The sequence below is a fragment of the Azoarcus sp. Soil_N_20 genome (assembly GCF_057656155.1).
The window spans coordinates 55,647-113,317 of sequence record NZ_JBDGKX010000004.1; the positions used below are offsets into that span (position 1 = coordinate 55,647).

A 57,671-nucleotide genomic window follows, 5' to 3' on the forward strand; every position below is an offset into this window, starting at 1 on the left:
GGTGACGTCCATCACCTCGCCGACAAAGAACAGGCCGGGAACGGAGCGGGCCTCCATGGTCTTCGATGACAGGGCGTGGGTGTCGACGCCCCCGAGCGTGACTTCGGCCTTGGCGTAGCCCTGGGTACCGGACGGCGTGAGTTGCCAGTCGGCGAGGGTGGCGGCGATCGCGCGCAGTTCGGCATGACGGAACTGGTTGATCGGCTTCTCCCAGCCATGCAGCGCACACCAGGCATGGGCAAAGCGTCGCGGCAGATGCTCCGCCAGCAGGTTGGCGAGCAGGCCGCGGTCTCCGGCGCGGCTGAGCAGCCAGGCTTCGCTGTCGATGCCCGGCAGCAGGTTGAGGCTGACCGGTGCCCATTCGTCCTGGTCGTAAGCCTGGGCCTGCCAGTAGCTCGACACCTGGAGGATGGATGGGCCGGACAGGCCGCGATGGGTGATCAGTGCGGCTTCGCGAAAGACCGGACCGCGACAGCTGGCTTCGACCTCGAACGAGGCCCCGGCCAGTTCGGCCAGGCGGGCAAGGGTTTCCGGCGCCAGGGTGAGCGGAACCAATGCCGGCCGGGGCGCGATCACCGGCACGCCGAACTGTTCGGCGATGCGGTAGCCGAAGGGCGTGGCGCCAATCTTGGGGATCGACAGACCGCCGGTGGCGATGACCAGACTCCGGGCGCGGATGCGTCCGTGCCCGGTCTCGATGACGAAACGCTCGGTCTCGTATCCGCTCGGCTTCACCGCATGAACGGTGGTCGGCATCGCCCATTGCACCGCACCGTAATCGCACTCGGTGCGCAGCATGTCGATGATCTGTTGCGCGGAATCGTCACAGAACAGCTGCCCCCACTCACGTTCGTGATAGGAAATCCCATGACGGTCCACAAGATCGATAAAATCGCGCGCCGTGAATCGCGACAGGGCGGAGCGGACGAAATGCGGGTTGCGGCACAGGAAGTGTTCGGCGGTCACCTGGCGGTTGGTGAAATTGCACCGGCCGCCGCCGGAGATGCGGATCTTCTCGGCCAGTTTCGCTGCATGATCGACCAGCAGCACGCTGCGACCACGCTGTCCGGCGGTTGCCGCACACATCATGCCGGCGGCACCTGCACCGATTACCACGAGGTCGAAATGCTGGTCAGTCACAATGGAGCCCGGTGCGGTGAAAGCGGCGCAGAATACGCCCCGTCGCGATTCGCGGCAAATGAGCATCGACCGGCAAGGTGCGAATCGACAACCGGAAGTCGCGGCCGATCCGATGTTGGTCCACCCTTGTCGATCTCGCCTATCTTGCCCGCTGGTCCTCGTATGCGCCGGCCCCGGCGTTCCCGCATCGCAGCGAGAAATGGCCGGCGGCGTTGATTGCGGTTCCAGAATGTCGTTATTGTTCCAAACTTGAGTGCACGCGCATGGAGCGTCTGAATGCCTGATTCATCCCCCGGTCCGATTGCTAAACCCCGCCTGCAGCGGCTCATCCGCCCGGCGAAGTGGGCCGCCGGTGTCTTGGTGGCTGTTGCCGTGATCGGCTTTGGCGTGGTGCCGCCGGTGGCGCGTCACTACGCGGTCCAGATCCTCGGCGACGCCCTCGGCCGCGAAGTGTCGATCGAGCGCGTCGGCTTCAATCCGTTCACGCTGACTGCGGAAGTCCACGGCGCCAGGGTGATGGAGGCCGACGCGGTGACCCCCGGGCTGTCCTTCGATCGTCTGCGGGCCAATCTTGAACTCGAGTCGATCGTGCGCGGCGGTCCGGTACTCCACGAGCTGTCGATCGCCGGTCTGCAGCTCAAGCTGGTCCGGATGGCGGAGGGCAGGCACAACTGGTCGGATGTCGCCGAGCGCCTCGCAGCGCAGGCCGGCAGCGACAAGGAGGCGCGGTTCTCGGTTGGAAACATCCAGCTCGGCGACGCGCGGATCGCAATCGACGATCAGGTCGAGGGCTTGCAGCACGAGTTGTCCGCGATCAACGTCGGCATCCCTTTCCTGTCCAACCTGCCGGTAAAGGTGGATGTGTTCGTCGAGCCCACGCTGTCGGCGCAGCTCAACGGGCAGGCGCTGGGGCTGAGCGGGCGCAGCAAGCCGTTCAGCACCGACCGTGAGACGGTGCTCGAGCTGTCGCTGAAGGATTTCGAGCTCGCGCCCTGGCTGCCCTATCTGCCGTTCGAACCCGCGTTCAAATTGTTGTCCGGCAGGCTCGGTACCGAACTGGCGGTGTCGTTCCGCCAGCCCGGCGACGCGTCACCGTCGGTGTCGCTCAGTGGCCAGACCCGTATCGACCAGCTGATCGTCCACGACAAGGCCGACCGTCAGGTCATTTCAATCGGCGAGCTCGAGCTCGAACTGGCCGACGTGCAGCCCCTCGCCAACAAGTTCCACTTCAGCAAGCTGCGCCTGGCCAAGCCCGAGATTGATCTTGTCACACTGGCCGATGGAAGCATCAACCTGCGCCAGCTGTTCCCGCAGCCGAAGCCCGTGCCGCGACCGGTCGCGACCGGATCCAGGCAAAGGGGCCGTACCTCCGCGCCTGCTGCGGCAGAGGGCGATTCGCAGCAGGCTCGAGCGTCTTCGGACGAGATCGACTTCCTGCTTGCGTCGGCTCGCGTACGCGATGGCGTGATCCGGTTCGAGGACCGCAGTGTGGCCGGGCCATTCCGCACCCGCATCGAGGCGATCAACCTCGACCTGCGCGACCTGTCCACCACCGGCGAGATGCCAGCCGAGATCCGGCTCGACTACGCCACCGACGCGGGCGAGAAACTCAGTCACCAGGACAGTCTGCGGCTGAACCCGCTCGAGCTCGAAGGCAATCTGACCTTCGAGCAGCTCCAGGCAAGCCGTTATGCGCCCTACCTAGCACGGGCGCTGCCGGACGCGGTGCTTCGCAGCGGCCGCCTCGACGGCGCCATCCATTACAAACTCGCGCTGACGGGCGGCGAGCTGGTGGCCGATGCCAATGCCGAAGCGCTGACGCTGATCGATTTCGAGCTCGGTCTCAAGGGGAGCAAGACCAGTGCCGTCCGGATTCCACAAGTGCTGGTAAGCAATGCGCAACTGCAGTTGGCCGAACGCAAGCTCACCGTGGGCGGACTCGAGGTGGAGGGCGCTTCGGTGTCCGCCATCCGCCAGCGCGACGGTCGTGTCGACCTGATGGCGCTGGCCGGTGCGCCAACCCCCGCCCGCAAGACGACGCGTGACGATGCCCCGTGGTCGGTCACGGTGGGCACGCTCGGGCTCGAGGGCGCCTCGGTGCGGATCGAAGACCGCAGTGCAGGCAAACCGGTGGTGTTGCTGGCCTCCGGCATCGCATTGAACGTGGAGAATTTCTCGACCGCCAAGGGCGCCGCGTTGACGCTCCAGCTCGACAGCCTGATCAACAAGGGCGGCAAACTCGGCGCGAGCGGAACGGTGGTGCTCGATCCGCTGAAAGCGTCGATGAAACTCGACATGCGCAGTGTCGATCTGTTGCCGCTGCAGCCCTATGTACTGGAGCAGACCCGGATTGCGATCGCGCGCGGCAAGCTCACCACCAAGGGCATGCTGATGCTCGAGGCGGCCCGCGACGGCAGTCTGAAAGGTGAGTACAAGGGCGATCTCGAAGTGGCCAATTTCGCTTCGGTCGACCGCCGGAGTGCAACCGATTTCGTGCGCTGGCGAGCCCTCAACATCCGTGGCGCGAACGTCAAGCTGGCGCCGTTCGCGCTCGACATCCGCGCTGTCGCGCTCAATGATTTCTATACCCGCCTGATCCTCGACGAGGAGGGCAAGCTGAATCTGCGCGAGATCCAGCCGGGCTCCGAAGCGGAACAGGACGAGCGGCAAGAAGCGGAGGCGGCGCTCGCCGACGACCCGTCACAGGACAAGCCGATACCCCGGGTCCGGGTCGGCCGGATCGACGTCAAGGGGGGCAATATTGCCTTCAGCGACCGCTTCGTCCAGCCGAACTACGATGCCAATCTGACCGGCATGGCGGGGGCGCTGACCGGGCTTTCGTCCGATCCCGACACGATCGCGAAGCTGACCCTGCTGGGCAAGGTCGACAATTCCGCGCCGGTATCGATCGAGGGCGAGTTCAACCCCTTTCGTCAGGACCAGTATCTGAACATCGGCGCCTCGGTGAAGGATTTCGAACTGACCAGCCTGACGACCTACTCGGGCAAATACATCGGTTACGGGATCCAGAAGGGCAAGCTGTCCGCCGAGCTCACCTACCGGATCGAAGATCGCAAACTGGCTGCGACCAACCGCATCTTTCTCGATCAGCTCACCTTCGGTGCAGCGGTGGACAGTCCGGACGCAGTCGATCTGCCGGTGCAACTGGCGGTCTCGCTGCTCAAGAATGGCCGGGGCGAGATCGACCTCGATCTGCCGGTCAGCGGTACCATGGACGACCCGGAGTTCAGCGTGTTCGGGCTGGTGATGCGGGCGCTGTTCAATCTGGTCGGCAAGGCGGTCACCTCGCCGTTCGCCCTGCTCGGTGCGGCGTTTGGCGGTGGCGACGAGCTGTCGCAACTCGAATTCGATTCCGGCGTCGCCCGCCCGGGCGTGGCGCAGCAGGAGAAGCTGGCGCTGTTGTCCAAGGCGCTGAACGACCGCCCGGGGCTGCGGCTGGATGTGGCCGGGCTGTCGGATCCGACCTCCGATCCGGAGGGCATCAAACGGAGGAAGCTCCTCGATCAGGTGCGCGCGGTGAAGCTGAAGGCGATGATCAAGCGCGGCGAGTCGGCGCCGTCGCTGGAGGCCATCGAACTGTCGGAGCAGGAATACCCCGAGTTGCTGCAGGAGGTCTACGACGGTGCCGAGATCAAGAAGCCGCGCAATCTGATCGGGATGGCCAAGCGCCTGCCGGTGGCCGAAGCCGAAGCCCTGTTGCTGGCCAACGTCGAAGTCGGCGACGAAGACCTGAAGGCGCTTGCATTGCAGCGCGCCCAGGAAGTCCGCGCGTGGCTGGTGGATACCGGCAAGGTGCCGGCGGAGCGCATATTCCTGGTTGCGCCGACGCCAGAGCAGGCCAAGGCCGGTGGCCGGCAGGTGCATTTTTCGCTGCGTTGACGGGGCGCCCTCCGACTGGACCGGATGATGCCGAACGTACGGGGGTCGCGGCCCGCGTGATGGCCGGGCTGTCCGTGTCTGGCAGCGACCGGGCGACGCGCGCTGCAGGATGTGCGTATCCTGCGGCGACAGCGCGCCGCAAAACGAATGGCCCGCATGTGCGGGCCATTCGTCGATGAAGCTTGCTGCGAAAAACTACTTCTTGCGTTGCGGAGGCAGGTCGGTGCAGCTGCCGTGGGCAACTTCGGCGGCCATCCCGACCGACTCACCCAGGGTCGGGTGGGGGTGGATGGTCTTGCCGATGTCGACGGCATCCGCGCCCATCTCGATCGCCAGGCAGACTTCGCCGATCAGGTCGCCGGCATGGGTGCCGACGATGCCGCCGCCGATGATGCGGTGGGTGTCCGCATCGAACAGCAGCTTGGTGAAGCCTTCGTCGCGACCGTTGGCGATCGCGCGGCCCGAAGCGGCCCACGGGAACAGGCCTTTCTCGTACTTGATGCCCTGCGCCTTGGCCTGCTCTTCGGTCAAGCCCGCCCACGCCACTTCCGGATCGGTGTAGGCCACCGACGGAATCTGCATCGCATCGAACGAGGCCTTGTGGCCCGCGGCGACCTCGGCCGCGACGTGGGCTTCATGGACCGCCTTGTGGGCGAGCATGGGCTGGCCGATGACGTCGCCGATGGCGAAGATGTGCGCCACGTTGGTCCGCTGCTGATTGTCGGCCGGGATGAAGCCGCGATCGGTCACGATCACGCCGGCTTTGTCGGCGGCGATCCTGTTGCCGTTCGGGGCGCGTCCGACCGCCACCAGCACGAGGTCGTAGCACTGGGCTTCGGCCGGGGCCTTCTCGCCCTCGAACTTCACCCAGATGCCGTCTTCCCTGGCTTCGGCGCCGACGGTCTTGGTCTTGAGCATGACGTTGTCGAAGCGGTGGGTGTTCTTCTTTTCCCACACCTTCACCAGGTCACGGTCTGCGCCCTGCATCAGGCCATCCATCATTTCGACCACATCGATGCGTGCGCCCAGGGTCGAATACACCGTGGCCATTTCCAGGCCGATGATGCCGCCACCGATGACCAGCATGCGCTTCGGGATCTGACGCAGTTCGAGCGCGCCGGTGGAGTCGATCACGCGCGGATCCTTCGGCATGAAGGGCAGGTCGACCACCCGCGAACCGGCGGCGATGATGCACTGCTTGAAGCGGACCACCTTCTTCTCGCCGGTCTTGTCCTGCGCGCTGCCGGTGGTGCACTCGACCGCGATGTGGTTCGGATCGAGGAAGGTACCGAAGCCGCGGACGAATTCCACCTTGCGCGCCTTGGCCATGCCGGCGAGACCGCCGGTGAGCTTGCCGACGACCTTGTCCTTGTGGCCGCGCAACTTGTCGATGTCGATCTTCGGCGCGCCGAAGTCGATGCCGAGGTCGGCGAAATGGCTGGCTTCGTCCATCACGTTGGCGACGTGCAGCAGCGCCTTGGACGGAATGCAGCCCACGTTCAGGCAAACCCCGCCCAGGGTGGCGTAGCGCTCGACGATGACCGTCTTCAGGCCGAGGTCGGCAGCACGGAACGCAGCGGAGTAGCCGCCGGGACCGGCGCCGAGCACCAGCATGTCGCACTCGATGTCGGCGCTGCCGCCATGGCTGGCCGCGGCGGGCGCCGCGACCGGTGCCGCTGCCGCTGCCGCTGGTGCAGCAGGTGCCGTGGCCGGCGCTGCGGCAGCAGGCGCCGCCGTGGCGCCCGCTCCGGCCGCTTCGACCTTGAGCAGCACGGCGCCTTCACCGACCTTGTCGCCGACCTGGACCAGCACCTCCTTGACCACCCCGGCGTGCGAGGAGGGCACGTCCATCGTCGCTTTGTCGGACTCGAGCGTGCAGATGGCGTCGTCCACCTTGATGGTGTCGCCTGCCTTCACGAACAGCTCGATCACCGGCACGGTATCGAAATCACCGATGTCCGGTACTTTCACTTCAACAATCTGGCTCATGTCGCGGTCTCCTTAGAGCATGACCCGACGGAAGTCGGCCAGCAGTTGGGCGAGGTAGACGTTGAAGCGGGTCGCGAGCGCGCCGTCGATCACGCGGTGGTCCGCGGTCAGCGACATCGGCAGGGTCAGCCGCGGCACGAAAGCCTTGCCGTCCCACACCGGTTTCATCGCCGACTTGTTGACGCCGAGGATGGCGACTTCGGGCGCATTGACGATGGGTGCGAAGTAGGTGCCGCCGATGCCGCCGAGCGAGCTGATGGTGAAGCAGGCGCCGGACATGTCGGCCGGGCCGAGCTTGCCGTCACGCGCCTTCTTGGCCAGCGCGCCGGATTCGGCGGCGATCTCGAACACGCTCTTCTTGTCGGCTTCCCGGATCACCGGCACCACGAGTCCGTTCGGGGTGTCGGCGGCGAAGGCGATGTTGAAGTACTTCTTATAGACGAGGTTGTCGCCGTCGAGGCTGGTGTTGAACTCGGGGAATTCCTGCAGCGCGCGCACCGAGGCCTTGACGATGAAGGCGAGCATGGTGAGCTTCTTGCCGGACTTCTCGAACTCCTTGTTCATCTGGACACGGAAGGCTTCCAGATCGGTGATGTCGGCGTCCTCGTGGTAGGTTACCGCCGGAATCATCGCCCAGTTGCGGGCGAGGTTCTGGCCGGAGATCTTCTTGATCCGCGACAGCGGCTTGACCTCGACCTCACCGAACTTGGCGAAATCGACCTTCGGCCACGGCAACAGATCGAGGCCACCACCCAGACTGCCGACGGCAGCGGCGGCCGGGGTCTTGCCCGGGACGACGCCGGAGCTCATCGCGCCCTTGATGAAGGCGGTGATGTCTTCCTTGAGGATGCGGTTCTTCGGGCCGGTGGCCTTGACCTGGGCCAGATCCACGCCCAGTTCGCGGCCATAGGCGCGCACGCTGGGACTGGCGTGAACCTTGCCACCGATCTTGACCGCCGACGGGGCCGTGGCCGCCGCCGCGGCTGCAGGCGCAGGGCTTGCCGCTGCAGCGGGCGCAGCTGCAGCGGGTGCCGGCGCCGGCGCACTTGCGGGCGCAGCCGGCGCCGACGGTGCCGCAGCAGCTGCGCCGGCGGCCTCGACCTTGATCATCGCGCTGCCCTGCGAGACCTTGTCGCCGACCTTGACCAGCACTTCCTTGACCACGCCGGCGTGGGAGGAAGGCACGTCCATCGTCGCCTTGTCGGATTCGAGGGTGGCGATCGCGTCGTCGACCTTGATGGTGTCGCCGACCTTCACGAACAGCTCGATCACCGGCACGTCCGAGAAGTCGCCGATATCGGGCACCGTGACCTCGACCACACCACCGGCCGCCGCCGGTGCGGCAGCGGGTGCCGCTGCGGGTGCCGCTGCGGGTGCGGCAGCAGGCGCCGCCGGAGCGGGCGCCGCAGCACCTGCATCTTCCGCTTCGACCTTGATCATCAGGCTGCCCTGCGAAACCTTGTCGCCGACCTGGACCAGCACTTCCTTGACCACGCCAGCGTGGGAGGAAGGCACGTCCATTGTCGCCTTGTCGGATTCCAGCGTGGCGATGGCGTCGTCGACCTTGATGGTGTCGCCGACCTTGACGAACAGCTCGATCACCGGCACGTCGGAGAAGTCGCCGATGTCCGGAACTTTCACTTCAATCAATTGGCTCATGTTGTTGTCTCCCTCGGTGCTCAAACGGACATCGGGTTCGGCTTGCTCGGATCAAGCTTGTACTTGACCAGCGCAGCGGCAACCTTGTCGCGTTCGATCTTGCCTTCGTCGGCAAGCGCCTTGAGCGCAGCCAGCGTGACCCAGTGACGATCCACCTCGAAGAAGTGGCGCAGCTTCTCGCGGGTGTCGGAGCGGCCGAAACCGTCGGTGCCCAGCGTGACATAGGTGTTCTTGACGAACGGACGAATCTGCTCGGCGAACAGCTTGATGTAGTCGGTTGCAGCCACCACCGGGCCGACCGCGCCCTCGAGCTTTTGCTCGACGTGCGACAGCTTCGGCGCTTCCAGCGGATGGAGCAGGTTCCAGCGTGCGGTGTCCTGGCCATTGCGTGCGAGCTCGTTGAAGCTCGGGCAGCCCCAGATGTCGGCTTCGACGCCCCAGTCGTTCTTGAGCAGGTCGGCGGCGGCAATGACTTCATTGAAGATGGTGCCCGAACCCAGCAGCTGCACGCGCAGCTCGCCGGCGCCGCCCTTCTTGAAGGCGTACATCCCTTTGATGATGTCGGCCTCGGCACCGGCCGGCATCTCCGGGTGCTCGTAGTTCTCGTTCATCACCGTGATGTAGTAGTACACATCTTCCTGCTCGGCAAACATGCGGCGCATGCCGTCCTGCACCACCACCGCGACTTCGTACTGGAAGGTCGGGTCGTAGCTGACGCAGTTCGGGATCATGTTGGCCATCACCAGGCTGTGACCGTCCTCGTGCTGCAGGCCCTCGCCGTTGAGCGTGGTGCGCCCGGCGGTACCGCCGATCAGGAAGCCGCGGGTGCGCTGATCCGCTGCCGCCCAGCACAGGTCCATGGTGCGTTGCATGCCGAACATCGAATAGAAGATGTAGAACGGAATCATCTGCACGCCGTGCACGCTGTAGGCGGTGCCTGCAGCAATCCAGTCGGCCATGGCGCCGGCTTCGTTGATCCCTTCCTGCAACACCTGGCCGGTCTGGCTTTCCTTGTAGAACATGAGCTGGTCATGATCTTCGGGTACGTACTTCTGCCCTTCCTGGTTCCAGATGCCGTACTGGCGGAACATGCCTTCCATGCCGAAGGTGCGGCTCTCGTCGGGCACGATCGGGACGATGTTCTTGCCGATCTGCTTGTCCTTGAGCAGGGTGTTCATGATGCGCACGACGGCCATCGTGGTCGACAGTTCGCGACCCTCGCCCGAGGCCTTCAGCAGCGCGCCGAAAGTATCGAGTGCGGGCACCGGCAGCGGCTCGGCCTTGCGCCGGCGGCTGGGCAGGAAGCCACCCAGGGCCATGCGGCGCTCGCGCATGTACTTGTACTCGGCGGAGTCTTCGGCGAACTTCAGGTAGGGCAATTCGGCGAGGTTCTCGTCGGCGACCGGAATGTTGAAACGGTCGCGGAAGCGCTTGATCGACTCGGTGTCGAGCTTCTTCTGCTGGTGCGAGATGTTCATCGCCTCGCCCGACTGGCCCATGCCGAAACCCTTGATGGTCTTGGCCAGGATCAGCGTCGGCTGACCCTTGTGGGTGACGGCGGCGTTATAGGCGGCAAAGATCTTGAACAGGTCGTGGCCACCGCGGTTCAGGTTCCACACCTGCTCGTCGGTCCAGTCCGCGACCAGCGCCCGCAATTCGGGGGTGTTGAAGAAGTGTTCGCGAACGTAGGCGCCGTCCTTGGCCTTGAAGGTCTGATATTCGCCGTCGCACAGTTCCATCATGCGCGTCTTGAGGATGCCCTTCTTGTCGCGCTCGAACAGCGTGTCCCAGTTGGTGCCCCAGATCAGCTTGATCACGTTCCAGCCGGCGCCGCGGAATTCGGCTTCGAGTTCCTGGATGATCTTGCCGTTGCCGCGCACCGGCCCGTCGAGGCGCTGCAGGTTGCAGTTGATGACGAAGATCAGGTTGTCGAGCTTCTCGCGCGCGGCCATGCCGATCGCGCCCAGCGACTCGACCTCGTCGGTCTCGCCATCGCCGAGGAAGGCCCAGACCTTGCGTTTTTCAGCCTGGGCGGCATCGATCAGGCCGCGGCTGGCCAGGTACTTCATGAAGCGGGCCGAGTAGATCGCGCACAGCGGGCCGAGGCCCATCGACACGGTCGGGAACTGCCAGAAGTCGGGCATCAGCCACGGGTGCGGATAGGACGACACGCCCTTGCCGTCGACTTCCTGACGGAAGCTGTCCATCTGCTCTTCGCTGAAACGACCGAGCATGAAGGCACGGGAATAGACGCCCGGCACCGAATGGCCCTGGAAGAAGATCAGATCGCCGCCGTGGTCCGCGCTCGGCGCATGCCAGAAATGGGAGAAACCCACGTCGTAGAGCGCGGCGGCAGAGGCGAAGGAGGCGATGTGGCCGCCGACGTTGGTGTTCTTGTTGGCACGAACCACCATCGCCATCGCGTTCCAGCGGATGTAGGAGTGGAGCTTGATCTCCATGTCCGCATCGCCCGGGTACTTGGGCTGCTGGTCGGCGGGGATGGTGTTGATGTACTGGGTGGTGGCGGAGTAGGGCAGGTTGATGCCTTCCTCACGTGCGCTGTCGATCAGTTTCTCGATCAGGAAATGGGCGCGCTCGGCACCTTCGTTCTCGATGACCGCAGCGATGGCGTCGAGCCACTCCTGCGTTTCCTGGCTGTCGGGGTCGGGTTGCAGAATGACGTTTGATGTTCCGGTCATGGTTTGTCTCCTCATGACTTTGGTTGGCAAAGTCCGCCCCGGCAGGGCGGAGATGGTCGTGAAATACGCGAGACCGAACCGGTGCTGTCCGATCAGCGTTTCGAACTATAAAACCATGTTTCGCAATGCGCAATAGCTTTTGTGGCGGTGGAACAAAAAAAGTGTCGTCTTGCGAGCTTTCGAAAACCTTTATCTGTCTCTGGAACGGGAGCCGAGCGCAAAAAAACAGGGCTCGACGCATGGATGCGTGAGCCCTGTCGTACTCGGAACGGGAAAAAAATCGGCCGGGGGTGAGGGAGGGAGGGAGAGGTCCCCCGGCCGATCGGGAAAATCGATACTTGTCGCGGGCAGCGTCATTGCCGCATCGCCCGCAGGCGATCGTCCGCGTAGGCAAAGACCACCCGCCCATTGCGTACTTCGCCCATGTAGATCTGCCCGGGTGATGAGATGGTTTCGTGGCTGTCCCGGGTGAATGGACGCGCGTATTCCATGATCACTCCGGCTACCCGGGTCTCGAGATTCTCCAGCGCCTCCCGGATACGGTCACCGTCGGTGGTGCCCGCCTGGCGTATCGCAGCCGCCAGCAGAAGGGCAGAATCATACCCCTGTGCAGCGGCTGGTGGCACGGGAATTCGCTCGGTGCCGGTGAGCTCGCGCCAGGCCTCGAGGAAGGCCTTGCGACGTGCCGTATTGGGTTCCTGGATGAAGGTCTGGGGCATGCGGGCGCCTTCGGCGTTGGGGCCGGCGTTGTCGATGAAATTCGACATCGCCAGTGTCCAGCTGCCGATCAACGGCACTCTCCAGTCCAGACGCGCCATCCCGTTGGCGATCTGAGCCAGTTCGGGGCCGATGCCGTAGGTCAGGATGGCCTGGACGCCCCCTTGTCGTGCGCGCAACAGGGCCTGGGTCATGTCCGCCTGGCGAAGCTGGAAACGTTCGATCAGGACCGGCTCGATATCGCGGCTGGCCAGCGCCCGTTCGAGGTCCTCGCGACCCAGCTGGCCATAGTTGGTGGCGTCGTGAAAAATGGCGACCCGTCGCAAGCCCCGTCGATCGATGGCTTCCTCGACGATCATCGCCGCCTGCAGGGTGTCGTTCGCCGATACCCGGAACACAAAGTTCTCGGCGAATTCGGGCGGCTGGAATTGCTTGGTGACCAGCGAACCGGTGGCGACCGAGGTGATCACCGGTATCCTCGCCTGCTGGTAATAGCGCTGGCTGGCGAGGGCGACACCGGTATTGACGATGCCGAGGCCGGCGACCACCCCTTCCTTGTTCAGCAATTCCTGGACGACTTGGGCCCCACGCTCGTTACGCGCTTCATCATCGCGCTCGATCAGCTCGACCGGGCGCCCCAGGAGTCCGCCGCCGGCGTTGATTTCGGCGACCGCGATGCGGATGCCTTCACGCATCGAGACCCCCATCGGGCTCGAGCCGCCGGTAAATGGACCGGTTACGCCGATCCTGACCGGCTGCACCGCGCCGGCAGGCTCGGCCGCTCCCGCGGGACCCGTCAGCAGCATCACGGCCAGGACATTCAGGAGCCGAAGGGTTGTGCGCAGGAACATTGCCGTATTGTGTTGTGTTATCGACCGACAAAGAATTGGCGGAAACCCGAAGCGCACCACTAGGGTAATACCCGATGCCGGCTGGGGCCAAGGCGCGGCAACAATGCAGCGTCATCCGGACCGGTGCATGTCGACGTTCGCGACTCCGGCGTCCCCCGCAGTTTTCCCCCGCGTTCACTCATGACCGAAACCGACGATCCTGCTCAATCCGCACCCAATCGCTGGTACTGGACGGCGCCTTATGTCGCGGTCGTCGTCTTTGCGCTGTCGATGCTCGCCCTCGTCGGCCTGTTGCAGACCCGCGAACTCGACAGCCAGCGCAATGCGGTGGCGCGCGACGTCCAGTGGGCGGAGCAGACCATGCGGCTGCACATGCAGGGCACCGAGGAGTTCCTCGGTCAGCTCGCCCGCGACCTGGCGGCCCAGGCGCTCGATCCGGACGGATTCCAGCTGCGCGCCAATCAGCACATCGCCAACAATGGCGAACTGGTCAACGTGGTCTGGGTGGGGGAGGACGGAATCGTGCGCTGGTCGGCACCGTTCGATACCACCGACTGGCTCGCCGGCGACGCGCTGGCGGCGCCGCAGTCGGCGGCCTTCGTCCGCGCACGCGACGGCGGCCGCGCCGCCTACGGCGAGGCCTACACTACGGCGCGCGGTTTGACCGTGCTCGAAGTCTATGTGCCGATCCGCCACGGACGCGATTTTCGTGGGGCCATTGTCGGCGTGTATTCGATCGAGCGGGTGGTACGCCATCTGGTCCCGGGATGGTTTGCGGAGAAGTATCGACTGGCGTTGTTGAATGCCGACGGCGAGACGCTGGCGGTGAACTCCGCGCTCAAGGATCTCGACGAAAGCGTGGCGTTCGAGCTCCCGCTCGATCCGCCCGGCAATGGCCTCGTCCTGCGTGCGACCGCGTTCCGCACCGGCGGGCAACTCCCCCAGGCGCTGCCGATCGTGCTGATCATCGGCCTGTCGGTGATCGTGCTGTGGACCCTGTGGCTGCTGCGCATGCACGTACTGCGCCGGGTTCAGGTCGAGAAGGAGCGTGATCGCCTGTTCAACCTGTCGCTCGACATGTTGTGCGTGGTCGGCCTCGATGGATCGTTCAGGCGCTGCAACCCGGCTTTCGAACGCATCCTCGGCCATTCCCCGCGCGAGCTGCCGGGCAAGCCGATGCTCGACCTGGTGCATCGCGACGATGTCGCCTCCACACTGGAGCAGTTGCGCCTGCTGGCCGCGGGGCAGCCGGTCAAGTTCGAGAATCGTTGCCTGTGTGCCGACGGCAGCTACAAGTGGCTGGTGTGGAGCATCAACCCGGTGCGGGCCGAAAAGCTGGTGTATGCGGTGGCGCACGACATCACCGGGCGCAAGGCCGCCGAGGAGGCCTTGCGCGCCGAGTCGGCGTTTCGCAAGGCGATGGAGGATTCGGTCATTACCGGCCTGCGCGCGATCGATCTCAGCGGTCGCATCATCTACGTCAATTCCGCCTTTTGCCGCATGGTCGGGTTCGACGAGGACGAGTTGCTCGGGGCCGAGGCGCCGTTTCCGTACTGGCCGACCGAGGAGCTCGATGTCTGTGCGCGCAATCTCGAGCTGACGCTGGGCGGGCGGGCGCCTTCCAGCGGTTTCGAAATGCGCATCCGGCGCAAGAACGGCGAGAGGCTCGATGCGCGCTTCTATCTGTCACCGCTGATCGATCTCACCGGCCGTCAGACCGGCTGGATGGCCTCGGTGACCGACATCACCGAACCCAAGCGCGTGCGTGCCGCGCTCGAGGCCGCCCATGAGCGCTTCGAGGCGGTGCTCGACGGGCTGGATGCGGCGGTGTTCGTGTCCGACGCCGGCACCGACGAGATCCTGTTCGCCAATCGTGCGTTCAAGGCCATTCATGGTTTCGATGCGGTCGGGCGCACGGTGCGCGGGGTGGCGGTGCCGCAGCCTGAGCGGGGCGACTACCGGGTCGACCCGCGCGGCCTGAGCGTGGCCGACCTGCCGCGCGAACTGTTCGACGGCGAGCTGCAGCATCCGCTGTCCGGACGCTGGTACCACGTGCGCGAACACGCCACGCGCTGGGTGGACGGCCGGGTGGTGCGGATGGGCATCGCCACCGACATCACCGACCGCAAACAGACCGCAGAAATCTCGCGTCAGCAGGAGGAGCGGCTCGAGCGCACCTCGCGCCTGATCACCATGGGTGAAATGGCTTCGACGCTGGCCCACGAACTCAACCAGCCGCTGTCGGCCATTGCCAACTACTGTGCCGGTTGCGTCACCCGCATGCAGTCCGGCAACAGCAAACCCGAGGACCTCCTTGCCGCGATGCAGAAGGCCAGCTTCCAGGCCGAGCGCGCGGGCAAGATCATCCGCCGCATCCGCGAGTTCGTGAAGAAGAGCGAGCCGCGCCGCAATGCGGTGCAGATCGCCGACATACTCGACGATGCGCTCGGATTTGCCGAGATCGATGCGCGCCGTCTCGGCATCCGGCTGGTGGCCGAAGTCGCACCGGGGCTGCCGGCGGTTTACGCCGACCGCATCATGATCGAGCAGGTGGTGCTCAATCTGGTCCGCAACGGGCTCGATGCGATGAGCGACGTGCTGCCCGAGGAGCGCACGCTGGTGGCGCGTGCGCGTCCCTTCGGGCCGCACTCGGTCGAAGTGGCGGTCATCGATCGCGGCCATGGCATCAGCGAGGAGGACCGGGCCCGCCTGTTCACGCCTTTCTATACCACCAAGGCCGAGGGCATGGGCATGGGGCTCAACATCTGCCGCTCGATCATCGAGTTTCACGATGGCCGCCTGATTGTCGACGTCAACCCGGAAGGGGGTACCATATTCTCCTTTACCTTGCCCACGGAGGCCGCAAGTGAGCGAGTCGCGCGCAGTGCCTGACCAACAGATCTACATCGTCGACGATGACGAAGCCCTGCGTGACTCCCTGGTCTGGATGCTCGAGTCCAGCGGGTATGCGGTGGCGGCGTTCGATTCCGCCGAAAGCTTTCTCGCCGCATGGCGCGAGTCGATGTCCGGCTGCCTGGTGCTCGACGTGCGCATGCCCGGCATGAGCGGGCTGGAGCTGTTCGAGGAACTCGGGCGCAAGCGCTTCACCTTGCCGGTGATCTTCATCACCGGTCACGGCGACGTGCCGATGGCGGTGTCCGCGCTCAAGAAGGGGGCGGTGGATTTCATCGAGAAGCCGTTCGGCGACCAGGACATGCTGCGCCTGATCGAACAGTGTTTGCAGCAGGAGCGCAACAGCCGCTCGAAGCGCAAGCTCGAGGCCGATACGGTCCGACGCCTCGATCACCTCACCCAGCGCGAGCGCGAGGTGCTCGACCTGATCATCGCCGGCAAGCTCAACAAGCAAATCGCCGACGTGCTCGGCATCAGCATCAAGACCGTCGAGGTGCACCGCGCCCGCGTGATGGAGAAGATGGGCGCCCATTCGCTGGCCGAGCTGGTGCAGCATGTCGTCACCGTGGAGCCGACCGCCGCCACCCGTTGAGCCATCGTCGCAACCGACAGACCGGACGCGGCAGGTACGCATAGGCATTGCTCACCTGCCATGATAAGTTCTGTCTATGACTGCGCTGAATGGCCTCTTCCTGCTCGTCGGTGTATTGCTGTTCATCAGCGTGCTAGCGAGCACCGTATCGGCGCGTCTGGGACTCCCGCTGCTGCTGCTGTTTCTGCTCGTCGGCATGCTCGCCGGCGAGGACGGCCCGGGTGGCATCCGTTTCGATGATTTTGCCACCGCGACCCTGGTCGGCCATCTTGCCCTTGCCGTCATCCTCCTCGACGGTGGCTTGCGGACCCGGGTGGAGAGCTTTCGGGTGGCACTGTGGCCGGCTGCGGTGCTGGCCAGCTGGGGGGTGGTCGGCACTGCCGCGACCCTGGGCGTGTTCGCCACCTGGTTGCTCGATGTGGACTGGCGGCTCGGCATGCTGCTGGCGGCCATCGTCGGCTCCACCGATGCGGCAGCCGTGTTCGCCCTGCTGCGCAATAGCGGGGTGCGGCTCAACGAGCGGGTCAAGGCCACGCTCGAGATCGAGTCCGGCGCCAACGACCCGATGGCCATCCTGCTGGTCACCGTGCTGGTGGAGATGCTGCTGCTTCCCGAGCAGGCCGGCGTCGGTCGCTTCCTGGCGTTGCTGACATCCCAGCTCACCATCGGCGCGGTGCTCGGCGTCGCCGGCGGCTGGGTGCTGGCGCGCCTGCTGGTCCGGCTTCAGCTCCCGGAAGGTCTCTACGCCCTGCTCATCGTGTCGGGCGGGCTGATGGTGTTTGCCGCCACCAACCTGATGGACGGCAGTGGCTTCCTGGCCGTCTACATTGCCGGGCTGGTGGTGGGCAATCGGCGCTGCCATGCGACCGAACATGTGTTGCGGGTCATGGACGGTCTGGCCTGGCTGGCGCAGGCCGGCATGTTCCTGGTGCTGGGCTTGCTGGTGACGCCATCGCATCTCGTCGATCACGCCCCCGAGGCCCTGGCGATGGCGGTATTCCTGATGCTGGTCGCGCGCCCGCTGGCGGTGACGATCGGACTGTGGCCCTTTCATTTCAAGCCGCGCGAGGTGACCTACATCTCGTGGGTGGGCCTGCGTGGCGCGGTGCCGATCGTGCTGGCGATCGTGCCGGTGATGATGGGCGTGCCCGAATCCCGGCTGTTGTTCGATGTGGCTTTCGCCGTGGTGCTGGTGTCCTTGCTGATCCAGGGGGCGACGGTGCCGGTGGCGGCGCGCTGGCTCAAGGTCGAAGTCCCGCCGCGCGACGAACCGGTCGACCGGCGCGAGGTCTGGGTGGGTGACAAGGCATCGCTCGATCTGCTCGAATTTCGTGTTGCTTCCGGCTCAGCGGCAGAAGGGCGTCACCCCGACAACATCGCCGCCGATCATGGCGGGCTGTCGGTGCGCTGCGTATCGCTGGTGCGACGTGGCCGCCTGCACGATTTGCAGGTCGATACCCGGCTGGCGGCGGGTGATTCGGTCTGGTTCGCGGCGGCTGACGACTATGCCGAGCCCCTGGCCCGCGTTTTCAGTGTCGTGACCGAACGCGAGTTGTCGGCTCACGCCGGCTTCTTCGGCGAATTCGTGGTCGATCCGTCGTGTTCGGCCGGCGATCTTGCGCAGGCCTATGGTTTCGAACTCGATCCGGAAGAGCAACCGCTGCCGCTGTGCGACATGATGCTGAAGCGACTCGGCCGCCGTGCCGTGGTCGGCGACAAGGTCGCGATCGGCAGCTTCGTGCTGACCGTGCGTGACATGGATATGCATGGCGTGGTGACGCAGATCGGACTCAAGTGCCCGAGTCCGCCGCGGATCGTCTAGCGGCCGGTGCAATCCGCACCGCGTTGACCTGTATCAACCCGGTATTGTCGACCGATCGGTAATGTCTGCTCCTTTGTCCGACCCGACGACGGAGCCATGCCCATGGGCGCACCCCTGCCAGCCTCGACCCATCAGTACCTGTTCCTGTCCGGCAACGAGGCGGTCGCGCTTGCAGTGCGCGATGGTGGTTGCCGGGTTGCCGCCGCCTATCCCGGTACGCCCTCCACCGAGATTCTCGAGGTTCTCGCGACCTACCCCGAGCTCTACGCCGAATGGTCGGTGAACGAGAAGGTGTCGCTCGAGGTCGCGCTCGGCGCGTCCATGGTCGGTGCGCGTGCCTTCTGCGCGATGAAGCATGTCGGGCTCAATGTCGCCTCCGACGCGCTGATGACGATGACCGTGACCGGTACCGAGGGCGGGCTGGTGATCGCGGTCGCCGACGATGTCGGCATGTCGTCGTCGCAGAACGAGCAGGACTCGCGCTATTGGGGGCGTTTTGCCCATCTGCCTGTGTTCGAGCCGGCCGATGCGCAGGAAGCCTACGACATGACCCGCGCGGCCTTCGCGCTGTCCGAGCGTCACCTCTGCCCGGTGATCCTGCGCCTCACCACCCGCATCTGTCACGTCAAGGGCCGGGTCCTCGGCGCCGCGCGCGAAACCTGCGAGCCGACCGGCTTCGTCAAGGATCCGCGGCGCTGGGTCATGGTGCCGGGCAACGCCAGGCCGCGGCTGCCGCTGATGTTCGAGCGCGATGGCGCGCTGCGCGCGGAAGCCGAAGGCAGCGATCTGAATCCGGTGATCGCGGGCAGCGACCGGCGGGTCGGCTTCATTGCCTCCGGTCCGGCCTTCATGCATGTGCGCGAGGCCTTCCCCGATGCGCCGGTGCTCAAGCTCGGCTTCGCCCATCCGCTGCCGCTCGAGCTGGCCCGGACCTTCGCCGAGGGGGTGGAGCAGGTGGTCGTGGTCGAAGAAACCGAAGCGCTGGTCGAAACCGAGTTGCGCGCAGCGGGCATCGTCTGCACCGGCAAGGACATCCTGCCCCGAACCGGCGAACTCTCGCCCGAGGTCCTGCGTCCCGCGATCGCCGGCCTGCTCGGCGAGGTAGCGCCGGCGGGGGCGGAGGTGGCCGCGCAGAAGGTGTTCCCGCGTCCGCCCACGATGTGCGTGGCCTGTCCGCACCTCGGCGTGTATTACACCTTGTCGCAGCTGCGCAACATCTCGATCTCGGGCGATATCGGCTGCTACACCCTGGGCGCCGGACAACCGTGGAACGCGCTCGACACCTGCATCTCGATGGGCGCCTCGATGGGCGTGGCGCTGGGCATGGACAAGGGCCGCGGCACCACCGACGACAACAAGAGCGTCGTTGCCGTGATCGGCGATTCCACCTTCCTGCACATGGGCATGCAGGGCCTGCTCGACATCACCTGGAATCGCGGCAACGTCACCGTGCTGCTGCTCGACAACCGTGCGGTGGGCATGACCGGCGGCCAGGACAACCCCGGCACCGGGCGCGACATCCACGGCGAAGCCGCACCACGGATCGATTTTGCAAAACTGTGCGAAGCCCTCGGGGTCAGGGCCGAACGCATCCGCGTGGTCGATCCCTATCAGCTGCCGGTGCTGTTCAGGGCCCTGCGTGAGGAAACGAAGGTCGCCGAGCCCTCGGTCATCATCACCGACCGCCCCTGCGTGCTGATCGACGATTACCGGGCGACGCCGCCGTACAAGGTGATGGACGAGCGCTGTACCGGCTGCGGCAACTGCGTCGATGTCGGTTGTCCGGCGATCCACGTGACCCGGCGCGAGAAGGCAGTCAAGGCTTCGGGCAAGGAGGTCGATCTCGCCTTTGTCCGCATCGAGACCGCAGCCTGTACCGGCTGCGGTCTGTGCGTGCAGCCCTGTGCGCCCGAGGCCATCGTCCATGCCCGACCGGCGCAGCCGGTCGCCTTCCTGCGCAAGGTGGGGACGCCATCATGATCATGAGCAATATTCTGGTATGCGGCATTGGCGGCCAGGGCGTGATGACCGCGACCGAAATCCTCGCCGAAGCGGCGCTGTCGCTCGGCCACGATGTCAAGAAAACCGAAGTCGCCGGCATGAGCCAGCGTGGCGGGGTGGTGACCTCGCACCTGCGTTTCGGCGAGCAGGTGCTGTCGCCGCAGATCGCGGCCGGACAGGCCGATCTGCTGGTCGGCTTCGAGGCGGCCGAGGCCCTGCGCTGGGTGCACATGCTGCGCCCGGGCGGCGTTGCGCTGGTGAATCTGGGCCGGGTGGTGCCGCCGGTGGTCAACCTCGGGCTGTACGACTATCCGGCCGATCCGGTGGCGCAGATGCGTGCCCTGGGCGTGGATGTCCATGCCTTCGATGCCAGCGCGCTGGCGCTCGAGCTCGGCAATATCCGCCTCGGCAACACCGTGATGCTCGGCGCCATGGCCGACCGCCTGCCGTTTCCCGCCGATGTGCTGCGCGATGCGGTACTTGCACGCTTCGCCAGCCGCAAACCGGCGCTGCTCGACCTCAATCGGCTGGCCTTCGAACGTGGTCGAAGGGCGGTGGCAGAGGCTGAAGCCGCCTGAATCGTTTCCTTGCGGGAAGCGCGTCAACGGGGTGAGTCGCGATCCGTCCGCAAGATCCCCCGTAGGGTTACTCAGTCGGCCACAGCTGCCCGGTTCTGGCACTCGTGCCCGAGCCACCCCCTGCGGCGGGCTGAAGCGCGCCCAACAGGCGGGCCGCTGCTGTCAAAGTTGCGAACTGTTTCGAGGCTTCTTCGATGACCGCTCGCATTGTTGATGGCAACGCGCTCTCGGCCCGTGGGTGGGCGACATGAGCGCGATCGACGGGGCTTCGCGCTCGCCGGCTCTCCGCCACTTTTTTTCGACGAAGCCTTCGATGAGCGCGTGAGCCGTTCGCCGCAGATGCTTGCCTGGCTCGGCGTCGCCCGGCGTCAGACGAGCTCGATGACCTGTCCGATGACGCCCACGAAGCCGGCTGCGCGTTGATACGTGGTCAACTGCGATGCCTCGATGCCTGCGACGAGCCGAGTGCCGGTTCGCGCCAACCCTGAGCCCCCGCCGCTTGCTTGCTAGGTGGAGCTCAGCGTGACCATCGCCAGGGCGAGGCCAGTAAACACCAGCACCACACCGCTGATCCGGCTGAAGAGCTGACCCGCAGGCACGACCTTCTCCACCAGCATGTAGATTCCCAGCCCGCCCATCCACACCAGGCTCATCACGCCACCGACGAACATCAGCAGCATCAGTGCCCAGCAGCAGCCGACGCAGAACGCGCCGTGGCGCAGACCCATGACGAAGGCGCCGCGCCGGCCCTCGCGCCATTCCGTGAGGAGAAAGCTCAGGGGTGTGCGGCACTTGGTCAGGCAGGCCTCCTTGAGGGCACTCCACTGGAAGGCGCCGGCAAGGACAAGCAGCGCCGCGCCCGCGATCGGCCCGGTCCGGCCCATCGCCGAGTCGAGCAGGCCGCGGTCGTACAGGGCCCACTGGCCAAGGGCGGCGAGCAAGGAAAAGGCAGTCCACACCGCGAGGTAGCCCGCGACGAAAATCCACGTCGGCACGAATGCGCTCGCCTCGCCATCGGCGCGACGGCGCGCCACCGTGGAAAAGGTGAAGATCATCGGAGCCGCGCCGGGCAACATCATGGCGACCATCATCACCGACCACATCAGTACGCTGACCGCGATGAACTCGAAGGCGGTCGCGGGCATGGCGGCGTGGCCCATGTCCGCATGCGCCGCGAGGCCGATCATGTACGCCCAGGCGAGCGCAGTGAGCCCGGCGAGGAGTGCCAGTGCGACAGCGGTGGAGAGCTGCGCGCGTGCGCGCAGGCCGCGCATCGTCCTTTCCATGACGGCTACTCCCTCAGGGGCCCGCGTAGCTGAAGGGTGAGTAGAACGCGGTGCGATCGGCCAGCGCCAGATCGACGCCGTGCGCCTGATGACGCAAGGCGCGCGACTTTGCCACGGTGAGGGTCTCGCCCGGCGCTACGGCCAGCGGGTGATTCCGTATCGTGACTTCGGCGCCGCCCTGGCCCTCGATTGCCTGCACGTCGGCTTCGGCGCTGTCGCCGATGCGGAAGCGCCGGCGACCGGGTTCGCTGTCGAAGCGGATCGGCAACTGCTCCACGGCGAGCACTTCGGCGATGAATGACGCGAGCAGGGCAGGGTGGCCACCGGCCTTGCCGCCAAAGATGGTGCCGAGCGCTTCGGTTTGCGAGACGTCGGCCGCCTGGTCGAGATACAACACCACCTTCCACTTGCCCTCGGCCATGTTCCCCGGTGAGTGCAGGGCGACGACCGCGTTGAGGCCGTCCAGGCCGACCGTGCCAAAACTGCCCTGGTCGATATGCCAGCCCACGAGAGCGGTGCAGGCCCCCTCCGTCGGTGAACCGAGGTAGATGCACGGGCAAGCGCCCTTGCAGCTGCAGCTCTCGAGATACTCGCCCTTGAGTTTCCATTCGGTGCTCATGTTTCGGCCCTCCTTGATGGTTGCTGCGGCCGACTTAGCCGTTCTTTTTTTATAGCTGCCCATTTCGCCCCGGCGTGACGGAGTGATGAGGAAATCATGAGGGGCCCGAGAGCCGCGGAGGAGCGGCGCCTCGCCTATAGTGAGTAAAGACCCGGGAGAACGTGATGCCACAGCGTATGGCGGACTTGCTCGAGAGCCGGGCCCGCGAGGACTTCATCGGCCGGGCCGCGGAGCGCGCCGCCCTTGGCGCCATACTGAATGCCGACGGACCTCGCGTGATCCATGTTCACGGTATTGCCGGGGTGGGCAAGAGCGCCCTGATGGGGCGCTTCGCCGCCGACGCCCGCGCTGCCGGCGCAGCGGTGGTGAGCCTCGACTGTCGCCGCATCGAACCCACCGAGAATGGCTTCCTGCTCGCCGTGGGCGAGGCCATCGGGTGCGACGCCGCCATCGAGGCGCTCACCCAGCGCCTCGGCGAGTTGGCCGGGACGGTGGTGTTGATGCTCGACACCTACGAGGTCTTTCGTCTCATGGACACCTGGCTGCGGCAGGTCTTCGTGCCCGCCCTGCGAGACAACGTGCGCGTGCTGTTCTTCGGTCGTGAGCGCCCGTTCGTGGCCTGGCACGCATTGCCGGGCAGCGCGCAGGTGCTGCAGTCGATCGCGCTCGCGCCACTCGACGAAGGCGACGCGATCGAACTGCTCGCCCGCCTCGGCACCCGTGGCGAGGATGCGGTGCGCCTGAGCCGCTTCACCTGCGGTCACCCGCTTGCGCTGCGCCTCGCGGCGGCCGCATGCCAGGATCGCCCCGGGCTGGCGCTGGAGCAGGTGCCGCTGCAGAATGCGCTCGACGAACTCACCAACATGTTTCTCGCCGATGTGGGCGACGCCGGGACGCGGCGCATCCTCGAGGGCGCGTCGGTCACCCGGCGAACGACCATTTCGCTGCTGCGCAGCCTGTTTCCGCAGTTTGCTCCCCAGGATGCCTATGACCGCCTGCGACGTCTGCCCTTCGTCGACAGCGCGAGCGACGGGCTGGTCATCCACGACGCGGTGCGCGACGCCGTCGCGCGCTCGCTCCGCGCCCGCGATCCGGCACGCTATCTCGATTGTCAGCGCATTGCCTGGCGCCAGTTGCGCAGTGAAACAACGCTTGGCGTCGGCAGCGAATCGTGGCGCTACACCGCCGACATGCTCTATCTGATCGAGAATCCGGTTGTGCGCGAAGCGTTCTTCCCGCGCGGCACCCAGCAACTGGCGGTCGAGCCGGCGCTGGGGAGCGATGACGAAGGCCTCACGGCGATCATCCGCGTGCACGAAGGCGCGACCGCTGCCGCGGTGCTGCTGGACTGGTGGAAGCGCCTTCCCGGGGCCTTCTCGGTGGTGCGGGGGCGCGACGCCGCGGTCCTCGGCTTGTGCTGCAAGCTGCCCGGCGATCGAGTGGATGCGGCGTGGTTACGCGACGATCCGGTGACCGCCATATGGCGCGCGCATCTCGCCGATCATCCCCTCGCCGCGGGCGAAACCGCGCTTTTTTGCCGGCGCTGGCTGAGTCGGGTCGAGGGCGAGGCGCCGTCGGATGTTCAGGCCGCGATCTGGCTCGACCTCAAGCGCACCTACATGGAAATGCGTCCGGGGCTGCGCCGGGTGTACCTCACCGTTCGCGATCTGCGCCCCTATGCTGCTGTCGCGCAGCACCTGGGCTTCACCATCCTCGCTGGGGGCGAGGTGGAAATGGATGGACTGGCCTATCACAGTGCCATGCTCGACTTCGGGCCGCGCTCGGTTGACGGCTGGCTGGCCGAACTTGCTGCGGTCGAACTGGGCATCGTCCACGTTCCGCCACTGCTCGACGTTGCGGCGCGCGAACTGGTACTGGACACGGAGCGCGTATCCCTGACGCCGCTTGAGTTCGATCTCATCCAGTATCTCCTTGAACACGCGGACAAGGCCGTTTCGCGCGGAGAGCTCCTGCGCCATGTATGGGGGGTGACGTACTCGGGGAGCAGCAACGTGGTCGACGCGGTCGTGTGCACGCTGCGGCGTAAGCTCGGTCGAGAAGCACGTCAGCTCGAAACGATCAGCGGGGTTGGCTACCGCCTTCGCCACTGACTCTTCCAGACCGTCAGAGTCGGAGAGGGCTGAAGCTCACCCTACCTGTCTGCCGATGCTGCTAAAATTGCGAGCTTTTTCGAGGCTTCTTCGATGACCGCTCGCATTATTGATGGCAACGCGCTCTCGGCCCGGGTGCGTGGCGAAATCGCCGAACGTGCCGCGGCGCTCTCCGCGCGTGGCGTGCAACCGTGTCTGGCGGTCATCCTGGTCGGCGAGAGCCCGGCCTCTGCGGTCTACGTGCGCAACAAGGTGGCCGCCTGCGAGAAGGCCGGCATCCGTTCGCTGCGCCTCGACTACCCGGCCGACGTCGCCCCCGCGGTGGTCATGGACAAGCTCGCCGAGCTCAATGCCGACCCGACCGTGCACGGCATTCTGGTCCAGCTCCCGCTGCCGCGGCAGTTCGACGAGGCTGCGGTGCTCGAGGCGATCAGCGTGGCCAAGGATGTCGACGGCTTCCACGCCGAGAACGTCGGCCGCCTGTCGCAGAACCAGCACGCCTTCCTGCCCTGTACACCGCATGGCGTGATGAAGATGTTCGAGGCCGAGGGCGTGCCGCTGGCCGGTGCCGAGGCGGTGGTGATCGGCCGTTCCAACATCGTCGGCAAGCCGATGGCGATGCTGCTGACCAATGCCGGCGCCACCGTCACCGTGTGTCACTCGAAGACCCGCGATCTGCTGTTTCACACCCGCCGCGCCGACATCCTGGTGGCGGCGATCGGCAAGCCGCGCTTCGTCACCGGCGACATGATCAAGCCCGGAGCCACCGTGATCGACGTCGGCATCAACCGCCTGCAAGATGGTCCTGACGCGGGCAAACTGTGCGGCGACGTCGATTTCGAGTCGGCCAAGGAGGTCGCCGGCCTGATCACCCCGGTTCCCGGCGGTGTCGGCCCGATGACCATCACCATGCTGCTCGAAAACACCGTGATTTCCGCTGGACGCGCGGCAAGCGCCGCCGGCAAGTAAGTTTCCCGAGGACAATGCAATGAGCGATACCCGCCCGGTCGTCGGCATCATCATGGGCTCCAATTCCGACTGGCCCACCATGCAGGCCGCGGCCCGGATGCTGGAGGAGTTCGACGTGCCCTTCGAGGCCAGGGTCGTGTCCGCCCACCGCACCCCCGACCTGATGTTCGAATACGCCGAAACCGCACGCGAGCGCGGGCTCAAGGCGATCATCGCCGGTGCCGGCGGCGCCGCCCACCTGCCGGGCATGGTCGCGGCCAAGACCACGCTGCCGGTCCTCGGCGTGCCGGTGCAGTCGAAGGCGCTGTCGGGACAGGATTCCTTGCTCTCCATCGTGCAGATGCCCAAGGGCATTCCGGTCGCCACCTTCGCCATCGGCGAAGCCGGTGCCGCCAATGCGGCGCTGTTCGCGGTCGCATTGCTCGCCAACGAGGATGCCGCCCTGGCCGACAAACTGACCGCCTTCCGCGCCCGCCAGACCCAGGCGGTGCTCGACATGAAACTGGACTGAAAGGCACGCATCGTGATCCTCCCGCCCGCCACCCTCGGCATGCTCGGCGGCGGCCAGCTAGGCCGCTTTTTTGTTTCGGCTGCCCACGAGATGGGCTACAAGGTCTGGGTGCTCGACCCCGATCCGCACAGCCCGGCCGCCATGATCGCCGATCATCATCTGGTCGCCGCCTATGAGGACTACGTCGCGCTCGATGCGCTGGCCGCCGAATGCGCGGCGGTCACCACCGAGTTCGAGAACGTTCCCGCCGACACCCTGGACTACCTCGCCAAGTTCATCCCGGTGCATCCGGCGGCGAGCGCGGTCGCGGTATGCCAGAACCGGATCGCCGAGAAGACCTTCCTCGCCGACCACGGTCTGCCGCACGGTCCCTTCGCGGCGATCCGCAGCGAAGACGACATCCTCGAGGCCAACGCCGGTCTGTTCCCGGCGGTGCTCAAGGTGGCGCGCTTCGGGTACGACGGCAAGGGCCAGGCCCGGGTTGCCGGCCGCGACGAGGCGCTCGCCGCCTTCCGCCAGTTCAAGGGCGAGCCCTGCGTGCTGGAGCAGATGCTCGAGCTGGACTACGAAGTGTCGGTGGTGCTCGCGCGCGACGAGAGTGGCAAGGTGGAGTGCTTTCCCACCGCCGAGAACCGCCATCGCAACGGCATCCTCGATGTCACCATCGCCCCGGCACAGGCTTCCGCGTGCCTGCGTGACAATGCGCAGGAGATCGCCGAACGCATTGCCGCCAAGCTCGGCTACATCGGCACCCTGGGGGTCGAGTTCTTCGTCTGCCGCGGCGAACTGGTGGTCAACGAGATGGCGCCGCGCCCGCACAACAGCGGTCACCACACCCTCGACGCCTGTGACGTCAGCCAGTACGAGCAGCAGGTGAGGGCGCTGTGCGGGCTGCCGCTCGCCCGTCCGCGCCAGCACTCGGCGGCGGCCATGATCAATGTGCTCGGCGAACTCTGGTACGAAGACCATAAAGGGCATGGCGCCTACCACGAGCCGGACTGGTCGGTGCTGCATGCGGTGCCCGGCCTGCGCCTGCACCTCTACGGCAAGCATCACGCCCGCCCGGGGCGCAAGATGGGCCACTTCACCGTCATCGGCGAGGACGCGGCCCAGGTGCTCGAACGCGCGCTGCAGGCCCGCGCCGCGATCGGCATCCGCGACGAATGAGCCCGGGCAAAGCCCCTGCCGCCAGCCCGCGCGGCGCGATCGAGCCACCCACGCTCACCGCCATCCGGCGCGCGGCCGATCTGCTGCGCGCCGGGGACATCGTCGGCATGCCCACCGAGACCGTCTACGGCCTCGCCGCCGATGCGCTCAACCCCGAAGCGGTGCGCAAGATCTTCGCCGCCAAGGGCCGGCCGGCCGACCATCCGCTAATCGTGCATCTGCCCGATGCCAGCCACCTGCCGCAATGGGCCGCGAGCATCCCGAAGGACGCCACCGCGCTCGCCCGCGCGTTCTGGCCCGGCCCGCTGACGCTGATCCTCAAGCGCGAAGCCGGGGTGCCGGACGAGGTAACCGGCGGCCAGGACACCGTCGGCCTGCGCGTGCCCTCGCATTCGATCGCGCTCGGCCTGCTGCAGCAGTTCGGTTCCGGCATCGCCGCGCCCAGCGCCAACCGCTTCGGCCGCATCAGCCCGACCACCGCCGCGCACGTGCAGGAAGAACTCGGCGACAAGGTGGCGATGGTGCTCGACGGCGGTGCCTGCGCCCTCGGCATCGAATCCACCATCCTCGATTTCTCGCGCGATGTGCCGGAGATCCTGCGCCCCGGCGCGATCACCGCCGACGACATCGCCCGTGTCATCGGCCGCCGGCCGCAGGTGCGCGGCGCAATGGAGGAGGGCACGCGAGCAGCTGCGTCATCCGATACCGGCGCGCAGACCGCTGTGCCCCGCGTCTCCGGCGCGCTCGCCGCCCATTACGCACCGCGCACCCCCTTGCGCCTGGTGCCCGCCGTGCACCTGGTCGAGGAGGCCGCGATCCTCGCCGGCGAAGGCAGCCGCGTGGCCGTCCTCGCCCACGGCGAACCGGACCCGCACGACGCTCGCCTGATCTGGCAGGCCGCGTCGCCCGACCCCGCCCCTTACGCCCACGATCTGTACGCCCGTCTGCGCGAACTCGACACCCTCGGCGCCGACTTCATCCTGATCGAAGCCCTGCCAACCGGCCCCGCCTGGCAAGCCATCGCCGACCGCCTCGGCCGCGCCGCAGCCGGCTCCGGCGCCGAACAGGACGAAACCTGAACAAGACGCTTCACTTTCGCCAGGCGCGCTCATATAATGCGCGCTCTTTGGGCCGATAGCTCAGCTGGGAGAGCGCCGCGTTCGCAATGCGGAGGTCGTGAGTTCGATCCTCATTCGGTCCACCAGAATTTAGTAGTAAAAACAGCGCATTACACCTTGCAGTGTGATGCGCTGTTTTGCTTTGTAGTGCAGGTTTTTGCGAATTGAGTGTGGCAGATTTGTGGCAAGCGCACTGGTTGCCACACGCGCACATCGCATGACATCGCTCAAGATTGCTGCTACGCTTCCAGTCGCCCATGCGGTTCGGGCGTTTCAGCTCTTCTGACACCGTGACTTCACACTCCCAAGGCCGGGCTTCGGTGTCGCTCTGGTCACTTACCGATTGGCTGCGCAGTCCGCAGCCAATCGATGACTCCGGCGGCTTGTCCTGCGAGCTCGCCAGTTCCTCGACATCGTGATAGCAATCCCTCAAGGCCGGGCTTCGGTGTCGCCCTGGTCAATCACCGAGTAGCCACGTGGCGCAGTTGCTCGATGACCCTAGCCACTCGAACCAGGGTTGTCGAAATGAAGAAGGTTTCGCTTACTAGAGCCGTGCGCGTCGTCGCGTCGGTAGCGGGGTTATCGATTCAACCGGGAAGGTCTTGCGCGCTTGCATCCTTCCTCAGGCGTTCGCTCGATGACGAAAGGCGTGTCCGGACTTCGGCAGGGGGAGATCGCGTATGAGCCCCCTTCTTACTGTCGATGAGCTGGCCCAGTGCCTTCATAAATCTGTTGCCAGTATTCGCAGCGATGCGACCCGCAATCCCCAGTCGCTCCCGCCGATTTGCCGGCTTCCTGGCACCAAGCGGCTGCTGTGGCGTACCGAAGATGTTGACCGCTGGCTGGCGGAGCATGTCGAAGGCGCGCAGCTCCATTCCCAAAACGCCGCCCTCGATCAACACCAGCCTCGACGTGGTAGGCCGACGAAGGCCGAGCAGGTCGCTAGGCAACGACATTCCAGAGTCGGCGTTACTCAGGAGTCCATCGTCCGCGAAGGTGCGTGATGAGTGCGCCTTCTGAAGATCGTTCGATTGCGCCCGAGCTGGAACCCGCGACGGCCTGGCTTGAGGCGTTTCGGCAACGGAATACCGAGCGCTCGATTGCCTCCGGGTCGCAGCTACCGCTCTGGCCGGAGGCGATGCGGGGCGTGCCGAACGGCATCCTCCGCTCAGCGCTGTTTGGCGCGGTGAGGCGAGGTAAGCGGCGCTACATGGAGCGACAGAGTATTGCCTCGATGGACGGCGTCACAATCGTCTATACCGGGCTCAGACTCGATCAGTCTGATCTCGACGTTTGGGAAGGCGTTCTACATCTTGCCCGACTAACCAAGCTCGGAGACCGCATCGAGTTTACCGAGAAGGGGTTCTTGCGTCTGATCGGTCGAGGTGGAGTGCGGGGGGATAGCATCGGAAAAAGCGACAGGGAATGGCTCAGGAAAGTCCTTGCCCGGCTTTCGGCGACAAATGTCGAGATCGAGCAAGGCCCTTACGTGTTCTGCGGATCGTTGATTGATGAGTACTTCCGCGACGCGAGTAGTCGCCGATATGTCCTCATCCTTAACCCTCGTATGAAGGTCATCTTCAATCGGGACAGCTGGACGCAGATCGACTGGAACATTCGACACGAGCTGCGCGGTCACCCGCTTGCGCAGTGGTTGCACGGTTTCTATTCAACCCATGCCGCTCCATTTCCGGTAAAGGTTGAGACCCTGCACAAACTCTGCGGTAGCGAGACCGGGGAAAACGCCAAGTCTGCGGCCGAGCACCGCAAGGCCATTGTCGGATGGCGGGACGACAGCCTTGAGCCGGCCCTGGACGCGCTGAGGTCGGCTTGCCAGCGGTTTGCGGGGACTTTTGTGTGGGATATCGGCCGTAACGGCCTTGTTCAAGTCAGCCGCTCGCCTTCAGCCGCGCAGGAAAGATACTTGCGTGCGAGGACTGGGGCTCCGCCCCTGGTGGGCATTCGAGCAAGGTCACGATGATTAGAACGGGTCGGTTTGCGTTTGCGCCGCGCACATCGTGCGCGGCGCATGCCTCCGTTCTGTCGATGGCAGTCGGGGGGACGGAGCCCGCAAGGAAAGGGGGATAGAGTCGGGGCGAGGGGGGATAGAACCCGCGAAAAAAGGGGGATGGAATCCGAGCCGAAGGGGGATAGAGTCGGAACTACCCACAGAAAAATGTTCAGTAACATATTGTTTATTAAAACTTTTATACGTTGTTGTGGAAGCGGCTAATCATTCCTTAATCTTCCTTTAATCGAGGCGTTGCCGTATGGGTTTTCTGTCGGTGCTGCGACTCAGGAGCGATTTCAGCGTTGGGCACGTCTGCGAGTTGAACGCCATGAGGGGGCAGGTAAGTAGGGGGAAGAAGCTGTTCGATCGACTCATGTCCGGCCGAGCAAACGCCTCCTATCCCGCCGAAAACAGTCGAAGGCAATTCGAAGGGTTGCAAGGAAACTGAGTAGCGCTGGCACCCAGTAGGCCTTTGAAAGCGCACTGGCGAGTATCTGCTCCATCGGATTTCCCGGGGACGAAACAAGATCGGTCACGATCAGCCACGAAGCCAACCACAGGCCTGTTGTGATTGAGACGCCGATGGCGATCGCCCACTGTGTTGCCCTCGAGTACTGCAGCACCGCTGCCCATTCGTAAATTGCGTCATTCATCGATGTACTCCTCTGGTTGAAGATTTGTAGGGACGACGCCAGCCAGCCGATCATCCAGAGTCTCTGCCCAGCCGTTGGAGCCCACTCCGGAAGCAATTAGGACTCCATGTCCTCGCGTTCGAATGACGTCGTCGCAATTCAGACCACAGCCGGCCGCATCCGCTTCCAAATGCGCTAACATCCGCGCCTGTTTCCCCAAGTCACTCGTGCAGACCCAGACCGCAGCGGTGGTCCACAAGTTGATCACGATCGGCACGCCGTACCATTCGAAGTTGAGCACCCGCGGTGTCCAGGTCTTTGGTAGCTCGCGAGCTCGATCTGTCGAATCGGTTCGCAGTGGGGGGGCCGAAGGCGAACCAGCATCGACTACGGTCTTCACCATTCGGCTTTCGATCTCCCGCAGCAGGTCTGCTTCGTCCTGGAGGAGCTCACCTTCTAGCTTCCCGCGAACAGATCTCTCGAGCGGGTGCAGAATCCAAGCGGGAGCCATTGGGCGGAGAACTGCCTCAAGACTTGCGACATCCCAGTCCCTGCGGCTGAGTACAGATAGGTCGTACTCGATCATCGGCAGGTTCAGTTCGGCAACGCGGACCCGCTTGCTCTCTTCAACAGGGTGAGTCACGCATACCTCGACGGCGAGCATCTCCGCACCGTGATCCTCCAGTAGCACGTCCGGGGTAATGCCCGCCCATGGATGTTCCACTTTGCTCGTCCGAACTTCGAACCGGCAAGCAGGAAGGATGCTTGTCCGAACGAGATTGCGTCCGGACACCGTGCGGCTGACTCTGACCTCATGCAGGGGCAGGTCGAGTACATCCCATTCAGCTATGATCTGCTTTGCCATCCGATGCAGAGCGGTTTCCGCCCCGGTGCTGCAGGTTTCATGACCTGGCGCATGGGAGAAGTGCCAAGTCCGGATCTTCCCCTGCCGGGCAACCAGAGGAGCGCGGCAACTTGGGCACACGCAACCACAGTTGATGCCGTTTGGCACCTCCCTGACACCCACCATGCGACCGCTAACCAACATGCCGAACGCCAACCCATCTTCAACCGACATTTGCGCCTCCATGCACTCAGAACACGGTGCCAGCATGGAAGACGGTTCGGTGGCAAACCACGTGAAACCCCGGGAAACCACGTTGGCCGGGGAAAAGGAGCTCACGGTTCTGCGCGACTGGCTCAACCAGAACGCCTCTGGAGCCAAGTCCCTGCTCGTGCTGCGTGCCCTCGTGGAGGAATCGCTCAAGAAGACGCATCTTCCTGATGAGTATCGTCGCTTCACCGACGAGGAGCTCTGCGACGCCGCGGATGTCGAACCGTTTGACTGGCGGGACGTCAAGAAGTGGTGGCGGAAGCGCAGCGCCGAGATCGCCAATGCCATGCAGCAGGCGGCATTGTCGGTGCGACCTGAACTATTCCGCGGTCCCGGAGGCGGCCGCGGGAACCCTGCGTGCAACGCCATCCTTATCGGCCCTCTTGACTACCCTGATGCCGATGAGTCGGCCGCAGACGAAGCAGTTCTCGACGGAGAGGTGCGATATCGTCCCGACCCGCGGCAACCAATACGCCTCAATGGCATGCTACGTAAGTGGGTCTTTGCCGGCGGGGAGGCCAAGGTCGGGTCTGTCCGTCACAACCTGCTGCGCGGGCGGATCGTGAGTTCGGGCATGGCGGCCGCTCTATTCGCGCTGCTGATTCTGCTCGATATGGCTTGGCGAAGTCGCCCCCTGGAAACCAGGGAGATCGGCGTCCTGATCCTGCTGGCGATCTTCGCGAAGTTCTGGTGGAATGAGTGGCGCCCGCTCTACTTCGCACGGATGGACCGAATCTGCCCTCTGCCCGACGAATGGCTGAAGGACGACGATCTGCCCGCGCAACTGGAGCGCAGACGTACAGACGCGAGCGAAGTACTTCGCCTAGTCAGGTATACGGCCGCGTGCCCGGTGTGTGGGTCGGATCTACATCTTGCCGAAGGCGCTCCTGATCATCCTAGGCGTACCGTCGGGCGCTGCCTCGATGCTCCACGGGAGCACGTGTTCAGCTTTGATCCCGTGAGTCACAGCGGGAGGCGGGTTGAATGACATTAGTGAGTCGTAATTCTCCTCTCACCTGTGATGTGTCAATTGCATCCGGCAGTCACATGATGCGGCTGACGCCGGGCGGGACCAGACGTGAGAGTGTGGGGGGCGCGTGGGTAATTGCGATTGGGGCGTGCGAACATTTGAGCCGCAAATGACAACTCAGCGGCCAGACCTGTCGGTCGGCCTGCGCCGATCGAGCGGCGGCTTTGCGGCAGACAGCCGTCCCACGGCACGAAGCGACATCGAACGACAGGTCTTCATTTAATCGAGGTGCTAGTTTCGACCCGTTGCCGCCGTTCGACCTGGCCGCGAATGACGGCACTGCAGCGGAAGTTGTCATTTCCATCAGAGAGCAACAGGACGGCACCCGTCAACGACTGAGCTTCTCAAACAGAATATCGCCTTTAGGTGCTATTCTTGCAGCGGGGCCGTTAGGCAGAGTTTTTGCCGTTGTTTCGCGGCATGTGACAATAAAGTCAGAGGCTTTGCCTCCTGATATCCATTGAGTGGTCCTCAGTTGTTGACCATGGTAGTGCTAAAGAGTGCCTAATGTGCCCCACCCTCCAGAGCGATGTCTTTTCTAACGAATCTTAAGCGCTCAAAGTCGCTCCATGACGTTGCATGCCTTCTTGGGTACAAAACCAAGTCGCTGTCGTACGTCATTTATAAGATGCCCGTCAAGTACGAGACGTTCACGGTGCCAAAGAAGTCGGGCGGAGTCCGCAATATTTCCGCGCCGTTTCCAGAGCTCAAACTGCTTCAACGCCGATTGTCTGATGGCCTCCAAAGCTGCTGGGATGAGATCAATACCGAAAAGAAGATAAAAAAGCCAATAAGTCACGGCTTTCGAAGAGGTACATCAATTTTAACGAACGCTTCAGTTCACAGTGGAAGGCGCTTCGTATTCAATGTCGACATAAAGGACTTCTTCGACTCCATTAACTTTGGGCGCGTGTATGGATTCTTTGTAAAGAACAGGGACTTTGCCCTTGAAGAGAGTGTCGCAAAAATCCTTGCAGCAATTGCCTGTCATGATGGAAAGCTGCCTCAGGGCAGCCCATGCTCCCCGGTGATCTCGAATTTGATAGGCCAGATACTTGATATTCGCTTAGCTCAGCTTGCGTACAAACATGGGTGCAGCTATTCGCGCTATGCGGACGACTTGACCTTCTCGACTAATTTGCGTACTTTTCCTTTTCCAATAGCAGTGTCGAACATTGATCATTCATGGACAGCTGGTGCGGCTCTCTCCAAAATAATCGAGAAGTGTGGCTTTAAGCTCAATTCTAAGAAAACCCGGATGCAGTACTGCGACTCACGCCAGGAGGTAACCGGGCTTGTTGTCAATCGCCGCATTAATACACGTCCAGAATGCCGGCGGCTGACTCGGGCAATGACTCATCAATTGCTAGAAACGGGAAAATTTCATATTACAGAGATGAAGCCGGATGCATTAGGAACGCTGGTGCCCACCAAAGTAGATGGCAGCATCCGCCACCTTCAAGGCATGTTCGGCTTCATCGACTGGATCGATTTAAGCCACAAGAAGGCTAGGGGAACACTCGATGGAAAGCCGTCCTCCATAGACAAGGTGTACAAGCGATTCCTTATGCATCGGGACTTTTGGGCCAGTTCGCTACCGACTATTCTCTGCGAGGGAAAGACTGATAGCGTGTACCTTCGCGGTGCGATTCGACGCCTTGCTACTGCGCATCCAAGCTTGGTTTCAATGAATGCGGCGGGCAGGGCCGAATACAAAGTTCGGTTCTTCAATTATTCGTACACTTCGCAACGAATCCTGGATCTGTCTGGCGGAGCTTCTGCGGTTAAGTCCTTCATCACCGATTACATTAGGTCCGTCAAAAAAACTCCAGCACCTGCGAGCCAAAAGCCACTGATCGTGTTGCTCGACAACGACTCAGGCGGCAAGGTCTTTTTTAGCCTTATTAAGGAGTTCGGCGACAGAAAAACACCGGTGAATGGTATGGAGGATTTTTATCATCTTGCCGCCAATGTTTATGTCGTCTTCACGCCGATTGCTAAGCCCGGCGATACGAGCTCAATCGAAACTTTTTTTGAGCCAGCGCTGCTCAAGACGAAAGTCGGCGGAAAATCGTTCAATCCGAACGAAAAAGAGTTTGATGAGAATGATGAGTACGGCAAGGCGGTCTTTGCTACAAAGGTAGTGCGGCCAAATATCGCCAAGATCAATTTCGACAGGTTTGATCCGATACTTGTCCGCATAGAAGGTGCCGTCGATGCTCACATCAAGAAGCACATTCCATGAGTGTTCGCGACGAACACACGTCTCTTGTTAGCACAAACCAGTTGGCATGGGCCTGATGGACGGGATCATTATTGAGTCATCCGATGCCTTGCTAGCTTCCTCAGCAATCTGCGGAATTCGAGCAGGTGTGTCTGTTATGGGTCCCCGCGGCCAGCCATAAAAGCCAAACGTCAGCAGGCAGTCATGAGCGGCCGTCAAGGTGGTGCAATGAAAGCAGGCATCCGCGCAGGAGGTCAGCACGCTGATCGTCTAGTGCGGCGCTTTCTCCCGGCATTCATCAGTAAAGACTTGATGTCTGAGTACTCTCAAGGTCTTTTCCGTTCGGGACTGAGGCATGACGCAAAACAGCTTCCTATCTCCCAAGAAGACCTATAAGCACGCACACATGACTATCGCGAAGGTGCAGCACTATGTTCCGCAGTTTCTACTCAAGAACTTCGGTCGGGGCAAGAAGGATCAGCTATGGGTCTTCGACAAGTCGAGCGGCCGTACCTTTTTCACAAACGCAAAAAATGTAGCGAGCGAAAGCCGCTTTTACGACTTCGAAGTTAAGGGTGAAGCCGTCACCCTCGAGCCGGTTCTGACCAAGATCGAGTCGACCGCGAAGCACGTGATGAAGAAGCTTCTCGAGGCAGACTCCTTGGGAGTTCTCGATGAAGAGGACCGCACGCACTTGGCCGTTTTTTGTTCTGTTCAAATGTCACGCACTCGGAACTTCCGAGAGCAGTGGCTTTCCTTCCCTCGGATATTGCGCACGGAACTAGAGAAGCGCGGCGATAAGGTGGCGGCAGGCTCACAAGCTGAGCAATTGATTCAGGATCTAACTGAAAACGAAGTCAAAGCTGAATGTGGGCAATTTATGCTGGGAGCGCCGGACATGTTCTCCGAGCACTTCCTTTCGAAACACTGGGTGCTGGCGGCAACAGACTCGAGGCACCCCTTCCTAATCAGCGACAACCCGTTGACGCGCCAGAACATGATAGGCCGTCCGCACCACGGCAATTTGGGGCTATCTGTACCTGGCATCGAGATCTACCTTCCATTAACTCCCACGAGAGCGCTCGCGATGTGGTGTACCAGCCTGACGGCACCAGTCCTGGAGAGAGTGGAGGCGCTTCGAAAGACTACACCAACAGGGTATTCGGACGCTTTGGTTGACTCCATAGAGACGGGGAATCCTCTGAAATACGCTGCCGAAAACGTTCAGAACTTTAACTCTCTGCAGATCTGGCAAGCCGAGAGATATGTATTCTCTTCCCACGGAGATTTCATCTTGGCGCAAGACATGGTCACATCAGACATCAAGTTCAGAAGTGGCCCGCGTGTGACGAGCATGTGAGGTGGGCGAATGATGCCAGGCAACTCGGACAGACGTCCTATCGGTTAGCATAGCCCGCCTACGGTCCGCCGGTCACGTCCAACCTTGAACAGTTGCTCCCATCCAAGCGAAGGTCCGCAAAGAGTCGAGAGTTCGCATTCGCCAAGTAGGGAAACTGCCGTTCAGATCGATTGGCCCCTGTATGGCAGATAAACGAAGCAATGCCGACCGACGCAGGCCGCAGGCTCAAGGTCGGCTCTGGCCGATAACCGGTAGTCCGTGGTTGGCTCGCAAGTCGCAGCCCGTGACCGACAGCTTCGTTTCCGGTGGTGATCCGTTGCGTGGGGCCGCCCCCCATAAGTCACTAGGGCGCAGTTTTAGCGGCTAAAATTCTCCTCACTTCCGTCAGTCGAAAACAGCTGCACGCGGGTTCGCCGTTATTCGCCGTTGCTCGAGCTTGGTTAGTTCTTCCACAACGGCTAGGCGCACTCCGAGTGCGTCGAGGCTGCGCAGGATTGAGTCTTCATCCAAGCACATCTTCACGCAGCGCCAGGCGCAGCCGGTCAAGTTCATGCCATAACCGTCGATTCGCGCCTGTGGCCCGGTTTCGCTACGCAGTCGATATAGAGCGACGGCACGTGCAAGATCGGACAAGTCTTCTGGCCCCCCGTACAAGAACACGGCCTCTACTGTCTTCTCGGCTGCATGAAGCGCCATTCGTGGCGTGCACTTGGGGTGGCTACGAATGCAGGCAATCAGGGCGGCGGTGTCACCCCACATCGCCTGCCACAGAGCAGCAGGGCCGTCCTGGTAGAGCTCTTCTGCATCAGACCAAACGGGTACCGCCGAGAGCGACCTGCGACGGCGATCGGAAAGAGGCCGCTGTCCATTGAATATGGCTGACCATCCGTTGCCGCCCTGGTCCTGAGTTAGGTTCGCGGGAGATGCCAGTGCGTCGTACTTGTCGGCAAAACCATGGATCGACGTTTCGCCCACGCGCTGACGTAGCAAGTGCAACAGCGCAATGCTGCGGGCGATATCCCTTTGGCGTTTCACGGTGGCGGTCGTTTTCATGGCTTCTAGGGCATTCTGTCCTAGTAATAAATTCAATATAAATTACATGGCATTTTGCATGAGCCCAGCGAAAAATTCACCTCAGTAAGCGCCATTTATACGATGTAGGGGTGAAACCGAAGTGAGTGCGACGCTCAGCTATTTGCTGCAGAAGTACGGACCAACGCTGACGCTCGAAGAGCTGGCCGAGGTGTTGAAGCGCAAGCCTGGTGGCCTTCGTGCCGCCTTGTCGATGCGTTCTGAGGCGTGGGCCATCGAGCTGAATAGCCGCAAGGTCTACGTTGGCCGCCGCGTACATTTCCCGGCCGAGACAGTAGCTGAGCTGCTGGCCGGCGAACTGCTCCAGAAGGGGCTTGCCGAATGAGCACCTTCCTCGACGATCTAGCCAAGTGGGCTGCGGGGCAGTGCCAGGCTACCAAACCTCGGCGCAAGGAAACCTTGGCGGCGTTCCTGGTCGTGCGCGAGGACGTGAAAGAAGCCATCGCTGCCGGGTATGCACTCAAGACCATTTGGGAGCACATGCACGAAACCGGCCGCGTGTCATACCGGTACGAGACCTTCCTTCGGCACGTCCGCCGGCACATCACCAATGCCCCGATCGACCGAACCACGAAATCAGCAAAGGTGAAGCCGGCGGCTCAGGGTAAGGGCGGTGACGAGTCCATTGTGCAGGCACACACCGTGTCGAGGCTGAGCAGTCCCCCGAGGCTGGGCGGCTTCACCTTCAACCCGACGCCGAACAAAGAGGACTTGTACTGATGGGCGCACTGCATCGCTGCAACCGTGTGTCCGGCGCGCTGCTGATGCGCTGCTGGAACGCTCCAACGGCGCTGATTACGGCCCTTTCCAGTCACTACCGCCATGCTGGAGCGCTATTGCACTTCGATTGCGCATTTACAGTGAAGGATTTGCCGCTGGGACCGCGTGAAAGTGGCCTCCGAAGTGCGGGCAGGATGGGTGAAGTAGGCCCACCCGCAAGCGGACGGCCCTTCTTCACTGATCCTTATTCGCGCCGGGGGCGCTCAACGGACATCCTGCTCTGCGGGGCCGGCGGCTACCGCCGCGCAAGAGGGCGCCATGAGTGACAAAGCCCCGACGCGCAAGCACAGCACGCCGATCAAGGTGTACTGCCTGCCCGAAGAGAAAGTGCAGATCGAGGCGAATGCCAAGGCCGCCGGCATGAGCGCCGCCCGCTTCTTGCGCGAGGTCGGCCAAGGTTACCGAGTGCAGGGGATAGTGGATTACGCACAGGTTCGTGAGTTGGCCCGGATGAATGGTGACCTCGGCCGGCTTGGGGGGCTCTTGAAGCTTTGGCTGACCAACGACCCGCGCACTGCGCAATTCGGTGAGGCAACGATCCGCGCAGTCCTTTCCAGGATCGAAGCCACCCAGGACAAGATGGGGCAGGTTATGAACGACGTCGTTCGCCCCAGAGCCAGGAACTAGTTTTTTAGCCGCTAAAATCGAAAAGGAGGTTGAGATGCGAAAGACAAAAGCAGCCGCGAGCTTTGCCCTCGTGCTGGCTCTCGTCGCGGGCCCGTTCACGATGCGGTCGCATGCCGGGATTCCCGTAATTGACGGCGCCAACCTCTCGCAAACCATCATGACGGCCATCGAGAGCGTTGCCCAAACGCTCAAACAGATCGAGCAGTACTCGACTCAGTTGCAGCAGTACGAAAACCAACTGCAGAACACGGTGGCGCCGGCCGCCTATATCTGGGATCGGGCGCAATCCACAATTAACGACCTGCTGAGCGCTGTCGATACTCTGAACTACTACAAGACGCGACTCGGCAGCGTCGATGTCTACCTGGGCAAGTTCCAGGACGTCGCCTACTACCGGGGCTCGCCGTGCTTTTCAAGCGCGGGATGCACGGCAGCCGAATGGGCGGCAATGAGCGAGAACCGGCACCTGGCCTCCGAGTCGCAAAAGAAGGCCAATGACGCGCTTTTCCGCGGCCTCGACAAGCAACAGGAGGCCCTCAAGGCTGACGCCCGAACGCTGGAGCAACTGCAGTCGAGTGCCCAAGGCGCCAGCGGCCAGATGCAGGCCCTCGGCTATGCCAATCAGCTCGCAAGCCAGCAAGCCAATCAGCTCTTGCAGATTCGCGCCCTGTTGATTGCCCAACAGAACGCGGTTGCCACCCGCATGCAGGCCGAAGCCGATCTGGAGTCCAAGCAGCACGCGGCACATCTGGCATCGACTGAGGGGCGGATCGAGACGACGAGTACGCCGAAGAACTGGCTCGAGTTGACCCGCTAACGGCGGCAGCCCCATGAACAAGACGAACATACGGATGCTGGCCGCTCTCGTGATGGCTCTGGTTGCCGGCTGCGACAGCAAGCCGGTCACGAAAGCCATGCCGGAAGCGAATGACGTGAACTGCCTGATCGAGAACATCAAGAATATCGAGGACAAGGCGATGCGCGAGCAGTTTGCCGGACAGTGTTCACAACGACCTGTCGGCATCGCGCCGACGGAGAAGCCGACGAACTGGCTCGAACTGATCGACCCAAAAAGGTGATGACATGAAGCTGATGAACAAAGTGGCGCTGATCTGCGTTTGCCTGATGCTCTACTCGGCCGGCGCGGCCGCTCAACTCACCAATCAAGGCATGCTGGACCATGTGGTCACGGAGTTCGCTACGCGGGCGTCCGCTTGGCAGACGGTGGTGATGAACGCGGCGACTTGGTTGTTCTGGACGTTGGGCACGATTTCCCTGGCGTGGACAGGCGGGATGATGATTCTGCGCAAGGCCGACATTGGCGATTTCTTCGCCGAGTTTGTCCGGTTCATTCTGTTCTTTGGTTTCTTCCTTTGGTTGCTCAGGAACGGGCCGACTTTCGCGTCATCAATCATTCAATCTTTGCAGCGGCTGGGCGAACACGCTTCGGGCGTATCCTCGATTACGCCGTCTGGAATCGTCGATGTGGGCTTCATGATCTGGAAACAGGCCATCACCAACCTGTCGGCATGGAGTCCAATCGATAGCTTTGTTGGCGTGGCCTTGAGCGCTGGGATCCTCACCATGCTCGCTGTCATCGCGGTCAATATGCTCTTGCTGTTGGTGTCGGCCTGGATCTTGATGTACGCGGGGATCTTCTTCCTCGGCTTCGGTGGGTCGCGATGGACATCGGACATGGCGATCAACTACTACAAAACAGTACTGGGCGTGGCTGTACAGCTCTTTGCCATGGTTCTACTGGTCGGCATCGGAACCGATCTGCTGTCGAGCTTCTACGGAAAGATGAGCAAGGGCGCGCTCAACTTTGAAGAACTGGGGGTGATGCTGGTCTTTTGCGTGGCGCTGCTACTGCTCGTCGCCCGGATTCCGCCGCTGGTGGCCGGCATCATCACCGGTGGGGGCGTGGGGGCAGCTGGTGGCATCGGTAACTTTGGTGCGGGTGCCGTAGTGGGCGCTGCGATGGGCGCGGCCGGTATGGCAGCAACGGCTGCCGGCATGGCTGGCGCCGCGGTGATGGGAGGTGCACAGAACGTCGCAGGGGGAGCATCGGCCATCAAGGCGGCATTCCAGAAAGCTCAGGGGAGCATGGAGAGTGGCGCGAGCAGTTCTATGCCCAGTCTCGGTTCGCTGAGCGGCACGTCCAGCAGCGACGACAAGGCTCGTACTGGTAACTCGGCATTTGCCCAGGCGGCCGGATTCTCCGGCGGTTCCTCGTCGGGTGGCGGGTCGTCCGGTTTCAGTGCGTCCAGCTCGGGCAGCTTGAAGGGCGGCAAGGCAGAAAGCGAGGGCACCAAGGGAAAGGCCGACCAGGCCAAGGCGGGCAATCATCAGCTGGGGCAGCAGAGCAGGCAGAGTCCCAGCGGCGTGACACGAGCGGCGGCATCGGCTGTGGGCGTTGTCAGCGAGCTGGCAAAGGGGGCCGGCTCGCTTGCCAGGGGTAAGGCTGTGCAGCTCGCGAACGAGTTCCAGGAGCGCGCAAGCCAGACCGTGGGCGGTCAAATTGCCGCGACAATCAGGGCGGGAATGGCACAGGAGCAGGACTCAGCCCTCGCATTTGACGGCAATAGTTTGTCGGCTGCTCCCAGCCAACGAAGTGCAGATGACGAGGTTGCAGCCTTCGTCAATAAGGCCCAGCTCCAGGCCGGTGCCGGCGACCGGCACAGGGCGCGCAGCGATGACTAACCGGCTTACCCTTGATGCAAAAAGGAGTCACACCATGAATGCAATGATGATCCGCGATCGCATGCTCAACTACTCCATCGTGCTGAACGACATGCTGGCCGTGCTCGATGATCCCGAACCCCTTACGTGGGCCGACCGTACCACGATCAACGAGCTGCTGGACACGGTGATGGAGGTGAACACGATGATGGTGTATTACTTCCAGTGTGGCCCGATCTCCGAGCGCGACATGGCTGATATCCGTGCAAAGGTGGCCGGATTGAGTGTCCGGCCTCTGTCTTGACTTTCGGTGCTCCACGCTCGACGGGCCCGTGCGCCACGCGATTCTCGTCGTGACAGATGGCCTATGAACGCGATCGAAGTGTTAGCTGCTGAACCCGCCGACTGCGCCATGATGGGCGAGGTGCTGGACACGGTGAGGGAGGACAGCGCGATGATGGTGTATCCCTTTCAGCGTGGCCCGATCCTCGAGTGCAACATGGCTGGAGGCCGGGCGAATCTGGCCGGTTTTTGGGGGCCCCGCGTGCGTCTTGATTCCTGGAGTTCCATGCCCGGCCGGCCAGTGTGCTTCCCTTTATTTTCGTGACAGATGGCCTATGAACGCGATCGAGACATACAGCAGCGTGTGGGATGCGATTGCCGACACTCACGAGGAAGCGGAAATCATGAAGCTTCGCGCGGCCCTCATGACGAAGCTGAGCGGTCACATCAAGCGGACCGGCTTGAGTCTGGACCAAGCAGCCAGATTGTTTCGTATAACGCAACCGCGAGTCTCCGAACTTCTGCGCGGCCGGTTCAGCGGGTTCGATCTGGAGGACTTGGTCAGCATGGCCGCTGCTGCTGGCTGGCACGTCGAAATCCGTGTGTCGGGCTTGTACGAGTGACGGACCGTAACCTTTCCCCGCGTCTGCTAACGCCAGCGGAACTGGTCGAGCTGCGGCAGGACATGCACACGGCGGCGGAGTGGATGCGATCGGAGCTGCGCCGGAGGCGAATCCCTTGCTGCGTGAACACCTACTGACGTACTTCGGAGAGGACGTCAAAGCACTCCCCAAAGCCGCATTCATCCCGTTGGGGGACAAGGTGGCCGAAGCATTGCATTTCATCGCCGACCGCGGTCTCCTGGACCGGAACCATAACCGGCGTCCGCGAGCACGCCCCCCATGGGCACGACACAGGCCACGGCCGACGCATCTGCGCCAAGGCGATTTCCGGCTTGGTCGCAAAAGTGACGTTGGCCGCCACCCCGGCCTTACGCCGGCGGATGGGATTATCCGCCCAATCCTTGGGCAAATAGAGTCGGTAGGCGATAGGAAGGCCGCCGTGAGCGCTTGCCAGGGACAAACTGACCGTCACTTGGCAGTTGTCGTGCTTGCCCAACTGATAGCAGTATTGCCGCGCCACACCGACCGAATGCTTGCCCTTCTTTGGAAAGCCCGTGTCATCGATGATCCAGTAACAGCCAGCGTCCAGACCCAGGTGAGGTAACACCCAGTCGCGGATACGCGCCATCACGGCGGCATCCGGCCACTCGGACTGCGTCACGAAGTGGTGCAGCGACTGGTGCTTGGCCGACACGTGCAGTGGATCGGTATACGCTGCCAGCGGCTCAACGCTCTTGCGCTGGATCGGCAACATCAGGCCACGACAATAGTCGTGCTGCCCCACCTTGCGGTCCACGTGCCCCAGGCCCGCCGCCAAATACCCCATGTACTCCTCAAACTGCAGGCTTGCACTCAGCGTTTCTCCGAAATAGGACGAAGAGGCGCTCATAATTCATTGTTTTTACTGACACAGTAAGACTATTCACCAGTCAAACTTATTGGATCTGTCTGACCGGATTTCGGCAATCGTGCGCTTGACCACACGCCGACCATCATCGTTAAGGCGGCCAAGATCATTCTCGATCCGCGCCAGATATTCCTGGCCGCCGTATGACTTGGCAACCCGCTTGAGGATTCGGGCGACGTCGTCGCATCGACATGCGGTCAGAGCCAAATCACCAACGTTCCATGAGGACGACATGAATGCCTCGACGAGCTCACGACGCGCGGTTTTGCAGCGGTCCCAATCGAAGAAGGGGACGAACTTCAGGAGGTCGGGCACGTCGTCGGCCTTCGCCAATTCCCGATAGATTATAGGAAATAAGGCCGCAATCATGAGCGAGACAGGCTGGTGACGGGCACGAAGCAGCGATGGCATGAGCCAGCCGGCTGCATCGACCAAAGCCGTGCGCGATCTCTTTTCCGCATCGAACATGAGACTTGCGCAGGCGTCGTTGGCCGCTTCAGCTAGATCGATGACCTGTCGCCCCTGCAAAGCACGGGCAATTTCGTCGACAGCCCCAACGATACGCTTGCGGGCGGCCGAGGGCGCCTTCTCGAAGACAACAAGGTTCCGGCTCGCGACCTCGGCGTCGATACCGCGCTCCAACCCCGCCTTGGCGGCCCATCCGCCATCAAGTCGCGCACCGAGAATGCCGAGTAGCATGGACAGAACCGCGGTTTCGTCACCGTCGAACCGATTGCGCAGGCACCTTCCCATCACGCCCCCAGCGATCTCGAACTTCCGGGCATCGTCGACCTTCGGGATCACGGACTGGATGACGCAGATGTACGCGTTCATGGGGAGGCTGTCCAGCAACACCGCCCGCGCCTGCATGTCGACGGCGTCGTCCGGAAGGCGCGCAACCAAGCACTCTCCGATCGCCCGGTCGGAGAGCAGTGCCGCGAATTGCTTATCGTCGGCACGCCGCAGCAAACCTACGAGCAATGCAGCGGTCGTCGTTTCGGACAGGCGCTTCTCGTCAAAAAGCCAAAGCACGTCCGCCCCGACAGGGTCGACTGTCCTGGCGAGCAGCGCGTCCCTTCGCGCCGAGGCGTCCGACGAAATCAAGGCATCGCGAACGGCTGGCAGTCCCCCAACCTCGCGCGCCCGATCGATGAGCACGGCGGTAAGCCGCTTGGCCTGGAAGTCGTTGGCGTCCCCGAGCCAGCGCAGTTCCGCAGCGATCCCTTGTGGCTCGAGCCGGCCGAAAATGGGCATGGCGGCGGAAAGCTGCCGATCCTCGACCAAGAGGGGGAGCAGCATCATGCCAGCCCTGTCCGCGAGCTCTCGGTCGACGTCGGCTAGAACGGCTCCCATCCTCTCTATGAGCACATCATCCTTGGCGACCCGACTCGTCAGTGCGCCGCCCTGCGAAATAAGGCGCGCGATGATGTCCGCTGGCGCCTCGACAAGCACCTGTTCGACTTGCGGCGACGCTCCGTTTCCGAGACCCATTGCGATGCTGTAGAGCAAGTCGTCGATTGCGCCCTTGGGGTCGGGCTGTCGCAACAGGCTGACCGCGCCATCGGGCGCACGCTCGGCGAGCTGCGCCGCGATCTCCTGGACCGCCATCCTGCCGGCCGGCATGTCGTGCCCTTGCATCTTCCGTGCAATCGCGCCGACGAAGTCCCAGGCATCATTGGGGGACAGACTACCCGCAGCCCTACGAGCGGCCTCGGCCAGCCGAGGTTCCAGCGACCTCACAGCCGCTGCATTGCTGACCATCCCCGAATTGGCAATGTCCAACAGGCCCAAAGCGGCGGTGGGCGTCCGGTCCAGCTTGTCGAGCAGCTCGTCCCACAACAGCGCTATGCGCAGGGCTGCCGGGCTGTCCACATCACGGTCACCAAGGAGGTCTATTTCGCGATCGGACAGCAGCTTCGGCACAGGCTCCTCGAAGACGCGGCGCACGATCGCCGCAGTCCACCTATGCCGATCAATCTGCGACGAGCGACCGTCCACACGACGCCCAGGCCAGTCGGAAAACTTGGCCTTGGCATTCAACGGCGCGAAGACGAGGTCAAGGTCGCGACCTCCTATTTTCCGGGGCGACAGGGCGAATGTCGAAAGCGCGAACCGCCGCCGGATGTCCGGCCACAGCGCGGTGAGTAGGCGCAAGGCGATCAGCTCGGGATCAGGTGCGTCAAACACCACAACCGGCTTCGCATCCTCGAGAAAAAGCGCCTCAAGCAGTTCGCTCGCGCTGAAATTGGGAGCGGGAGGAAGTGGCTCCTCAAGCTGTTCCTCCAGTTCGATGTGAACCGCATCCGCCTCGGTCGGCGGCTGGGCCGAACCGAGCAGGCGGAGGATGTGTATGAGCGGTGGCTTGAGGGCCCACGCTTGCGCATCGATCAGCACGCTCTTTGTTCGGACACAGCCTGCCCGAGAAACGGTAAGGTCCTGCCATGTTCTGGCGATAACGTAGTAGGTTCTGCTCGGCAGCGGATAGGCCGACAGATAGGGCGCAAACTGCTCCTTGGGGCGTAGGGGGCCGGCCACGTCGGAAAGGCGATCCACAATCACCTGGTCGTCCTTGGACAAAACGGCAGACGACGCCAGCAGCTGGTGCCCCTTGCGATAGCCGTGGATCTGGATTTCCGCAGTAATCACAGTTTCAGAGGCCTACCGCCCAGGCGATGGGAAGGGTGATATCGGGATCCCTTCTCCAACCATTTCCGTCGCCTACTGCGACCCATCCATGACCGTCCGGCCCCGCCTCTAGAAAGGCTTTTCGATAGACTGGGTCGTGCTTCAGGTCGCCGCCGACACTGCTGAGACCGAATATCCGGACATTGAGATCCTCCAAGTCAGTGAGTCTGCCTGCGAGAAGTGGGTATTCACGCTGAAGATAAGCCAAGGGGCCCTGCTGAAACATTCCGGAATCAACCAGATCCCATGCGGTGACGACAACGGACAACCGCGGGCGTTCGCCATCCCCACGGTTGGCGAGCAAAGCCTCAAGGAAGCGGATCAGCTCGCATAGCATTACCTGTGTGGGAAGGCCCTGATCATCCTCGCCACCGAGCTTCTCTAGCATGCGGCGTGACGTCACCCAGTCGAGGGGCCGGACATCCTGGTCTGAGCCAACCCTCACAAAAAGCAGCGCGCCATCGGCCCTCCTCAGTTCGCTCATCCAGTCTGGGTCGATCTCGCCGTCGATGACTGCGTTGCGCCAAAGCTCACCCGAGATGTCAGGCACGACGATCCTGGCACGCGGCCCGTCCTCTGTAGCGGCGACGATGACCTCGAAGTCGCGACGAGCCTCGCTGTGCTGGGAGCGGGGTGCGAACCCTCCGGCGAAAATGTGGTCGGTGATCTCGAGCACGAATTTGATATCTTCAGGCTGCTTCGCAGCATGCAAGGCCCCATTCTTACCATCAAGCGCTCGCCATAGAGGGCCGATGTAGTTGGTCTTTCCGGAGTCAGGACCGCCAAGGAGTACGATCGATCGGCTCATCGGTCCCTCCTGTGACTCAGATAGGCGCGATCGTCCTCGCTCGGTTCGGTCGACCGCCAAAAGGTCGGTCGCTGGGTCGACTTCCCGACAGTCAGGTCGATCAGTTCGGTTATGCCAAATCCCGGCGGCACGTTGTCCGGATGGTCGGAGAATGGTGCCACGCCCAATATCTGGGCCTTCGCGCCGCGCCGGACGAGCTCCGTCTGCAAGCGGTTTGCCACGTTGTCGTCGAGGACATGCACATCTCGATGAGTTACCACGATCATCAATCGTGGCGCACGGCCGTCTAGCAAGGTGTTCAGGCGCCCTGCGAGCTGCCCCACCCGGGCTATAAGTCCGTGACGCTTCTCGATGTCGGCGAGCGTACGGCCATCGAGCACGATCCAGATGCTCTCAGCCGACTTCATGAAGTCCAACCGATCCGATCGATCTGTATTTACGAGCGCCTGCGTCCATTCCCCCGGCACGTCGGGAAGCGCCAAGTCGACGCGTCGTCCGTCCGAAAGCCTGACGAGTCGGAGGTGCAGGAAGCCCGGGCCATGATCGTCCGCCAACTCGGTGTGGACCGTCATTTGCTCCGGGGCCTCGCCGTTATTCCAATCGCGAGCACCGCGAGCGATCTCCTCGAAAGCCGCCAAGCTCCTGCTGTTCGCGAAGGACCAGCCCTCCAGCATCGCATGCGAGACGAGCAGGTACAGGCTTGCCAGACACGCCGTTTTGCCGGACTCTGGATCACCGAGGATGCCGACCACGTTGACATATCTGGTGCCCATCATGGCATTCAGATCTTCCAGCCCGAGCGTCTGGCTGGAAGGAAGCGGGCTGGCGCGCGCGGGCTGATCAAGCACAGGTTCGCCCAGCCGGTCACCGGGCTGTGATGATATCTCGTCATCACCTTGGGCATCGGCCGAGGTCGCGCCGACTGCCTGATTGGTAATACGGTTGCTGCAGGTTGACGGGTCGCGCTCGAGCGCGCAGATCCCCGTCTCGCCGACAGTGCATCCATCGAATCTGCATGATCGGCTCATAGCTTGCCCAGGCCCTGAGACATCATCTTGGCAAACCCGGCTTCCAGTAGAGCCCGCTCGCCCCACTCCGAAACACGCCGTTTCACGGCTGAGCCCAATCCGCCCACTTCACCAGTGGCTAACGCGTGGAGGAGAGGAAAAACGGCGGGATGGGCGGGGACACAGCCCTCTATGAACGCCGCACCGAGTTCAGCACGATCGTCACCGACGGCCGCAAGCATTTCCGTCAGATCGAGTTCCGGATCCTGGTCCAGTGTCCGGAGGACGATCTCGCGATGCACCTCGCAGGGAAGGCGGCGAAGCATTCTTGCCCCTTCGATGCCGGAAGCAACGATCCGTGTCGGTTCGGCGACCGCGCATAGCTGTCTTTTGAGTATCCGACTACGACCGAGCTGCGCCCACCAAAGGAAATCCAGTTCCTCGCGGTCGAGAGCGGCATTTCGACGCAGCGCCTCTACCGTGCCAGCCACCGCTTCCGTGAAATTGTTCTTCGCTGCCTTGCTCTCGTCGATCGTGACCTCGAGGTTGGAAGGGTCAGGGACATCCGTCCTCTGCCTCGACTTTTCGGCGGCCGTCACGACCCAGTTCTCAGCCGCGGCGAGAACTTCCCGACGGAGATTCTCACGTCGTTCGGCCTCCAGGACCGGTTGATAAGCAAGGGCGGACCATAGAGCGGTCGCATAGACGTCGTGGATGGTCCAGCCTATGTTGCCCGGGGTGGCAGCTAAGATGGAAACCATCGCCATACCAGCGCATACGCTGATTTCTAGTGGACGCTCCTCATACAGGAAGGAGGACGACTTCTTCTGGATGGCACCTTGGATTTCAGTTCCCAACGAAGCCGAGGGGTTACCATCACCTCCGAGAGCCTCAGCGACATCCGCAGACTTGGAGACGATTTTCGAAACGGTTTTCTCCTTCCCCCAACTGTTTGCGAGGCTGGTCGCCGCCGTGCGCCGGGAATTCACATCGTCGTCGCTTACGGTGACGCCGGAAATCCGCATGTGAACCGCAATTTTGTCCATTACCGTGCCCCGTCCTTCCGTTCGCCAATTAACTGATCAATCATCTTCTCGACCTCACCCAGCTTTCCATCCCGGACAAGCATGTCCAACAACCTGCGTTCCAGACCCTGCGACATCCGCTCATCGAACTTTTCCGGAAGCGCGTCCAGCTCGACGAGGATGCGCAGGCGCTCCCCCTCGAGCAAGTCGCGGAAGAACCGGAGCCGAGCGGTCTCATAACCTTCTTCGTTTGGTGCCATGGACTGCGGCTCCTCTTCCAAGGACTCCATCGGGACCATCTCGATAGTCGGCTCCACGGAACATGCGATCCCTTCAGCAAGCGAAGCATCTGCAGAGTGAGTCGTTGTAGGCACTTCCGGACGATCCGCCTTGCAAAAAAAAGGAGACGCCAACCGGAAGTTGGGATACTTCCCGCCCAAACGCTTGTCATCGGCCTCGAAGCAAGTGCGCTGCGCATTCCATGCCCGAGGGTGCATCGTCACCGACAATCCATCGATTTCTTCATCCCAGTCGAATTCTATTATGTTGTAGGTGAAGGTGTAGACGTCGTCGGACTTAAAGGGGACGGTAGCGCCGGCGGCAAGCATCATCACGTCGCAGCCAGTCTCGACATTTTCAACAGACACCTTTGGGTCGTGTTCATGTCCCGAGATGAAAACCCGCGCCCGACTGCGGATGTAATTCCGCACCTGATCCTGGTCCTTGTACCAGTTCAAAGGATGGTGAACGAGGACAATATTCTCTACCCCGTTTGTGCGTGGGATGGTGAACTGGCGTGCACCTATCACCAGTTCCGGGTGCTCATCGCGCTCATCCCCATGACAAAGGAGGGAGGAATTGAACCTGATGAAGCGGATCGCTCGCCCGGGCGCGAGGCTTACCTCCATCTCGGACGCAAATGCGCCCTCGTTGTTGAGGGGACAGTTGTAGCCGAAGCTGAAGCGTCCATAGTCCTCGAACCGTGCAAAGAGCGCAGCCCGATCTGTCGGGTTGTTCAGAATATCCTCGTATTCCTTGGTGCCACCTGCACGAATGTGGTCTAGGATCTGTCTCCCGGCGAACGATAGCTTGGATCGGTCGAGATCATGATTGCCTGGCACCATCTGAACACGGTGGATTTTCACGCCAGTACTCGCCGCCAGTTCGTCCAGCCATTTGCCGGCGTCCTCATATTCCGCCCACTTTCCCGACTGGGCGATGTCTCCGGTGACTAAGATGCCATGGGCGACCCCGCCAGCAATATTTGAGACAACTTCCTTAGCATCGGCGATCAACTGCTGTTTTACATCAGCATGGATGTGCACCCGATCATCCTTTTCCTGGCCGAAATGGATATCGGATACGTGAACAAAGACTGCCGGCATATGTCTCTCCTGTTCTTCAGCCAGTGAATATATCAACGCACAAGGATTCTAGACGAAGAACTTTTATTACCTTGTCGCTTCTTTTTCTTACCGCAAAGGATAGATCTCTCTGAGACACTCTGTGGATCGACGATGCCGAAGTCCTTCGAAAAGAGGTGTTCTTCGGCCCTTCAAGCATCCCATACGGGGCAGTCCGGGCGAACGAAAACTAGCCGTAAGTCACGCGACCCAGCATGACGGTGTATTGCCGCCCTAAGCCTTCCAGTCGTCTCAGGGCAGCATCGTGTCAGGCACTACGGTCGCACTCTTGCAGGCACGGCATCACAGTGTCCATTAGCCGGCGGGCGAACAACTACGACACCGATGGAATCGGCCAACGGCAGCCCTCGACATTCCTTTACGAAGCCGCAATAGCCCTTCTGCTCGGATGTGAGCACGCGCTGCAGGGCCTGCCAGCGTGAAGACGCTGGGGCCAGAAAAACCCGCGAATAGCGGATTGCTCGTTTGCAAGCTGCGGGCGCCACGGTCAATGCCCGCTTCAGTTCCGCGAAGCTGTAATCGCCGCCGTGGCATAGGTATTTCGCCAGCGAGAGTGAAAACCCTTCAGTCTGAAACACCGAGTCAGGGCAGCTTGACCAGAAGGCGCTCGTCCACAGAGCGGCATCGCGCCCAGCAGTTGATATGCCTGTGGAAGGTTTCCCGTCCAGATAGCGGTGAATGACGGCGACAGCAGCCTCCTCGTGAGAAGTGCCTTGCCCCGTGAGCTTCATGAACCACTTGTCGTAGTGGGAATCTGCATCGAACATCATTCAGTCCGACTTCCGCGCCAGCCATACCGCCTCGTGCTCCAGGGCCAACCCTTCGCGACTCATGGCAGTGCAGAGCTCCAGCAGTTCGGCGGGGGGCTGCATCGCGGCGAGCCGCGTCGTGGCTGCGACGAACTCTTGATGGGTGTTAAGCCAGATCTGGTTGCTGCCGTATTTGCGCAGCAAGTCGTGCCAGTTCGGCATCAGCCAGAATGAACAGGGTGTCGTCAGGTGCTCTTTCAGCCGAACGAAGTTTTGCAGGCCTACGCCGTCGTAATCCGCAAAGTGGATGACTTCAGGCACCCGCGAGCGGTGCGCAAGCCATGTCACGAGCCGGCCCGGGATTTGTCCCGCGTAGTAGCCGATGCTTGCCCGAGCGTGTTGAGGCAACCAACTCGTGTCATCGAAGAGGGCCTGGTTTTCGACCAGCCATAGCGGACAGTCCGATTGCCAGTCGTCCCCCTCCTGGATTGCCAGCACACCGGCCCCGGCGGACTGCGTCGAGGCAGAAAGGTCGAGAACCCGACCGTCGCCGTGCGTCCAGCAGACATCGGCGCCGACGGCTTTCATCAACAAATAATGGAATGCATGGCTCGCGAAGCCCACCTTGCTGTCGCGACGGGTAGCGATGTTGGCCGCGCGTTGCGGGAGATCCCGTGCGAGCATGGCAAGGGTTTCAGGCCGCAGGGTGCGCAGATGGGCTTCCAGTCCGGCACGGTTGCTGATGCGGTATGTCACACCGCGTCCCTGGGGGCGGGCGATGAGGAATCCGGTCCCGCGTGCGAGCACGTCGAGGGCCGATCGTTGGGTGGGCGTGAACAGGCTCGCTGGTGCTTCATCGCCTTGGGTCAGCAGTTTTTCCAGGGCGTCAGCGAGGGCTCGGCTCATAGGTGGGTCGCGCTTGGTTCGAGCGATTCGATAATCTGCCAGCTCTGCCGGCTGATCAGGTTATGGCCACCGCGGCTGGTGATCGGCACGCAGTAGCGGGCCGTGATCAGCGGGGCAGGGGAGGCGAAGATCAGCGCAAAGCCGAAGTCTTCTGCGGTCTCGATCAGGCTGCGCTGGTTGCGTTGATCGAGTGCCGAGGCCTCATCGAGGTAACAGACGGCCTGTACGTTGTGGCGCTTGTCCTTCATCTGGTGCAGCAGCGCCAGTCCGGTCACGAGCTTGGCCATCAGCACCGTCCCGTTCGAGGCCGCGCTGTCGATATCGGTAAAGGACTCGGGCTTGCGCCCGGTCTTGCCGACGACGAACTCCAACCGGAAGAAATGCTCTACCTTCAGGCACCCGCGTACAGCGCCTTCCTCGATCAGCAAGGTCTTGGCGCGGTTGAGTGTCGCGTCGTCGAGCACGCTCTGATGGTTGAAGAGTTCGAAAGTCTCTCCGCTACCAGCCTGTTCGGCGGTGCTGATGAGCTGCGCCATCGCCTCGACCAGCGGCGTCTCCTCGACGGGTTCGATCTTGAAGACTTCCAGGTCGGACAACTGCCGGCGGTTCACCAGGCGGTTGAACTCGCGCATTTTCCCCTGGAAACGAAGCAGGCCATCACGCAATTCACGCAAACATGCGGTGACATTGACCACTGCCGTTCGGGCCTTGCGCTCGAGCGCTTCCGCTTCCTGGGGTAGGTGCGCGGCAAAGCGGACGATCTGGTCGAGCTCCGTTTCCGGGTTGTCCGAAAACAGATACTTCGTCAGCCCGCCTGCGTGCAGCGTTGCCACGTGGTTGCCAATGCGCTCATCGAGGTTGAGGAGCATGACGCAGTCGCGCTGATAGGTCTGCAAGTGTTCGGCCAGCGTGACGAGCGCCACGTCATCGCTGCCCAGCCAGGGCTGATGTGGCAGATCGCCAAGCAGATCGAAGACCGGTGCGTCATCGCCGCGTCGATTGCGCAGCCTGACAATCTGTTCGTGCTGATCTTCGAGGCGGGTGATGCGGGCCTGAACATCCTTGTGCGCAGCGCGCAATCGGGTCGCTTCGTCCTTTGAGCGCTTGAGCAGGTGTTCGATCTCGTCGAGTTGGGCCTTCAGTGCCGTCATTTCCAGCGCGCGAGCATCCTGGCCTGCCCGTAGTTGCAGCAGTTCGTCGTAGTCGGTCAGCTCTTTCGTAATGCTGTCCAGATCGCGTTGCAGCTGCGTCTTGCGCGCCCGGGCGGCATCGATTGCCTGTGCGGCGGCAAGTTGCTGTTGAAGTTGGGGCGCAAGGGCGCGTAGTTCGGCAAGCTGCCCCTGGATCTGGTCACGCGAGCGTTGCTCGTGCTGCGCTGCCAATCCGCCCAGATCGAAGGTCAGGCCGGGCAGGGCGATTGCCATGTCGCGCGAGTTTTGCAGCCAGATTTTCAACCGTGCATGATCGAGCTCGAAGGCGGTTGGCGACAAGGTCATCACCGGTGCCGCCAGTGCGCGGTTCAGCCGCTCCAGTTCGTCGTCATCAAGCTGCGCTCGCAAGCGCAGATAGAGGTTGTCGGCGAGCGTTTCGAGTTCCTTTGTGCAACGTTGCTGTTCGCGCTCGTTTGCTACGATGTCGCGCTGGATGCTCGCCACACTGCGATTGTCCGCCTGATGCACCAGCACGATCTGCGCTTCGAGCAGGCCGCGGATCTCTCTTTGCCGTTGCTCCAGCACCTCGCGCCCGGCAATCAGTTCGAAGCTGCGTGACAAGGCAGTGAGACGGGTTTCCAGCTTCTGCAGGTCATCGAGCTTGCCGCTCGTCTGGCCCTGCTGCTTTACGAGGTCACGGTCCCGCGCGGTGAGACCCTCTTCATCCGCCTCGACGCGCGCCTGCTCGGCCTGCAGCCGAGTCTTCTCTTCGCGCTGGTAGGCGTCCCATTCGCCGAGTTGCGCATCGATCAGGGGCCGAAAGTGCAGCAGCTTGCCGCGCACCACTCGGCGCGCATCGTGATCCCGCTCCAGCGTCGCGATCAGGGGGCGCTGCTTCATCGCTGCATCGTACTGCGCCCGGTCGGCGTTGACCTCCGCAAAGGCCTTGTCCCATTCCGCCTTGAAGTCGATGCTCGCATCCGGAAGGTCATTGCGGAAAATCTCGAGCAGATAGGCCTTCACCTCGGCCGAGTTCAACCGGTCGAGCCGCAAGGTACGGGTGAGCACGCGCTGGAAAATGGCCGCGTTGCTGACCTGCTCGAGCTTGAAGACGGTGAAATCCGGCTCGTTGTCCTGGCGTTTGTGACGCCGTCCGCCGTAGAGTGCGTCGGCGAACTCGGACGGGCTGTAGGCGTACACCAGTTGCCCGAACTGCAGCATGTGAGCTCGCAGCTCGGGTTGTGGCACGGTGCTGCCATCGGGCAGTCGATAGTGCTCGAGGTCGAGCTCGCCCTTGTAGGCGAAGTATTCGTAATCGTGGCTTACCCCCTTGCCGACGCAGCCGAGCACCACGGTGCCGGTCGTCGGCAATGCCACCTCCAGCAGGATGTATGCGCTGTTGTGGGGGAAGTAAAACCGCCGGCTGGTGTCGACCTCGTGCGCACCGAAGTCCATGCGCCGCTTGTCGATGATCAGCAGGAATTGAAGCGCATTGATCAGGCTGGTCTTGCCGGTGTTGTTCGGCGCGATCAGCGACACCGCGGCATCGAGCGGAAGTTCGGCACGCTGGTAGGCCGCGCTGTTGAGCAGGGCGAGGCGCTGGAAACCATAGCGGATCACGCGTCATCCTCCTCGACAGCGACGTCGTCGCCCTGATCGCCGTCGTTCGCATCCACTTCGCCGGTCGTATCACGATGGGCCAGTTCCTCGAAGCGATCCAGGTACCGGAACACCGCCGGCAGCAGCCGCCAACCTGCGCCATCTGCGATTGCGAAGCCGTAGTTGGCGGCTGTGCGCATCAGCTGCGTCAGTTGCTCCACCTCTGCCAGGTGCTCGGCCTTCAACAGCAGATTGTTCTTTTCAATGAGCGCCAGCAAAAAACCCTGGTCGATCGGCCATTCGGTGAAACGCGCCAGATGGACGCCCATGTCGGCCTTGAACTCGAAAATCAGCATGAAGAGCAGCGCGAGCTGGCGGGTGGTCTTGGTGACGTTGCTCGTGCCCTCCTCGGAATGGAACCAGGCGAAGCCCCTCCCATCGATACGCAGCGCGTAGCCGAGCGCGGCGAAGAGGGTTTCATACTGACCCTGCTCACGTTCCAGTTCCGCCCACAGGCGCTGCTGGGCCAAGCGGTTCAGATGCTTGCCGGCGTTGAGATGTTCGAACAGCTCGCGCAGGGACGGCAGGCGCTGCAGGTCTATGGATGAAGGCGAACTCATGAGGGATCGGTCGGCAAGGTGATTCGATGCGGGTGAAGCGTCACCCGCACGCTGTTCAGGGGCAGGGCGCAGGCAAGCTCGATCTGGATCGCTTGCCATTCGGGGCGCTGCGCGAGTTCGTGGTACAGCCGCAGCGTGGTGGTGTCGCTCCATGCGGGTTGGTGGCGATGCAACCAGTCGAGCAGATTGTCGATCGGCGCGTCCCGGCGCAGTGCAGCCAGCAGGGCGTGCTCGTCGACGAGATCGACCATCGGTTCGGCAACCGCGCCATCGTCCTCCGGAAACTGGACAGCAGCAGGCGTGTAGCTCAGCGCTTCACTCATCACCGACAACACCTCGCTGCCCACCGAGACCCGACGCTGAAAGTCGCGTTGCCACAGCGGCAGTTCGGCACCCCGCAGGGCGCGACGCAGCCCGCGTTTGCGAATCTGCCCAAGCAAGTGGCTGATCACGGACGACAGGGCGTTGTGCTGGCGAAGCTCCTCGCGCAGTGGCAGCAAAGTGTCACTGCACTGCTTCAGGACCTCGCGACCAAGGCGGCGCAGCTCCTTGGCTTGGAACGCGACCTGCCGCATGGACAGGCGGTGCGAATACAGCGCGCCGCGCACCTCGAGCGTCTCCACCACGTGGTCGAGCGTGTGCTCGGCTTGTTCGAGGTGACGATAGAAAGTGCCGTTCGGGCCGCTATCCATCATCTCGGCCATGGGTTCGACGTAGTTGTCGTAGGCTTGCAGCACATCGGTGTAGCGTCGGGAAAGAGGGAGGTGCGCATCGGCGGCCTTGGCCCGCTCGGCCAGTTCCAGGATTGCATGACGGTCCTGGTCGAGTTGCTGGCTGATCTGGCGGAAGAGTTCAGCCAGCTTGACCGCAGCACTGCGCATGCCGTCCGCCTGGTTCAGGGCGAGCGCATCGGCGAGCTGTGCGGTGGCGTCCTTGATCGCATCGACCCGCGCCCGCAGCACCTGCGACAGGCCAAGCTCGTGCTCGCGCGTCAGCCCGCGCACGAACTCGAGCACCTGGGGGTGAAGTTCGAGCGCATTGCCGCGGGGCAGCAGGCGCAGCAGATCCGCATTGACCAGCTGGCGCAGGATGTCTTCCCGCTGTGCAGGCTCGAGGGTCGGGCAGGCACGGGCAATCACGGCCACGGCCTGCTCCGAGTCGAATGCCGGGAAGTCGCGTGTCAGCGGCACCAGGGATTCAATAATTTCCCAGTGCGTATAGAGGGCAAAGGTAAGGCTACGAGGGGACGCCACGGGACGAATTCTCCGAGCTGGAACTACGGACCATCGAGATGCGTGTCGTAGCCGCTCTCTTCGATCCCTCCGACATAGCTCGCGGGATCGGGTCATCGGTCCCGCGACAGCTGGCGCCGACGAACCAAGTCGGACTCGACGCACTGTCGTTCTCCTGATTGTTCATCCCGCTCCCTTAGTAATACTGCCGGATGTAGCTGTAGGCTTTCTCGAAGAGCTCCTCATCCGCGTGCAGCTTGTACTTGAAGAGCGCCTTGCGCAGGGCCTTCTTCACCTCACGCTCCCCAGCCTGCGTGCCCTGCCACCCCGGGAAGCGCACCAGGCGCACGATCTCGTCGATATCCGTGACCACTCGTTCGACGATGATAGGCGTCTCGGCCGTCCTGACCTCGTTGAACATCTCGGTCAACGCCGCCTTGCCGCGATCCTCGTCCTCTT

General features: G+C 62.8%; 46 protein-coding genes, 1 tRNA gene and 1 pseudogene (2 of these 48 cut by a window edge). 26 read left to right on the top strand and 22 right to left on the bottom strand.

Translation table 11 applies throughout. The features are described 5' to 3' along the window. On the bottom strand, window positions 1-1,140 hold the 5' portion of the coding sequence (locus tag AC3A35_RS09780; protein WP_487435863.1) for a BaiN/RdsA family NAD(P)/FAD-dependent oxidoreductase. The gene continues 69 nt to the left of window position 1, outside the view; the window shows 1,140 of its 1,209 coding nt (coding positions 1-1,140); it begins with the start codon at window positions 1,138-1,140; its stop codon lies off the left edge, out of view. Window positions 1,141-1,416: 276 nt separating this feature from the next. Between AC3A35_RS09780 and AC3A35_RS09785 the strand changes: the two genes are divergently transcribed. Continuing rightward, window positions 1,417-5,040, top strand: coding sequence for a DUF748 domain-containing protein (locus AC3A35_RS09785; protein WP_487435864.1), 3,624 nt, complete (start codon window positions 1,417-1,419; stop codon window positions 5,038-5,040). Between the two features lie 195 nt (window positions 5,041-5,235). On the opposite strand, the gene lpdA is transcribed toward AC3A35_RS09785, so the two are convergent. The 4 genes from lpdA to AC3A35_RS09805 form a co-directional block, all read right to left on the bottom strand. Continuing rightward, a complete protein-coding gene (gene lpdA, locus AC3A35_RS09790; protein ID WP_487435865.1) occupies window positions 5,236-7,029 on the bottom strand; it encodes a dihydrolipoyl dehydrogenase in 1,794 nt (597 codons plus the stop codon). A gap of 12 nt (window positions 7,030-7,041) precedes the next feature. Continuing rightward, entirely contained in the window at window positions 7,042-8,688 is a 1,647-nt protein-coding gene (aceF, locus tag AC3A35_RS09795; protein WP_487435866.1) for a dihydrolipoyllysine-residue acetyltransferase, read from the bottom strand. 20 nt (window positions 8,689-8,708) lie between these two features. Next, window positions 8,709-11,387 carry a pyruvate dehydrogenase (acetyl-transferring), homodimeric type gene (gene aceE / locus AC3A35_RS09800; protein ID WP_487435867.1) on the bottom strand — a complete coding sequence of 893 codons (2,679 nt, stop codon included), beginning with the start codon at window positions 11,385-11,387 and terminating at the stop codon, window positions 8,709-8,711. A gap of 353 nt (window positions 11,388-11,740) precedes the next feature. Beyond that, the gene (locus AC3A35_RS09805) at window positions 11,741-12,910 is read right to left on the bottom strand and encodes an ABC transporter substrate-binding protein (RefSeq protein WP_487436209.1); all 1,170 of its coding nucleotides are present in this window, start codon (window positions 12,908-12,910) and stop codon (window positions 11,741-11,743) included. A 225-nt stretch (window positions 12,911-13,135) separates the two neighbouring features. Between AC3A35_RS09805 and AC3A35_RS09810 the strand changes: the two genes are divergently transcribed. The 5 genes from AC3A35_RS09810 to AC3A35_RS09830 all read left to right on the top strand — a co-directional run bounded on the left by AC3A35_RS09810 (window position 13,136) and on the right by AC3A35_RS09830 (window position 20,861). Next, window positions 13,136-15,847, top strand: a complete 2,712-nt coding sequence (locus tag AC3A35_RS09810) for a PAS domain S-box protein (protein WP_487435868.1) — start codon at window positions 13,136-13,138, stop codon at window positions 15,845-15,847. Then, the gene (locus AC3A35_RS09815; protein WP_487435869.1) at window positions 15,822-16,460 is read left to right on the top strand and encodes a response regulator transcription factor; all 639 of its coding nucleotides are present in this window, start codon (window positions 15,822-15,824) and stop codon (window positions 16,458-16,460) included. The genes AC3A35_RS09810 and AC3A35_RS09815 overlap by 26 nt, the downstream gene beginning before the upstream one ends. 76 nt (window positions 16,461-16,536) lie before the next feature. Then, a complete protein-coding gene (locus AC3A35_RS09820; RefSeq protein ID WP_487435870.1) occupies window positions 16,537-18,282 on the top strand; it encodes a potassium/proton antiporter in 1,746 nt (581 codons plus the stop codon). 102 nt (window positions 18,283-18,384) lie between these two features. After that, window positions 18,385-20,262 (top strand): thiamine pyrophosphate-dependent enzyme, encoded by a 1,878-nt coding sequence (locus tag AC3A35_RS09825; RefSeq protein ID WP_487435871.1) that lies wholly within the window; start codon window positions 18,385-18,387, stop codon window positions 20,260-20,262. Next, entirely contained in the window at window positions 20,259-20,861 is a 603-nt protein-coding gene (locus tag AC3A35_RS09830) for an indolepyruvate oxidoreductase subunit beta (protein WP_487435872.1), read from the top strand. Before AC3A35_RS09825 ends, AC3A35_RS09830 begins: the two co-directional genes overlap by 4 nt. Before the next feature lie 506 nt (window positions 20,862-21,367). Here the strand turns inward: AC3A35_RS09830 and AC3A35_RS09835 are convergent. Further along, a complete protein-coding gene (locus AC3A35_RS09835) occupies window positions 21,368-22,147 on the bottom strand; it encodes a DUF2182 domain-containing protein (RefSeq protein WP_487435873.1) in 780 nt (259 codons plus the stop codon). Window positions 22,148-22,160: 13 nt separating this feature from the next. Next, window positions 22,161-22,766 (bottom strand): DUF1326 domain-containing protein, encoded by a 606-nt coding sequence (locus AC3A35_RS09840; protein WP_487435874.1) that lies wholly within the window; start codon window positions 22,764-22,766, stop codon window positions 22,161-22,163. 164 nt (window positions 22,767-22,930) lie between these two features. Here AC3A35_RS09840 and AC3A35_RS09845 point away from each other — a divergent pair, with 164 nt between their 5' ends. From AC3A35_RS09845 to trfA, 8 genes are all read left to right on the top strand, one after another. Continuing rightward, window positions 22,931-24,877 (top strand): winged helix-turn-helix domain-containing protein, encoded by a 1,947-nt coding sequence (locus AC3A35_RS09845; protein WP_487435875.1) that lies wholly within the window; start codon window positions 22,931-22,933, stop codon window positions 24,875-24,877. Between the two features lie 93 nt (window positions 24,878-24,970). Next, window positions 24,971-25,846, top strand: a complete 876-nt coding sequence (folD, locus tag AC3A35_RS09850) for a bifunctional methylenetetrahydrofolate dehydrogenase/methenyltetrahydrofolate cyclohydrolase FolD (RefSeq protein WP_487435876.1) — start codon at window positions 24,971-24,973, stop codon at window positions 25,844-25,846. Window positions 25,847-25,865: 19 nt separating this feature from the next. Continuing rightward, complete coding sequence (gene purE, locus AC3A35_RS09855; protein WP_487435877.1) at window positions 25,866-26,357, top strand: 5-(carboxyamino)imidazole ribonucleotide mutase; 492 nt, start codon at window positions 25,866-25,868, stop codon at window positions 26,355-26,357. 12 nt (window positions 26,358-26,369) lie between these two features. After that, a complete protein-coding gene (locus tag AC3A35_RS09860; protein ID WP_487435878.1) occupies window positions 26,370-27,524 on the top strand; it encodes a 5-(carboxyamino)imidazole ribonucleotide synthase in 1,155 nt (384 codons plus the stop codon). After that, window positions 27,521-28,603 (top strand): L-threonylcarbamoyladenylate synthase, encoded by a 1,083-nt coding sequence (locus AC3A35_RS09865; protein ID WP_487435879.1) that lies wholly within the window; start codon window positions 27,521-27,523, stop codon window positions 28,601-28,603. The genes AC3A35_RS09860 and AC3A35_RS09865 overlap by 4 nt, the downstream gene beginning before the upstream one ends. A 49-nt stretch (window positions 28,604-28,652) precedes the next feature. Beyond that, window positions 28,653-28,728: transfer RNA gene (locus AC3A35_RS09870), tRNA-Ala, on the top strand. Window positions 28,729-29,322: 594 nt separating this feature from the next. Further along, entirely contained in the window at window positions 29,323-29,646 is a 324-nt protein-coding gene (locus AC3A35_RS09875; protein ID WP_487435880.1) for a helix-turn-helix transcriptional regulator, read from the top strand. Then, the gene (gene trfA, locus AC3A35_RS09880) at window positions 29,646-30,623 is read left to right on the top strand and encodes a plasmid replication initiator TrfA (RefSeq protein ID WP_487435881.1); all 978 of its coding nucleotides are present in this window, start codon (window positions 29,646-29,648) and stop codon (window positions 30,621-30,623) included. Before AC3A35_RS09875 ends, trfA begins: the two co-directional genes overlap by 1 nt. A gap of 401 nt (window positions 30,624-31,024) precedes the next feature. Here the strand turns inward: trfA and AC3A35_RS09885 are convergent, their stop codons facing one another. Together AC3A35_RS09885 and AC3A35_RS09890 are read right to left on the bottom strand one after the other, a co-directional pair. Beyond that, window positions 31,025-31,306, bottom strand: coding sequence for a hypothetical protein (locus AC3A35_RS09885; protein WP_487435882.1), 282 nt, complete (start codon window positions 31,304-31,306; stop codon window positions 31,025-31,027). Continuing rightward, complete coding sequence (locus tag AC3A35_RS09890; protein WP_487435883.1) at window positions 31,299-32,363, bottom strand: competence protein CoiA family protein; 1,065 nt, start codon at window positions 32,361-32,363, stop codon at window positions 31,299-31,301. Before AC3A35_RS09890 ends, AC3A35_RS09885 begins: the two co-directional genes overlap by 8 nt. A 34-nt stretch (window positions 32,364-32,397) precedes the next feature. Between AC3A35_RS09890 and AC3A35_RS09895 the strand changes: the two genes are divergently transcribed. From AC3A35_RS09895 to AC3A35_RS09905, 3 genes are all read left to right on the top strand, one after another. Continuing rightward, complete coding sequence (locus tag AC3A35_RS09895; protein WP_487435884.1) at window positions 32,398-33,387, top strand: hypothetical protein; 990 nt, start codon at window positions 32,398-32,400, stop codon at window positions 33,385-33,387. Between the two features lie 571 nt (window positions 33,388-33,958). Continuing rightward, window positions 33,959-35,674: a retron Ec67 family RNA-directed DNA polymerase/endonuclease gene (locus AC3A35_RS09900; protein WP_487435885.1), complete on the top strand. Its 1,716-nt coding sequence runs from the start codon at window positions 33,959-33,961 to the stop codon at window positions 35,672-35,674. 334 nt (window positions 35,675-36,008) lie between these two features. Next, window positions 36,009-37,013 carry a DUF4238 domain-containing protein gene (locus AC3A35_RS09905; protein WP_487435886.1) on the top strand — a complete coding sequence of 335 codons (1,005 nt, stop codon included), beginning with the start codon at window positions 36,009-36,011 and terminating at the stop codon, window positions 37,011-37,013. Window positions 37,014-37,397: 384 nt separating this feature from the next. Here AC3A35_RS09905 and AC3A35_RS09910 read toward each other — a convergent pair whose 3' ends face one another. After that, window positions 37,398-38,066: a hypothetical protein gene (locus AC3A35_RS09910; protein ID WP_487435887.1), complete on the bottom strand. Its 669-nt coding sequence runs from the start codon at window positions 38,064-38,066 to the stop codon at window positions 37,398-37,400. Between the two features lie 121 nt (window positions 38,067-38,187). Here AC3A35_RS09910 and AC3A35_RS09915 point away from each other — a divergent pair, with 121 nt between their 5' ends. The 9 genes from AC3A35_RS09915 (at window position 38,188) to AC3A35_RS09955 (ending at window position 43,099) form a co-directional block, all read left to right on the top strand. Next, window positions 38,188-38,430: a hypothetical protein gene (locus AC3A35_RS09915; RefSeq protein WP_487435888.1), complete on the top strand. Its 243-nt coding sequence runs from the start codon at window positions 38,188-38,190 to the stop codon at window positions 38,428-38,430. Next, on the top strand, window positions 38,427-38,825 hold the full coding sequence (locus AC3A35_RS09920; RefSeq protein WP_487435889.1) for a TraK family protein: 399 nt from the start codon (window positions 38,427-38,429) through the stop codon (window positions 38,823-38,825). Before AC3A35_RS09915 ends, AC3A35_RS09920 begins: the two co-directional genes overlap by 4 nt. 318 nt (window positions 38,826-39,143) lie before the next feature. Beyond that, window positions 39,144-39,512 (top strand): conjugal transfer transcriptional regulator TraJ, encoded by a 369-nt coding sequence (traJ, locus tag AC3A35_RS09925; protein ID WP_487435890.1) that lies wholly within the window; start codon window positions 39,144-39,146, stop codon window positions 39,510-39,512. 34 nt (window positions 39,513-39,546) lie between these two features. Further along, complete coding sequence (gene trbJ / locus AC3A35_RS09930) at window positions 39,547-40,329, top strand: P-type conjugative transfer protein TrbJ (RefSeq protein ID WP_487435891.1); 783 nt, start codon at window positions 39,547-39,549, stop codon at window positions 40,327-40,329. A gap of 13 nt (window positions 40,330-40,342) precedes the next feature. Beyond that, window positions 40,343-40,591 (top strand): entry exclusion lipoprotein TrbK, encoded by a 249-nt coding sequence (trbK, locus tag AC3A35_RS09935; protein WP_487435892.1) that lies wholly within the window; start codon window positions 40,343-40,345, stop codon window positions 40,589-40,591. A gap of 4 nt (window positions 40,592-40,595) precedes the next feature. Beyond that, window positions 40,596-42,215: a P-type conjugative transfer protein TrbL gene (trbL, locus tag AC3A35_RS09940; RefSeq protein WP_487435893.1), complete on the top strand. Its 1,620-nt coding sequence runs from the start codon at window positions 40,596-40,598 to the stop codon at window positions 42,213-42,215. Window positions 42,216-42,249: 34 nt separating this feature from the next. After that, window positions 42,250-42,498, top strand: a complete 249-nt coding sequence (locus tag AC3A35_RS09945; RefSeq protein WP_487435894.1) for a hypothetical protein — start codon at window positions 42,250-42,252, stop codon at window positions 42,496-42,498. Window positions 42,499-42,561: 63 nt separating this feature from the next. Next, window positions 42,562-42,801, top strand: a complete 240-nt coding sequence (locus AC3A35_RS09950; protein ID WP_487435895.1) for a hypothetical protein — start codon at window positions 42,562-42,564, stop codon at window positions 42,799-42,801. 10 nt (window positions 42,802-42,811) lie between these two features. Further along, window positions 42,812-43,099, top strand: a complete 288-nt coding sequence (locus AC3A35_RS09955; RefSeq protein WP_487435896.1) for a helix-turn-helix domain-containing protein — start codon at window positions 42,812-42,814, stop codon at window positions 43,097-43,099. 230 nt (window positions 43,100-43,329) lie between these two features. Here AC3A35_RS09955 and AC3A35_RS09960 read toward each other — a convergent pair. The 12 genes and pseudogenes from AC3A35_RS09960 to AC3A35_RS10015 form a co-directional block, all read right to left on the bottom strand. Continuing rightward, window positions 43,330-43,955: pseudogene (locus AC3A35_RS09960) on the bottom strand (IS701 family transposase); the annotation flags it as partial. A 66-nt stretch (window positions 43,956-44,021) separates the two neighbouring features. Beyond that, window positions 44,022-46,652, bottom strand: coding sequence for a GAP1-N1 domain-containing protein (locus tag AC3A35_RS09965; RefSeq protein WP_487435897.1), 2,631 nt, complete (start codon window positions 46,650-46,652; stop codon window positions 44,022-44,024). A gap of 4 nt (window positions 46,653-46,656) precedes the next feature. After that, window positions 46,657-47,499: a TRAFAC clade GTPase domain-containing protein gene (locus AC3A35_RS09970; protein WP_487435898.1), complete on the bottom strand. Its 843-nt coding sequence runs from the start codon at window positions 47,497-47,499 to the stop codon at window positions 46,657-46,659. Further along, the gene (locus tag AC3A35_RS09975; RefSeq protein WP_487435899.1) at window positions 47,496-48,527 is read right to left on the bottom strand and encodes a TRAFAC clade GTPase domain-containing protein; all 1,032 of its coding nucleotides are present in this window, start codon (window positions 48,525-48,527) and stop codon (window positions 47,496-47,498) included. Before AC3A35_RS09975 ends, AC3A35_RS09970 begins: the two co-directional genes overlap by 4 nt. Next, window positions 48,524-49,552 carry a GTPase-associated system all-helical protein GASH gene (locus AC3A35_RS09980; protein ID WP_487435900.1) on the bottom strand — a complete coding sequence of 343 codons (1,029 nt, stop codon included), beginning with the start codon at window positions 49,550-49,552 and terminating at the stop codon, window positions 48,524-48,526. Before AC3A35_RS09980 ends, AC3A35_RS09975 begins: the two co-directional genes overlap by 4 nt. Further along, the gene (locus tag AC3A35_RS09985) at window positions 49,552-50,916 is read right to left on the bottom strand and encodes a metallophosphoesterase (RefSeq protein WP_487435901.1); all 1,365 of its coding nucleotides are present in this window, start codon (window positions 50,914-50,916) and stop codon (window positions 49,552-49,554) included. The genes AC3A35_RS09980 and AC3A35_RS09985 overlap by 1 nt, the downstream gene beginning before the upstream one ends. 293 nt (window positions 50,917-51,209) lie before the next feature. Beyond that, on the bottom strand, window positions 51,210-51,725 hold the full coding sequence (locus AC3A35_RS09990) for a hypothetical protein (protein WP_487435902.1): 516 nt from the start codon (window positions 51,723-51,725) through the stop codon (window positions 51,210-51,212). Next, window positions 51,726-52,610, bottom strand: a complete 885-nt coding sequence (locus AC3A35_RS09995; protein ID WP_487435903.1) for a hypothetical protein — start codon at window positions 52,608-52,610, stop codon at window positions 51,726-51,728. After that, window positions 52,607-55,381: a hypothetical protein gene (locus tag AC3A35_RS10000; protein ID WP_487435904.1), complete on the bottom strand. Its 2,775-nt coding sequence runs from the start codon at window positions 55,379-55,381 to the stop codon at window positions 52,607-52,609. The genes AC3A35_RS09995 and AC3A35_RS10000 overlap by 4 nt, the downstream gene beginning before the upstream one ends. Further along, window positions 55,378-55,980, bottom strand: a complete 603-nt coding sequence (locus AC3A35_RS10005) for a condensin complex protein MksE (protein ID WP_487435905.1) — start codon at window positions 55,978-55,980, stop codon at window positions 55,378-55,380. The genes AC3A35_RS10000 and AC3A35_RS10005 overlap by 4 nt, the downstream gene beginning before the upstream one ends. Continuing rightward, window positions 55,977-57,233 (bottom strand): hypothetical protein, encoded by a 1,257-nt coding sequence (locus AC3A35_RS10010; protein ID WP_487435906.1) that lies wholly within the window; start codon window positions 57,231-57,233, stop codon window positions 55,977-55,979. The genes AC3A35_RS10005 and AC3A35_RS10010 overlap by 4 nt, the downstream gene beginning before the upstream one ends. Before the next feature lie 175 nt (window positions 57,234-57,408). After that, a protein-coding gene (locus AC3A35_RS10015) for a type I restriction endonuclease subunit R (RefSeq protein WP_487435907.1) crosses the window boundary here: on the bottom strand, window positions 57,409-57,671 show its end. Its footprint extends 2,752 nt past the window's final position; only the last 263 of its 3,015 coding nucleotides appear in the window; its start codon lies off the right edge, out of view; the stop codon is at window positions 57,409-57,411.

Coding starts and splice junctions, on each gene's coding strand:
- AC3A35_RS09990 (WP_487435902.1), bottom strand. CDS start 51,725: ATGATGTTCGATGCAGATTCCCACTACGACAAGTGGTTCATGAAGCTC.
- trbK (WP_487435892.1), top strand. CDS start 40,343: ATGAACAAGACGAACATACGGATGCTGGCCGCTCTCGTGATGGCTCTG.
- AC3A35_RS10005 (WP_487435905.1), bottom strand. CDS start 55,980: ATGAGTTCGCCTTCATCCATAGACCTGCAGCGCCTGCCGTCCCTGCGC.
- AC3A35_RS09825 (WP_487435871.1), top strand. CDS start 18,385: ATGGGCGCACCCCTGCCAGCCTCGACCCATCAGTACCTGTTCCTGTCC.
- AC3A35_RS09885 (WP_487435882.1), bottom strand. CDS start 31,306: ATGAATGACGCAATTTACGAATGGGCAGCGGTGCTGCAGTACTCGAGG.
- traJ (WP_487435890.1), top strand. CDS start 39,144: ATGAGTGACAAAGCCCCGACGCGCAAGCACAGCACGCCGATCAAGGTG.
- AC3A35_RS09875 (WP_487435880.1), top strand. CDS start 29,323: ATGAGCCCCCTTCTTACTGTCGATGAGCTGGCCCAGTGCCTTCATAAA.
- AC3A35_RS09895 (WP_487435884.1), top strand. CDS start 32,398: ATGGAAGACGGTTCGGTGGCAAACCACGTGAAACCCCGGGAAACCACG.
- AC3A35_RS09810 (WP_487435868.1), top strand. CDS start 13,136: ATGACCGAAACCGACGATCCTGCTCAATCCGCACCCAATCGCTGGTAC.
- AC3A35_RS09910 (WP_487435887.1), bottom strand. CDS start 38,066: ATGAAAACGACCGCCACCGTGAAACGCCAAAGGGATATCGCCCGCAGC.
- AC3A35_RS09980 (WP_487435900.1), bottom strand. CDS start 49,552: ATGGACAAAATTGCGGTTCACATGCGGATTTCCGGCGTCACCGTAAGC.
- purE (WP_487435877.1), top strand. CDS start 25,866: ATGAGCGATACCCGCCCGGTCGTCGGCATCATCATGGGCTCCAATTCC.
- AC3A35_RS09985 (WP_487435901.1), bottom strand. CDS start 50,916: ATGCCGGCAGTCTTTGTTCACGTATCCGATATCCATTTCGGCCAGGAA.
- AC3A35_RS09975 (WP_487435899.1), bottom strand. CDS start 48,527: ATGAGCCGATCATGCAGATTCGATGGATGCACTGTCGGCGAGACGGGG.
- AC3A35_RS09785 (WP_487435864.1), top strand. CDS start 1,417: ATGCCTGATTCATCCCCCGGTCCGATTGCTAAACCCCGCCTGCAGCGG.
- folD (WP_487435876.1), top strand. CDS start 24,971: ATGACCGCTCGCATTATTGATGGCAACGCGCTCTCGGCCCGGGTGCGT.
- AC3A35_RS09805 (WP_487436209.1), bottom strand. CDS start 12,910: ATGCTGCTGACGGGTCCCGCGGGAGCGGCCGAGCCTGCCGGCGCGGTG.
- AC3A35_RS09835 (WP_487435873.1), bottom strand. CDS start 22,147: ATGGAAAGGACGATGCGCGGCCTGCGCGCACGCGCGCAGCTCTCCACC.
- AC3A35_RS09845 (WP_487435875.1), top strand. CDS start 22,931: ATGCCACAGCGTATGGCGGACTTGCTCGAGAGCCGGGCCCGCGAGGAC.
- aceF (WP_487435866.1), bottom strand. CDS start 8,688: ATGAGCCAATTGATTGAAGTGAAAGTTCCGGACATCGGCGACTTCTCC.
- AC3A35_RS09890 (WP_487435883.1), bottom strand. CDS start 32,363: ATGTCGGTTGAAGATGGGTTGGCGTTCGGCATGTTGGTTAGCGGTCGC.
- AC3A35_RS09820 (WP_487435870.1), top strand. CDS start 16,537: ATGACTGCGCTGAATGGCCTCTTCCTGCTCGTCGGTGTATTGCTGTTC.
- AC3A35_RS09840 (WP_487435874.1), bottom strand. CDS start 22,766: ATGAGCACCGAATGGAAACTCAAGGGCGAGTATCTCGAGAGCTGCAGC.
- AC3A35_RS09905 (WP_487435886.1), top strand. CDS start 36,009: ATGACGCAAAACAGCTTCCTATCTCCCAAGAAGACCTATAAGCACGCA.
- AC3A35_RS09970 (WP_487435898.1), bottom strand. CDS start 47,499: ATGAGCCGATCGATCGTACTCCTTGGCGGTCCTGACTCCGGAAAGACC.
- trbL (WP_487435893.1), top strand. CDS start 40,596: ATGAAGCTGATGAACAAAGTGGCGCTGATCTGCGTTTGCCTGATGCTC.
- trfA (WP_487435881.1), top strand. CDS start 29,646: ATGAGTGCGCCTTCTGAAGATCGTTCGATTGCGCCCGAGCTGGAACCC.
- aceE (WP_487435867.1), bottom strand. CDS start 11,387: ATGACCGGAACATCAAACGTCATTCTGCAACCCGACCCCGACAGCCAG.
- AC3A35_RS09955 (WP_487435896.1), top strand. CDS start 42,812: ATGAACGCGATCGAGACATACAGCAGCGTGTGGGATGCGATTGCCGAC.
- AC3A35_RS09830 (WP_487435872.1), top strand. CDS start 20,259: ATGATCATGAGCAATATTCTGGTATGCGGCATTGGCGGCCAGGGCGTG.
- AC3A35_RS09950 (WP_487435895.1), top strand. CDS start 42,562: ATGAACGCGATCGAAGTGTTAGCTGCTGAACCCGCCGACTGCGCCATG.
- trbJ (WP_487435891.1), top strand. CDS start 39,547: ATGCGAAAGACAAAAGCAGCCGCGAGCTTTGCCCTCGTGCTGGCTCTC.
- AC3A35_RS09865 (WP_487435879.1), top strand. CDS start 27,521: ATGAGCCCGGGCAAAGCCCCTGCCGCCAGCCCGCGCGGCGCGATCGAG.
- AC3A35_RS09920 (WP_487435889.1), top strand. CDS start 38,427: ATGAGCACCTTCCTCGACGATCTAGCCAAGTGGGCTGCGGGGCAGTGC.
- lpdA (WP_487435865.1), bottom strand. CDS start 7,029: ATGAGCCAGATTGTTGAAGTGAAAGTACCGGACATCGGTGATTTCGAT.
- AC3A35_RS09945 (WP_487435894.1), top strand. CDS start 42,250: ATGAATGCAATGATGATCCGCGATCGCATGCTCAACTACTCCATCGTG.
- AC3A35_RS09995 (WP_487435903.1), bottom strand. CDS start 52,610: ATGAGCCGAGCCCTCGCTGACGCCCTGGAAAAACTGCTGACCCAAGGC.
- AC3A35_RS09900 (WP_487435885.1), top strand. CDS start 33,959: ATGTCTTTTCTAACGAATCTTAAGCGCTCAAAGTCGCTCCATGACGTT.